Below are 55,276 nucleotides of genomic sequence, written 5' to 3'. Positions count from 1 at the left end.
GGTGGGGGAGGCGATGGCGCTCGGGCGCAACTACACGGAGGCGCTGCAGAAGGCGCTGCGCTCGATCGACACCCCCGAGGCGAGCTTCCACTGGCGCGGTGACGCGCCCGACGCCGCGGCCACCGCCCGGCTGCTCGAGTCCTCCCGGGTGCCCACTCCGGGCCGCTTCGTCGACCTGCAGCAGGCCATCCGGGGCGGGGCCACGCTCGAGCAGATCCACGACGCCACGTCGATGGACCCCTGGTTCATCGACCAGATGTTCCTCCTGCACGAGGTGGCCACGGCGGTCGCCGCGGCCGACGGGCTCGACGCCGACACCCTCGCCGAGGCGAAGCGTCACGGCTTCTCCGACCGTCAGATCGGCGAGATCCGCGGCATCGGCGAGGCCACGGTGCGGGAGATGCGCCACGCCTACGGCCTTCGGCCGGTGTACAAGACGGTCGACACGTGCGCCGCCGAGTTCGAGGCCCGCACCCCCTACCACTACTCGAGCTACGACTCCGAGACCGAGGTGCGCCCGCGCGAGCGGGAGGCCGTCATCATCCTCGGCTCCGGCCCGAACCGGATCGGCCAGGGGATCGAGTTCGACTACTCCTGCGTGCACGCCACTCTCGCACTGTCGGAGCAGTACGAGACGATCATGATCAACTGCAACCCGGAGACGGTCTCGACCGACTACGACACCTCGGACCGGCTCTACTTCGAGCCGCTCACCTTCGAGGACGTGCTCGAGGTCTACCACGCCGAGCTCGCCGTCGGCCCGATCGCCGGTGTCGTCGTCCAGTTGGGCGGCCAGACCCCGCTCGGGCTCGCCGCCCGGCTGCGGGACGCGGGCGTGCCGATCCTGGGCACGCCGCCCGAGGCGATCGACGCCGCCGAGGACCGCGGCCTCTTCGGCCAGGTGCTCCTCGCCGCCGACCTGCCCGCCCCCGCGTTCGGCACCGCCATCTCCCTGCAGCAGGCGCGCGAGATCGCCGACCGCATCGGCTACCCGGTGCTCGTGCGCCCGTCGTACGTGCTCGGCGGCCGGGGGATGGAGATCGTCTACGACGAACCCCAGCTCACCTCCTACGTGCGGCGGGCCACCGGCACCGTTCGGTCCGATGGGTCCGATGACAACACGGATGCCGACTTCGCCGTGTTCCCCGCCCCCGTGCTCGTCGACCGCTTCCTCGACCAGGCGATCGAGATCGACGTCGACGCGATCTACGACGGCACCGAACTCTTCCTCGGCGGCGTCATGGAGCACATCGAGGAGGCCGGCATCCACTCGGGCGACTCGGCGTGCGTGCTGCCCCCGATCACGCTGTCCACCTCGATGATCCGGCGGATCCGCACCTCCACCGAGGCGATCGCCGCCGGCGTCGGCGTGCGGGGCCTCATCAACATCCAGTTCGCGCTCTCCTCGGACACCCTCTATGTGCTCGAGGCGAATCCGCGCGCGTCGCGAACCGTGCCGTTCGTGTCGAAGGCGACCGGCATCCCGCTCGCCAAGGCCGCGGCCCGAGTCATGGCGGGGGAGTGCATCGCCGACCTGCGCAGCGCCGGAGTCCTGCCGGACCACGACGCCGTCATCGACGACTCGGGCGCCCCGATCGCCGTGAAGGAGTCGGTGCTGCCGTTCAACCGGTTCCGCACCGCCTCCGGGCAGGTGGTCGACTCCGTGCTCGGGCCCGAGATGCGTTCCACGGGCGAGGTCATGGGCTTCGACCGGGACTTCCCGCTGGCGTTCGCCAAGTCCCAGGCGGCGGCGTTCGGCGGCCTGCCGACCGGCGGCACGGTCTTCGTGTCCGTCGCCGACCGCGACAAGCGGGCCATCGGCCTGCCCACGAGCCGGCTCGTGGAGCTGGGCTTTCGGATCCTCGCGACCGAGGGGACCGCCTCGGTGCTGCAGCGTCACGGGATCACGGCCGAGGTGGTGCGCAAGGCCTCGGACGGGCCCGGCCCGGACGGCGAGCCCACGATCATCGATCTCATCTCGAGCGATCAGGTCGACATGGTCACGAACACGCCCGGCTCGAAGGGCGCCCGGGCCGACGGCTACGACATCCGCACGGCCACGACCGCGGCGGGGAAGGCGATCTCGACGACCGTGCAGCAGTACACGGCGGCCGTGCAGGCGATCGAGGCGGTCCGCCGCGGCCCGTTCGAGGTCACCTCCCTGCAGGACCACGACCGTGCTCGCGCAGCCCGTGTCGCCCGGGCGGCCCAGTCGGCCCAGGCGGCGCAGGCGACCCAGTCGGCCCAGTCGACCCGGTCGACGACCGTCCCGGCCCGCGCGTGAGCGCCGCGACCGACCGGCCGGGTGGCGGGCGGCCCGGTTTCGGGGCGCGGCTGGGCGCGGCGATGGCCGCGCGCGGTCCGCTGTGCGTGGGCGTCGATCCCCACCCGCAGCTCCTGGCCGCGTGGGGGCTGGCGGACGACGTCGCGGGCCTTCGGGAGTTCTCGCTGCGGGTCGTCGAGGCACTCGGCTCCCGGGTGGCCGCCATCAAGCCGCAGGTCGCGTTCTTCGAGCGGCACGGCAGCGCCGGGATGGCGGTGCTCGAGGAGGTCGTGGCCGCCTGCGCGGCCCTGGACCAGCTGACCATCCTCGATGCGAAGCGGGGCGACATCGGCTCGACCATGGCCGGCTACGCCCACGCCTATCTCCACCCGGACAGCCCGCTTGCGGGGGACGCCGTGACCCTCTCGCCATATCTGGGCTTCGGCTCCCTCGCGCCCGCGATCGAGCTCGCCCGGGAGCACGGGCGCGGGGTCTTCGTGCTCACCCTCACGTCCAATCCCGAGGGTGCCGAGGTTCAGCACGCCCGGGGCGCGGACGGCGCGAGCGTCGCCGGGGCGATCGCCGCCGCGGCGGGGCGACTCAACGCCGGATCACTCGGATCACGCGAATTACCCGAATCACTCGGATCGGGCGAATCGACCGGGGACCCGGCGGGCCGGCTCGGCGACGTCGGCCTCGTCGTCGGCGCCACGCTCGGCCCGGTCGCCGAGCGACTCGGGATCGACCTGGCCGCGGTCGCCGGACCGCTCCTCGCCCCGGGACTCGGGGCGCAGGGCGCCACGGCCGCGGACCTGGCCGCGGCGTTCGGCCCCGCCCGCTCACAGGTACTGGCCAACTCCTCCCGCGCGATCCTGGCCGCCGGCCCGGAGGCCGGCGCCCTCCGGGCGGCCGCCGCCCGCACCACCGCCGAGCTGCGCGCGGCGCTGGCGTGAGGGGGACCGCCCGCCGGCCGGCTCGCCCGGGTCCCGGCCCCAGGCCGGCCGGGCGGACGCGGGGATCGGGCCGTGCTAGGTTCGCCTGCATGAGCGTCATCCTGAACACGCCCGCCGCGGCGGAACGAGGTGGTCCGTGGCACTGCCAGAACTGAGCCCCGAACAGCGCGCGGCCGCACTCGAGAAGGCCGCCGCCGCCCGCACCGCGCGGGCCGAGGTGAAGAATCGACTGAAGTACAGCGGGGGGCGGATCTCCGAGGTCATCGAGCTCGCCGGGGAGAACGAGGCCGTGAGCCGACTGCGCGTGCTCGCGCTGCTCGAATCGCTGCCCGGAGTGGGCAAGGTCAAGGCACGGGCCATCATGGCCGAGGTGGGCATCGCCGAGTCTCGGCGCGTCCGCGGCCTCGGCCCGCATCAGATCGCCGAGCTGGTGGACCGGTTTGGCTGAGTCCCACCGCAGCCGGCTCACCGTGCTCGCCGGGCCGACCGCCGTGGGCAAGGGCACGGTTTCCGCCGATCTGCGCGCCCGCTTCCCGCGCGTGTGGCTCTCGGTCTCGGCCACGACCCGCGCGCCTCGCCCCGGCGAGGTGGACGGCGTGCACTATCACTTCCTCACCCCGCAGCGCTTCGCCGAGCTCGTCGCCCAGGGGGAGTTCCTCGAGCACGCCATCGTCCACGGTCGCCACCACTACGGCACGCTGCGCCGTCCCGTCGAGGACGTCCTCGGCCGGGGCGGCCTCGCGCTGCTCGAGATCGACCTCCAGGGGGCCCGGCAGGTGCGCCGCACGATGCCCGATGCCCGCTTCGTCTTCCTCGCGCCACCGAGCTGGGAGGAACTCGAGCGCCGGCTCGTGGGTCGCGGCACCGAGGACGCCGAGGAGCGGTCCCGCCGCCTCGCCACGGCCACGATCGAGCTCGCGGCCGAGCCGGAGTTCGACCACACGATCGTCAACGACGAGGTCCACCGCGCGACCGACGAGCTCGTCACCCTCATGGAGGGTGCCTGACCGTCGCCGCCGGTGGCCCGTGTCACCCGAGCGGGCCCGGCCCGGAGCGAGTAGGATGGCCGAGCGCCCAGCGCGCCCACCGACCGAGTTATGAGGTTTTTCATGTCCGGAACCGTCGCCGTGCCCGAAGGCATCACCGACCCGCCGATCGATGATCTGCTCGAGGCCAGTGACTCCAAGTACGCCCTGGTGATCTGGAGCGCCAAGCGCGCCCGCCAGATCAACGCCTACTACGCGCAGCTGAACGAGGGCCTGCTCGAATACGTCGGCCCGCTCGTGGAGACCGAGCCGCAGGAGAAGCCGCTTTCGATCGCGATGCGCGAGATCAACTCCGGGCTGCTCCAGCCGATCACGATCAAGGACTGACGGGCCCGGGCGTGCGGATCGTTCTCGGCGTCGCCGGGGGCATCGCCGCCTATAAGGCCGTGCTCCTGCTGCGACTGCTGCGGGAGGCCGGCCACGAGGTCCGGGTCGTGCCCACGAGCGCCGCCCTCGAGTTCGTCGGAGCCCCCACGTGGGAGGCGCTCTCCGGCCGGCCGGCACGCCCGGACGTCTTCTCCGGGGCGCTCGAGGTGGACCACGTCCGCATCGGCCGCGAGGCGGACCTGGCGATCGTCGCCCCGGCGACCGCGGACCTGCTGGCCCGCGCGGCCGGCGGTCACGCGGACGACCTGCTCACCTCGACGCTGCTCACCCTCACGGCGCCGGTGCTCATGGCCCCGGCGATGCATACCGAGATGTGGCAGCACCCCGCGACCGCCGCGAACGTCGCGACCCTGCGCGCCCGCGGCATCCACGTCCTCGACCCGGACTCCGGCCGCCTCACGGGCAGCGACACCGGTCCCGGGCGGCTGCCGGAACCCGAGGCCATCATGGCCGCGGCCCTCGCCCTCGTTCCGCCGGCGGCGAGAGCGGGCGAGCCGGGGGCACCGGCCGGACCGCTCGGGGGGCGGACCGTCGCGATCTCCGCGGGCGGAACACGCGAACCGCTCGATCCCGTGCGCTTCCTCGGCAACCGATCCTCCGGCCGGCAGGGTCTCGCCCTGGCCCGGGCCGCAGTCGCGGCCGGTGCCCGGGTGCGGCTGGCCGCGGCGAACGTCGACGCCGGCCTCCTCGCGGGTCTTCCCCGCGGGGTCGAGGTGCGCGCAGTGGAGACCACCGCCGAGCTCGACCGGGCCATGACCGCCTGGGCCGCCGACGCGGACCTGCTCGTCATGGCCGCCGCCGTGGCGGACTACCGCCCCGCCCGCCCGGCCGCCGCCAAGCTGAAGAAGACGGCCGGCCCGCCGACGATCGAACTCGTGCAGAATCCCGACATCCTCGCGGGACTCGTGGCCGGACGTCGCCCCGGCCAGGTGATCGTCGGCTTCGCCGCCGAGACCGGCGACGACGCGGGATCGGTGCTCGAGCACGGCCGCACCAAGGCCCGAAGCAAGGGGGCGGATCTGCTCGCCGTGAACGAGGTCGGTGCGAGCGCCGGCTTCGGCGACGTGCCGAACCGGGTCACCCTCGTTGACTCCTCCGGCCGCGTGCGCGGCGAGGCCCACGGGAGCAAGGACGACGTCGCCGCGGCCCTCCTCGACGTCGCCGCCGCGCTGCTCGCCCCGTCCGCCGACTGAACGCGATCCACCCGTCCACCGGTTGAACTCCGACGGGCCGTCGGCGGTCGCCGTCGGAGCGAGGGGATAGTCTCCCTTGTTGTGACGAATCGAGTGTTCACTTCCGAATCAGTGACCGAGGGCCATCCCGACAAGGTCTGCGACCTCATCTCCGACACCCTGTTGGATGCGCTGCTGGCCGAGGATCCCCGATCCCGGGTGGCAATCGAGACGGTCGCCACGACCGGCCTCGTGCACATCGTCGGCGAGATCAACACGAGGGCCTATATCGAGATCCCGGCGCTCGTGCGGGCCACGATCAACTCGATCGGCTACACCTCCTCCGAGATCGGCTTCGACGGCGACTCCTGCGGAATCTCGCTCTCGATCGGGCAGCAGTCCCCGGACATCGCCCGGGGCGTCGACCGCAGCCTCGAGGCGCGGCAGGAGGGTGAGGCCGCCGAGGACGCCCTCGACCGGCAGGGGGCCGGCGACCAGGGCCTCATGTTCGGCTATGCGTGCTCCGAGACCCCCGAGCTCATGCCGCTGCCGATCCTGCTCTCGCACCGGCTGGCCGAACGGCTCACCGCCGTGCGCAAGAGCGGCGAGGTCGGCGGGCTGCGACCCGACGGCAAGACCCAGGTGAGCGTGCGCTACGAGGGCGACCGGCCCGTCGCCGTCACCTCGCTGGTCATGTCCTCCCAGCACGACGACGACCCCGCGGTCGTCGCCTCGCTGCGGGAGGCCTTGACCGAGCACGTGCTCACCCCGGTGCTCGAGACCTTCACCGCCCGAACCGACCTCGACGTCTCCGGCCTCGACATCCACGTCAACCCGACCGGCAGCTTCGTCGTCGGCGGACCGATGGGCGACGCCGGCCTGACCGGCCGCAAGATCATCGTCGACACCTACGGGGGCATGTCCCGGCACGGCGGCGGGGCCTTCTCCGGCAAGGACCCCTCGAAGGTGGACCGGTCCGCGTCCTACGCCCTGCGCTGGGTGGCGAAGAACGTCGTGGCGGCGGGCCTCGCGCGCCGCTGCGAGGTGCAGGTCTCCTACGCGATCGGCATCGCCCACCCGATCTCGCTGTACGTCGAGACCTTCGGCACGCAGACCGTGCCCGTCGAACGGATCGAGCAGGCCGTCGCCGAGGTCTTCGACCTGCGGCCCGCGGCCATCATCCGCGATCTCGACCTGCTCCGGCCGATCTACGCCACGACCTCCAACTACGGCCACTTCGGGCGCGAACTGCCGCAGTTCACGTGGGAGCGGACCGATCGTGTGCACGACCTGCAGACGGCCGTCGGGTAGCCGAGCCGGCCGGGGAAGTCGGGACACCCGGGATGGTCGGGGGAGCCGGCGACGTGGACGCGCGTTGACGAGGAGGTGAGGAGGATGTCGGTGCCGGAGACGAGCGGCTCCCAGCCGAGCCTGCTCGACCCCGGCGCGATCCTCCCCGGCCGCGCCCCCGCCGAGTTCGTCGGGAGCGCGGCCGTGCTCGTCGACACCCCGGTGCCACACCTCGACCGCACCTTCGACTACGGGATACCGCCCGCGCTGGCCGGCGACGTCCGGGCGGGGATCCGGGTCCGGGTCCGATTCGCCGGGAAGGACCGCGACGGCCTCGTGCTCGCCGTCGGACCCACGACGGCGCAGACCACCGCACCGCTGCGGCGCGTCGTCTCACCCTTGCCGGTACTCACCCCCGACGTGCTGGCCGTGGCCCGGGAGATCGCCGCCCACTACGCCGGCACCCTCGGCGACGTGCTCCGGCTCGCCATCCCGCCCCGGCACGCCCGCACCGAGAAGAGCGTGCGGGCCGAACGGCCGGAATCCGCGCCGGCCGCCGAGCCGGAATCCGCTCAACCGGTCGAGCCCGTCCACCCCCGACCCGCCGGGGATCCCGAGGATCTCCTCGGCCACGCCGACGCCGAGCTCAGGTCGGCGCGGCTCGCGCGTGCGGACGCCGCCTGGTGTACCTATGGCGGGGGCGGCGCCCTCATCCGGCGGCTCGTCGCCGGCGACGCCCCGCGTGCCGCCTGGTGCGCCGTGCCGTGGCCTCGCCCGGTTCCCCCGGCCACTCAGGCCGACCGGGCCGACCGGGCCGACCGGGCCGACCGGGCCGACCGGGCCGACCAGGCCGACCGGGACACCCCGGCGGGCCCTGCCTGGGCCGAGTCCGTCGCCGCGGCCGCGGCCGCCACGGTCATCGGCGGCCGATCGGCGCTCCTGCTCGTGCCCACCGCCACCGAGGTCGACCAGCTCGCCGCCGCGCTCTCAAACTGGGAGCTCGACCACGTCACCCTGACCGCCGAGGCCGGGCCGGCCGCCCGCTATCGCAGCTTCCTCCTCGCCCTGACCGGCCGGGTCCGCATCGTGCTCGGCACCCGCTCCGCCGCCTTCGCGCCGCTGGCCGACCTCGGCCTCGTCGTGTGCTGGGACGACGGCCACGACGCCTACTCCGACCCGCGCGCTCCCTACCCGCACGCGCGGACGATCCTCACCCGCCGCGCCGAACACTCCGGCGCGGCCGCGCTGTTCGGTGGCTATGCCCGCAGCGTCGAGGCGCAGGAGCTCGTGCACTCCGGGTGGGCGCGGGAGCTCGCGGCGCCCCGGGCGGTGCTGCGGGCCGGCACGGCCCGGATCGTCGCCCCGGACGAATTCGACCTGCAGCGCGAGGGGGCCGCCGGCCGGGCCCGCTTTCCCCGCCCCGCCTGGGAGGTGGCCCGCCGCGCCCTCGAGCACGGGCCCGTGCTCGTGCAGGTGCCGCGCGCCGGCTACATCCCGCTCCTCACCTGCGCGCACTGCCGGGAACCGGCGCGCTGTTCGCGCTGCTCCGGCCCGCTCGCCGTCGACGGGCGCGACCCGGCCGGTGCTCCCGGTGCTCAGGTAGACGGGCGCCCCGCGGCGGAGTCCGGGATGCTGCGCTGCCGCTGGTGCGCCCGCCTCGCCGGCACCGGCGACGACGATCCGGCCGGTGACCCCGCGCGCACCGGAGACGACACCCGCACCGATGACGACGGTGCCGGCAGTGCCGGCGGTGACCCGGGGGCCGGAGGCTGGCGCTGCCCCCACTGTCACGGCACCCGGTACCGCGCGAGTCAGGTCGGCAGCCACCGCACGGCGGAGGAACTCGGGCGCGCGTTCCCCGGGACCCCCGTGGTCGTCTCGGGGCGGACGGCGGGCATGGTGGCGGCCGTCGACGGGCGCGCCCGGCTGGTCATCGCCACTCCGGGCGCCGAGCCCGTGGCCGCCGGCGGCTACCGGGCCGCGATCTGCCTCGACGCCGCCCTGCTGACGAACCGGCCGGAGCTCGGCGCCGGCGTCGAGGCGCTGCGACGCTGGCTGCGCGCGGCCGCGCTCGTGCGCCCCGACGGCACGGTCATGGTGCTCGGGCAGGGTGCCCCCGCGGTCGTTCAGGCCCTCGTGCGATGGGATCCGGCGGGATTCGCAGCCCGTGAACTCGCCGAGCGCACCGAGCTGGGATTCCCGCCCGCCACCCGGATGATCGCGGTGACCGGCACGGCGAGCGACCTGCGATCCTTCCGGCGCCATTGCCGCCTCCCGCGTGGGGCCATCGAACTCGGGCCCGTCCCGATCGCGGGCGGCGGGCCCGATCCCGGGCCGGGGGACGGCCTCGTCGCCGCCCACGAGCCGCGGCTGCGGCTGCTGCTGCGGATCGAGCGTTCCCGCGGCGCCGAGCTGAGCGCCGCGGTCGTCGCGGCCCAGGCCGTCCGCAGCGCCCGCAAGGACGGGGCACCCGTGCATGTGCGGGTCGACCCGGACGTAGTGTAGGAGCCGGACACCGAGAATTCCGAGGACACCTGATCACCGGCGAGCACCTCGGAGCACCAGCGAGGATGCGGCACCGACGAGCGAGAGGGACGCGATGAGCAAGGCGAGCGGAACGGGAGCGGTGAGCACCGTCGTCTACGATCTGGGCCAGGTGCTCATCGGCTGGGATCCGAACCGGGTGTGGTCGCGCACGATGAGCCCCGAGCAGATCAGCGAGTTCACCGAGACGATCAACTTCCGTGCGCTCAATCACAGCCTCGACGCGGGGCGCCCGTTCGAGGACGCCCATGCCCAGGTGCGCGCCACGTGGCCCGCGCACGCCCTGCCGCTGCGCCAGTACTGGGACGCCTTCGCCGACTCGCTCACGGGGCCGATCCCCGGGTCCGCCGAGCTCGTGGCCGAACTCCACGCGGCGGGGATCCGGCTGCTCGGGCTGACCAACTGGTCCGCCGAGACGTTCCACCACGCCCGGGAGGCGGCGCCCGCCCTCGGCCTTCTCGAGGACATCCTGGTCTCCGGCCGAGAGGGGGTGGCCAAGCCCGATCCGGCGATCTTCTCGCTGCTCATCGACCGGTTCGGGCTGCGGCCGGCCGAGACCGTCTTCGTCGACGACTCGCTGCCGAATGTCGAGGCCGCCGAGGCCGCCGGTTTGCGCGGCATCCACTTCCGCTCGACCGCCGACCTGCGCCGGCGCCTCGCCGACCTCGGCCTCCCGGTCGATCGCGGGCGCGGCCCGTCCGACGCCCCGCCCCGCACTGCCTAGACTGTCCCGCATGCGTCTGTTGTTCGCGGGCACCCCCGCCGTGGCCGTGCCGGCGCTGGGCGCGCTGCTGGAATCAGAACACGAGGTCGTCGCCGTCCTCACCCGCCCACCCGCGCCCGCGGGGCGGCGACGCACCCTGCGCCCGAGCCCCGTGCACGAGGCCGCAACGGCCGCGGGACTCGAGGTGATCACCGCGACCCGGCCGCACGAGGAGCCGGCGCTCACGCGGCTGCGGGAGCTGGACCTCGACTGCGCCGCGGTCGTGGCCTACGGCGCCCTCCTGCGGGAGCCGGCGCTCAGTCTGCCCGTCCACGGCTGGATCAACCTGCACTTCTCCCTGTTGCCGGCGTGGCGGGGCGCCGCGCCCGTGCAGTACGCCGTCATGGCGGGCGACGAGATCTCCGGCGCCACGACCTTCCGGATCGAGGCCGGCCTCGACACCGGGCCGGTCTTCGCCACGATGACCGAGCGGATCCGCCCCCGGGACACGGCCGGCGACCTGCTCGACCGGCTCGCCCACGCCGGACCCGCGCTCCTGCGGGCCACCCTCGATGCCGTCGCGGCGGGCACGGCGGACCCGATCCCGCAGCCCGCCGAGGGGGTCTCCCTGGCCCCCACCCTGACGAGCGCGGACGGGCGGATCGACTGGCGCCACCCCGCGGCGGCGATCGATCGCCGCATCCGCGGTCTCACCCCGGCGCCGGGCGCGTGGACCCGGGACGACCGGGGTCGCTACAAGCTCGGCCCGGTCGAACCGGTCGCTTCCGCGACGAGCGCGACGAGTGCGACGACCGGCACGGGCAGCACGGCCGTCCCCTCCCTCGCGCCGGGGCGGGTCGGCATCGACGAATCCGGCGTCATCGTCGGCACCGGCTCCGTGCCCGTCCGGCTCACGCGGATCGCGCCCCCCGGCAAGCCGTGGATGGCGGCGTCGGACTGGGCGCGCGGGGCACGACACGACATCGGATTCGAGGTGGATGAATGAGCCAGGGTGAGCACAGCGGCGACTTCCGGGACTCCCGCGCCGGCCGGCCGCCGCGCCGCCGTGGCGGCCGCGCCCCCGCGGCGGCGCGCAGTGGGCAGCGGCCACGGGAGCGGAGCCGAACGGCCGACCCGGCGCGCCTGCTCGCCTACGAGGTGCTGCGCGCCGTTGCGGAGAGTGATTCCTACGCCAACCTCGTGCTGCCGCCGCTCATGCACCGGCGCGGGGTCTATGGGCGCGATGCGGCCTTCACGACCGAGTTGACCTACGGCACGCTGCGGCTGCACGGCCGCTACGATCCGATCATCGCGATCGCCGCGGACCGCGACATCCGCAAGCTGGACGACGACCTCCTCGATGTGCTCCGGCTCGGCTGTCATCAGCTCCTCGCGATGCGGGTGCCGTCCCACGCCGCGGTCTCCGAGACGGTCGCGCTGGCGCGGACCGTGCTCGGGGCCGGCCGAGCCCAACTGGTCAACGCGGTGCTGCGGCGGGTGAGCGAACGCGGGCTCGACGACTGGCTCACCGAGCTCGCGGACCGGTCCACCGGCGAGGACGAGCGGCTCGCGCGCCTCCACTCCCACCCGCAGTGGATCGTGCGGTCGCTGCGGCAGGCGCTCGACGGCACCGGGGAGGAACTGGTCGAGGCCCTCGAGGCGAACAACAGCCCCGCCGAGGTCACCCTGGTGATCCGGCCCGGCCTCACCACGAAGACCGACCTGCCCGAGACCACCCGGGGACGGTACGCGCCGACCGCCCGGGTCCTGCGCGGGGGAGACCCGGGTGCCCTGAGCGTCGTACGCGAGGGGCTCGTCGGGGTCCAGGACGAGGGCTCCCAGCTCGTCACCCTGGCCCTCGCGACCACGCCGATCGAGGGACCCGACCGTACCTGGCTCGACCTGTGCGCCGGCCCGGGGGGCAAGGCCGCGCTGCTCGCCTCCTGGCTCGGGGCACGCACGGGCGGCCCCGCCCCGTCCGATCCCGCGGACCACCCCCACGGGCAGGACCACCGCCCCCGGACCCGCCGCCTCGTCGCGAACGAGCTCTTCCACCATCGGGCCGACCTGGTGCGCGCCTCACTGCGGGCCATCCCCGACTCGATCGACGTCGAGGTGCGCACGGGGGACGGGCGGATGGTCGGGGAGTACGAGCCGCAGACCTACGACCGGGTGCTCGTCGACGCCCCCTGCACCGGCCTGGGCGCGCTGCGCCGCCGTCCGGAGGCGCGCTGGCGCCGCAGCACCGCCGATCTCGCCTCCCTGGCGGGGGTGCAGCGGGAGCTGGTCATCTCCGCGATCGAGGCGACCCGGATCGGCGGCGTCGTCGGCTACGTCACCTGCTCGCCGCATGTCGCCGAGACCACCTTCGTGATCGCCGACGTGATCAAGCGGGCCGCCAAGCTCGGGATGCCGGTCGAGGTCGTGGACGCCGCCGCGGCACTCGCCCAGGTCGCCCTGACCCCGCTGCCCGATCAGCAGGGCCCGTACGTGCAGCTGTGGCCCCACCGGCACGGCACCGACGCGATGTTCCTGGCGATCCTGCGCAGGGTCTGAACGCCGGCGAAACCCGCCGGCCCGCACGAGCACGCGTGACGGCGCCATCGTTCGCGTTCCGGGCACGATGTGGATAGGCTGCGTGCAGACGGTCCCAGACCCCGACCCTCGACTTGAATTCCATCAGGGCCACCTCGATGGCCCTCGTGCGCGATGTCGGGTAGGTGGCTGAATGTCAACACAGGAGTTCTCGAAGACCGGGGCCGTCGACGTGACGGGTGTCCGCCGGGCGACCGGGGTGGCGTCCGCCGTGGGCCTTATTCGGTCCCGCCGGCGCGCCGCGGAGCATGCCTGGGCGGTCGATCCGGCCCGCACCACGGCGTATGCCGCGTTGCGGGCGGTCGTGCACGGCGAGTCGTTCACCGAGTGGGTGCTGCCGGCGCTCATGCGCCGTCACGGTGTGTACGGCGGAGACGCCGCCTGGACCACGGAGTTGACGTATGGGACCCTGCGGCTGCGGGGCCGGTACGACCGGATCATCGCGATCGCGGCCGCGGGGCGGCTCGGCGAACCCGATGACGAGGTGCTGGACGTGCTGCGCCTCGGCTGTCACCAGCTGCTGGCGATGCAGGTTCCTGCGGGCGCCGCCGTCTCGGAGACGGTGGCGTTGGCGCATGCGGAGCTCGGCCAGGCCCGGTCGCAATCGGTCGCGGCGGTGTTGCGACGGGTGGCCGAGCGGGATCTGGACGCCTGGCTGGAGCGGATCGAGGCGGCTGCGGCCTCCGAGGACGAGCGGTTGGGCCGGATCCACTCCCATCCGCAGTGGATCGTGCGAGCCTTCCGTCAGGGGCTCGGCGCGGCGACGGAGGAGCTGACCGCGCTGCTCGAGGCGAACAACGCGCCCGCGCCGATCACGCTCGCAGTGCGCCCCGGGCTCGTTGACCTGGTGGATCTGCCGCAGACGACCCGGGGCCGGTACGCCCCAACGGCACGGGTCCTTCAGGCCGGGGATCCCGGTGCATTGACCATGGTCAAGGAGGGCCTGGTCGGCGTGCAGGACGAGGGCTCCCAGTTGCTCACGCTGGCGTTCGCGACGGCCCCGATCACGGGACCGGATCGGACCTGGCTCGACCTGTGCGCCGGCCCGGGAGGCACGGCGGCGCTGCTCGCGTCGTGGCTCGCGGCCCGCACCGGTAGCCCGCTTCACGAGGAGGTCCCCGAGCCGGGGGAGGCCGAGGCGGGCCATGGGCAGGACCGGCGCCGGCGCACCCGCCGGCTCGTTGCGAATGAGCTGTTCCAGCAGCGCAGCGATCAGGTGCGCGCGGCTCTCAGGGCGATTCCGGGCTCGATCGACGTGACGGTGCGCACCGGGGACGGCCGGCTCGTCGGGGGGCACGAGCCCGCGGCCTACGATCGCGTGCTCGTCGACGCGCCGTGCACGGGCCTGGGCGCGCTGCGCCGACACCCCGAGGCCAAGTGGCGTCGCAGCACGGCGGACCTGGCGAGGTTGGCCGCACTTCAGCGGGAGCTGACGCTGTCGGCGATCGCGGCCACGCGCGTGGGCGGGATGATCGGCTACCTGGCCTGTTCACCCCACGTGGCCGAGACGCGCTTCGTCGTGTCGGACGTGATCAAACGGGCCGCCGCGGCCGGTACGCCGGTCGCCGTCGTCGACGCGGTCGAGGTGCTCGACCGGGTCGCCGTGACCGAACTCGCGGATCAGCAGGGCCCGTACGTGCAGCTGTGGCCCCACCGGCACGGCACCGACGCGGTGTTCCTCGCCCTCCTGCGCCGCACCTGATTCGAGTGGCCGACGTTCAGGGTTCCCCACCGACGCGCCCGGGCCACGTCCGGCCTTCGACGATGGGATTCGGCGGCAGTCGGCGTTCGGCGACCTCGCGCGCCACGTCGGTCAGCCGGTACCCGTTCCGGCGAGCGAAATCGCGGAGGGCCCGGAAGGCCTCGTCCACGGTGGTCCGATCCCGCTCGGCGAGGACGCCCTTGGCCTGTTCGATGACGATGCGGCTGTGCAGCGCGTGCTCGAGCTGCGCGACCAGGACATCACGGCGGCCGCCGGCACGGGCGTGGACGATCCCGATGGTGGCCACGTCCGCGAGCGCTCGGGCGAGGCTCAGCGCTTCGATGGGCAGGTCGCCGGGGGTCGTGCCGAACAGGGTCACGGCGCCGATGACCTCGTCGCGCGATCGCAGCGGGATCGCGTGCACCGCCGCGTATCCCTGCTCGAGCGCCAGCCTCGCGAACCGCGGCCAGCGGGTCGTCGCCTCGTTCAGATCCGCGACCCGCACCATCTCGCCGGTCCGGTGGCAATCGCGGCAGGGGCCCTCGCCGGCCTGCGCCTGGTACAACTCCACCAGTCCCGCCCGCTCGTCGGAGGACGCCATCACCTGCAACGAACCGTGCTGGTCCGGTAGCAGCAGCGCGGCCTCGGCGACGTCGACCAGCAGCACGATCTTCGCCACGAGGAGGTCGAGGAGGTCGGCGACGTCATAGTCGCCGACCAGCAGGTCGGCGAGCTCGCTCACCGCACCGGCCAACGTCCGTTCTCTCATCATTCCCGCGGCCTCCTCCCCGTCGACGCCGAGCCGGCTCACCGGTCGCCTCAGCGGGCGCGGTCGATCTGGGCGACGAGCCTATCGCTCGCCCGCGCCGCCGGCTCGGCCCCCGGCCTGGCGGGCCCGGCTACTGTGGGTCCGGTGACGATCCGAATCTCTCCGAGCGTGCTCAACTCCGACCTCGCCGACCTGGCCGGGGAGGTGGCCCGCATCGGCAACGCCGACTTCGTCCATCTCGACGTGATGGACAGCCACTTCGTGCCGAACCTCACGTTCGGGCTGCCCGTGGTGGAACGCCTGCTTCAGCGCATCACGCTGCCGGCGGACGTGCACCTGATGATCGCCGATCCCGACACCTGGGCACCCGAGTACGCGCGGGCGGGTGCGGCCTCGGTCACATTCCACGCCGAGGCCTCGGCCGCGCCCGTGCGCCTCGCCCGGGAGCTGCGGGCCGCCGGCGCTCGGGCCGGCATCGCGCTCAAACCCGCCACCGACATCGCCGCCTACGTCGACCTGCTGCCGGAGTTCGACATGGTGCTGCTCATGACCGTCGAACCCGGCTTCGGCGGCCAGTCCTTCATCGAGGGCACGCTCGGCAAGATCGCCCGCACCCGGGCGGCGGTGGACGCCACCGGCCGCGACATCTGGGTCCAGGTCGACGGCGGCGTCTCCCGCGCGACCATCGGCGCCGCCGCCCGCGCCGGCGCGGACATGTTCGTGGCCGGCTCCGCGGTGTATTCGGCCGCCGACCCGAACGCCGAGATCGAGGCCCTGCGCCGGCTGGCGCAGGCAGAGCGCACCCCCGCGGCCTGACCCGGCGGGCACGAGGCGATATACTCGGCCCCGAGTTTGACGTGCTCCGGGGTCGGTGAAATTCCGAGCCGGCGGTGACAGTCCGCGACCCGCGCGCCCAGCATCATCGGGCGAACGGTTGACCTGGTGGAATTCCGGGACCGACGGTGAGAGTCCGGATGGGAGGAAGCACGCGGCGCATCCGACATGCGCCGTCTCCAGGCGAACGCGCGTGGCGTCGCCTGCCCCGGACGATACGTCCGGGAAGGTGGACGCGATGCTCACCCGCAGGCTGGTCGCGCCCCTGGTGTTGGGCGCCGTCGGCGTGCTGCTGTGGTCGCTCCTCGCGCCGGTCGCCGGCCCGCAGGTGCTGCCGGGCCCCGGTGCGGTGGTCTCCCGCCTCTGGCTGGAGCTGACCGCCGGGGGCCTCCTCGGCCACGCCGTCGTCACCCTGGGCGTGAGCGTCCTGGGCTGCGTCTTCGGTGTCGCCATCGCGTTTCCGCTGGGCTATCTCATCGCCCACATCCCGGTCGTCTCGGCCGCCATCGGGCCCTATCTGGCCGCATCCCAGGCGATCCCCGCGGTGGCCCTCGCGCCGCTGCTGGTCGTCTGGGTCGGCTACGGCGCCCTGCCCACAGCCCTGCTGTGCACCCTCATGGTGTTCTTCCCGATCACCATCAACACGGTGCTCGGCTTCACCCGGCTCGATCCCGACATCATCGGCGCCGCCCGCGTCGACGGTGCCGGCCAGGTCATGCTGCTCACCTGGATCGAGTTCCCCCTCGCGCTTCCGGCGATCCTCGCCGGGGTCCGCAACGGGTTCGTGCTCTCGGTCACCGGAGCGGTGGTCGGGGAGTTCGTCATGGGTGGCCAAGGGCTCGGGCAGCTGCTGGCGGTGTACCGCGATCGCGGTGACACCGCCGGCCTCATGGCGGTCCTCGGCGCGCTCGTGCTCGCGGCCATCGCCCTGTTCGGGCTGGTGCGCCTACTGGAGAGGAAGCTGGAATGGTAACGATCCGCCGTTCGATCGTGGGGACGACGCTGCTCACCCTGGGAGCGCTCGCGCTCGCCGCCTGTGGTGCGGGAGGTGGGGGAGCGGCCGACGGCGCCTCGGGTGCCGGCTCCCCGCCGGGGCAGGGGGGAGGGGGAGCGGACACGCCGGTGACGATCGGACTCACCTACGTGCCGAACATCCAGTTCGCGCCGTGGTACGTCGCCGAGGAGGCCGGCTACTTCACCGACGCCGGGGTCGAGGTCACCCTGCGTCATCACGGCCAGGACGAGGATCTCTTCGGGGCCCTCGCCGCGGGGGTCGAGCAGGTCGTCGTCTCCGCCGGCGACGAGATCCTGCAGGCCCGTTCCCAGGGCGTCGACGTGGTCGACTTCGCCACCGTCTACCAGGACTACCCCGTGCGCCTCGTCGTCCCGGCGGACTCGCCGATCCACACGCTGGCCGACCTGCGGGGCGCGAGCATCGGGATCCCCGGTCGCTACGGGCAGAGCTGGTTCGGGCTGCTCGCCGCCCTCGAACAGGCCGGGCTGACCGAGCACGATGTGACGATCGCGGAGATCGGCTTCACCCAGCAGACCGCCCTGAGCGCCGGCCGGGTCGATGCCGTGGTCGGATTCGTCAACAACGACGTGCCCAAGTTCCGTTCCGCGGGGCTGGCCGTGCGGGTCCTCGACCAGGATCCCGTGCCGCTCGTGGGGGTGGGGATGGGCGCGGCCGGCGCGATGATCGAGTCCGAGCCGGCCGCCCTCGCCGGAATCCTCACGGCGGTGCACCGGGCCGTCCAGGACATCGTCGCCGATCCCCAGGTGGCGATCGACGCGGCCCGGGAGCACATCCCCGGCACGATCACCCCGGACCAGGAGGAGGCGATGCGCCGGAGCATCGAGGCGACGATCCCGCTCTACGGGGACGTCGACGCGGCGGCCTGGGGCACGCCCGAGGTCGGGCGCTGGCAGGGGATGGCCGACTTCATGTCCGCCCAGGGGCTGCTCGAGGGCGCCGTCTCGCCCGGTGAGGCCGTGACCGACGAGATCGCCGCGAACCAGTAGGCTGGGCCGTCGTGAAGACCTTCGAGGAACTGTTCGCAGAGCTGACACACAAGGCACGCACCCGACCCGAGGGCTCGGGCACGGTGGCACAGCTGGACGCCGGGGTGCACGGCATCGGCAAGAAGATCGTCGAGGAGGCGGCCGAGGTGTGGATGGCCGCCGAATACGAGACCGATGACGACACGGCCCTGGAGGTCTCGCAGCTGCTCTACCACCTCCAGGTGCTCATGGTGGCCAAGGGCCTCACTCTCGACGACGTCTACAAGCACCTTTAGAGGAACGAATGTTGCGGATCGCTGTACCGAATAAGGGCGCCCTCGCCGGCCCCACCTCCGACCTGCTCCGGGAGGCGGGCTACCGCCAGCGCGGCGAGGGCCGGGAGCTCGTGCTCATCGACCCGGAGAACGAGGTCGAGTTCTTCTACCTGCGCCCGCGCGACATCGCGGTGTACGTCGGCGCCGGCACGGTCGACGCCGGGATCACCGGCCGCGACCTCATGCTCGACTCCGGGGTCGAGGCGGTCGAGCATCGCCGCCTCGGCTTCGCGCGCTCCACGTTCCGGTTCGCCGCACCGGTGGGGACGATGGCCTCGCTCGGCGACATCCGGGGCAAGCGCGTGGCCACCTCCTATGCGGGGGTCGTGCGCGACTACCTGCGCGACCACGACGTCGAGGCCACGGTCGTGCGGCTCGACGGCGCGATCGAGTCGACCGTGCACCTGGGCGTGGCCGACCTCGTGGCCGACGTGGTCGAGACCGGTGCGACCCTGCGGGCCGCCGGACTCGAGGTCTTCGGGGAGAAGATCCTCGAGTCCGAGGCCGTGCTCATCCGGCCCACCGGCGAGCCGCGGGCGGGCATGGAGATCCTCGACCGGCGCATCAAGTCCGTCCAGGTCGCCCGGCAGTACGTGATGATGGACTACGACGTGCCCGAGGACCTCGTCGACGTGGCGGTCTCGATCACGCCGGGGCTCGAATCGCCCACCGTCTCCCCGCTCCATTCCGATGGCTGGATGGCCGTGCGGGCGATGGTCGACGCGGAGCAGGCGCACCGGACCATGGACCGGCTCTACGACCTGGGTGCCCGGGCGATCCTGGTCACCTCGATCGAAGCCTGTCGCCTCTGACCGATGTCCGAGACCACGGCCTCGCCGCTCCGCCCCCGGGCCACCCGGTGGGTCGCCGGCGGGCTCGTGGTACTCACGCTCGGCGGGGCCGCCACCCTCATGGTCATGCTCGCACTCGACGGCCTGCTGCAGTCGATGTTCGCGCTGTGGATCATCGCCCTCGCACTCGGGGCCGCCGTGTTCCTGCTGCTGCAGGCGCTCGTCGTGGCCCGTGCCACCGCGCAGGGTCTCTACGTGCGCAACCTCGTGCGGCGGCGGCTCCTCCCGTGGGAGTCGATCGTCTCGGTGCGGTTCGGTCCGGACCGGCCGTGGGCCCAGCTCGACCTGGACGACGGCACGACGTGGCCGGTCATGGCGATCCAGTCCGCCGACGGCGCCTACGGGCACGAGCAGGCGCGGCGGCTTGCCGGCTGGGTGCAGGACCGGGAGGGGACCGATCCGAATCCGTGAGGGCCGGGTCCGAAGCCGTGCGGACTAGAGGTACAGGCCCGTGGAGACCTCGACCCGTTCTGCGGCCACGGCGTGCAGGTCCTTCTCACGCAGGATGACGTAGCTGTGGCCCTGGATCTCCACCTCGTGTCGGTTCTCCGGCGCGAAGAGCACGTGGTCGCCGGTGGTCACGTGACGCACCTCGGGCCCCGTTCCCAGCACCTCCGCCCAGACCAGCCGGGACGCCATCTCGGCCGTCGCGGGGATCAGGATCCCGCCGGCGCTGCGGCGCTCGGAATCCGCGTCCGGTCGCACGATCACGCGGTCGTGCAGCATCATGATCGGCAGGGTGCCACTGGTGAGATCAGCCACGGTCACCCAGCCTAGTCGCCGCGTACCGGCCCGCCGCCGCGGCGGCGAGGAACGGGGCGGGATCCTGGTCGTGGCCGCGGCCCATCGTGCTCAGCCGTACGGGCGAGGTGGCGAGCGCCTCGTCGAGGCCCGTGACGGGCTCGGTCACGAGGGTGTGCCGGTCCGGGAGCGTGCCCGCCTGCCGGTGCACGAGGTCACCGAGCCCGCCCGGCAGGTCGGGCACGACGATCGTCGCCGGGGCGAGCGCCACGCGCCCGTACGCGGTGAGGGAGTGGTGGGAGATGCCCCGATGCCGCTCGCGTGGGTCGGCGCCCGAGACCCGCAGGCTCCCGATCGGTCGGCCGCCGAGGACCGCGGCGGCGTTGAGGACATCGCCCGCGTGCGTGCCGGAGAAGCCCCACCGGGTGCCGGTGCCGAGGTTTCCCGGCCCTTGGGCCACGATGGCGAGATCGGCGCCGGCCACGTGCCGGGCGGCGAGCAGCCCGGTGTGGACGTTCACGGCCTCGAGGTCGCCCCCGTAGGCCTGCCCGACCGTGATGACCGAGGCGATCCACGCGGCCTCCCGCAGGGCGCTGATCGTCCGGGAGAACGCGGCCGGCAGGGCGCCGCCGTCGGTCATGACGTAGACGATCCGTGCCCGAGGGGCGCGGGCCCGCACGCCCGCCGCGATCGCGGGGAGGGCCGAGTGGAGATCGGCCGTGATCACGGGCAGGCCGCCGAGGTCGTCGGCGGTGGCGAGCACCTCGTGATGGGGGGACTCCTGCTCGTCGACGCCGAGCCGGACCGTCTGCATCGGGGTATAGCGGGCCTTGACGATGTGACCCGGGCCCGGCGGCGGGTCGGCCGGGAGTCGGTCGGGGATCGCCACGACGAACGCGAAGCCCCCCGTTCCCAGCCCCTTGGCGAGCGCCGCCGCGGACAGCAGCACCCGCTCGCCCACGCGGGCCACCCCCACGAGATCCGTGTAGGCGAGCGCGCGCACCGGCGTGCCGTCACCGAGTTCGGCCCGCAGCTGCTGCACCCCGGGCCAGCCCTCGTCCTCGGCCCGGACCGTCGCCTCTCGCCAGATCATCATGCCTCGCAACGTACCGTGCCCGCCCCGTCCCATGCTGCGATCCGGCCCGATCCGGCCCGAGCGTCTCCAGCCGGCCCGATCCGTCCGGTGCGCCGGTGCGGCTAGGCTGACTCCCATGAGAACGCCGGGCCGTCCGGGGACCGAGGAATGACGGCAGTCCCCGCCCACGAACGCCTCCTCGACCTCGTGATCGCCCTGACGCAGGCGCGCCCGATGATGACCAAGGAGCAGATCCGTCGGCGGGTGCGCGGCTACGAGGGCTCCGGCGAGGGCGGCGGTCGTGCGCAGGAGGCCTTCGAGCGCAAGTTCGACCGCGACAAGGAGACCCTGCGCAGGCTGGGCGTTCCGCTGCTCACCCTCACGAGCGTCGTCCACGAGGACGAGGTGGGCTACCGGATCGACATGGACGACTACGAGCTGCCGCGGGTGCGGCTCACCACGGCCGAGCTCGGCGTGCTCTCGCTGGCGGCCGAGGCCTGGCAGGACTCCCAGGTGGCGCGATCGGCGCGGCGCGCGCTCACGAAGCTGCGCGCCCGCAGCCCCCAGGAGGCCGGGGAGACGGGCCCGGATCCGTCTCCATGGCTCGCCGGGGCGGCGGTGCTGTCGGCGCCGCAGGAGTCCCTGGCCGACCTGCTCGGGGCGATCACCGACCGGGTCGCGGTCACGTTCTCCTACCACGCCGCCCGCACCGGACGCACGAGTGGGCGACGGGTCGAGCCGTGGCGCATCGTCGCCCGCGAACGCGGCTGGTACCTCGTGGGGTGGGACCGTGACCGGGGCGACCGGCGAACCTTCCGGCTCTCCCGGATCGAGGGGGCCGTGACCCGCCTCGCCGACGGCGCGCCGATCGAGATTCCCCCCGCGCACGTGGACCCGGCGGAATCCGGCGGGTCTCCAGGGTCCACAGGGCCTACTCGGTCTGCTCGGTCTACCCTCGTGACGGCGGAGCTCGCCGTCCGTACCGATCGGGCCGGCCGCCTGCGCGCCGCCGGGCGCGTGACCGGACGACTCGGCGGGAGGGCGAGCGATCCCGAGCGGGACGGCGCCGGCGAGGAGCGGGACGTCCTCGAGATCGAGGTCGCGGACCCGGAGACCTTCGCGGGCGAACTCGCCGGCTACGGGGACGCCGTCGTCGTCCTCGCCCCCGCCGACCTGCGGGCAGCCGTGCTCGCGCGGCTCCGGGCGGTCGCGGGCCTGGCGGAACAGGCGGGCGAGGCGCCGGCCGAGGGGAGCGCGTCATGACGGATCACGCCCCCGACCGGCTGGCCCGCCTGCTCGCGCTCATCGCCTACCTCGAGGAGAACCCGGGCGTGCCCGTGGCCCGGGTCGCCGAACACTTCGGCGTGCGCGAGCAGCAGGTGCTCGAGGACGTGAACACGCTGTGGGTCAGCGGCGCCCCCGGCTACCTGCACGGCGACCTCATCGACTTCGCGGCCGACGAGTACGACCACGGCGTGCTCACGCTCACGGACGACCAGTCGATGTCCACCCCGCTCCGACTCGATCCGGCGGAGGCCGTCGCGCTCCTCGTGGCCCTGCAGTCGCTGGCCGCCGTCATCGGGGAGAACGCGCTCGTGGCCTCCACCTCCGTCAAGCTGCGCGAGGCCGCGGGCGACGCCGCCCGGCTGACCGAGGCGGTCCGCATCGACGGCCCCGAGCCCGCCGAGCATCGCGGCCTGCTGGCCACGGCGATCTCCGCCGACCGGCGAGTGCGGCTGCGCTACCTCTCCGCCGCCGACGAGGAGACCGAGCGGGACGTCGACCCCCTCACGCTCCTGACCGACGGGCAGCACTGGTACCTCGACGCCTGGTGCCACCGGGCCCGCGCGCCCCGGCAGTTCCGGCTCGACCGAATCCTCTCGGCCTCGGCCCTGCCGGTCCCGCGCGCTCGGCACGCCGGACCTGCTGGGCATGCCGGGCGGCGCGGCCCGGGGGCCGCCGGCGACCAGGTCGCCCTGCGACTGGCCGGCCGGGCGCGCTGGGTGGCCGATCAGGTGCCGCACACCCGGGTCGACGACCACGACGACGGCTCCTTCACCCTCCACCTCGGCGTGACCGACCCCCGCTGGCTCCGGCGGCTGTGTCTCGAACTCGGCCCGCTGCTCCTGGGCGTCGGCCCAGGGCCCGTGGCGCGGGACGTGGCGGGCTCGGCGCGGGCCGCACTCGAGGCCTACGCCGCGTTCGAGCGCCCCGACGCGGCCGGCGAACAGCGCCCATAGGGGCCCATAGGGGGGCCCATAGGGGCCCATCGGCCAGGTCACGGTTGGGCCGCAGATGCGTGCCCCGTTCACCCGCGGTGGAACGCGTGCTCATCGCTGGGTTAACCTGTGCGGATGCAGTGGGTCATCGTCTGGAGCGTGCTCGTCGTCGCCACGCTCGCCGGTGCCACGTGGCTGGCCCTGCGGCTCTATCGGCAGGTCCGACGCTTCCTCGCCCAGTTGCGGGACACGACGATCGTGCTCGAACGGCTCGAGGAGCGGATCGAGGAGCTGACCGAGCTACGCGGCCCGGATCCCGCGTTCACCCCGGATCTGGCGGCGAGCCCGGAGCGGCGGATCCGGCTGCGTGCCCGGATCGAGGAGAACCGCGCGCGGCGCCGCCGGCGCACGCAGGAACGACGCCGCCGGACGCTCACCCGCTGGCAATTGGAACGCGTGGTCGCGGCGCGACCGGACCCGCGGTCTAGAATGAACCACACACCTTCCACACAAGGCGGAGAATAGTCATGGGTCTGAAGAATCCAGTCATCTGGCTCGTCCTCATCGGGATCGTCATCGTGCTCTTCGGCGCCTCGAAGCTGCCCGACATCACCCGGAACGTGGGCAAGTCGCTCAAGATCTTCAAGCAGGAGGTCCGCGAGCTCAAGGACGACACGAACGTGAACACGGGCACCACCGGTTCGACCGCGGCCACGCCCCCCGTGGTCGAGGGAACCGCGTCCGCCCCGTCGCCGCAGGCCGCTCCCGCACAGCCCGAGCAGCCGCCGGCCGCGCCGCATCCGAGCACGCCCCCCGCCGACACCAACCGGTAGTCGTCCGTGGCCCAACGTCCCGGACTCTCCCGCAAGGGAAATCCGGAAGGAAAGATGGCGCTGGGCGACCATCTGCGGGAGCTGCGGCGGCGCTTCATGCTCGGCGCGATCGGCCTCGTCGTCGGCGCCGTCATCGGGTGGCTCGCCTTCGACCTCGTCTTCGCGATCCTGCAGGAGCCGTTCGACAAGCTGAACGACCGGGGCCTGGTCGCCAAGCTGAACTTCACCGCGATCGCCTCGTCCTTCGACCTGAAGATCCGGATCTCCCTCTTCGTCGGCACGCTCGTGTCGGCCCCGTGGTGGCTCTACCAGATGTGGGCCTTCATCACCCCGGGCCTGACCAAGAAGGAACGCCGCCGCACGATCGCGGTCGTGGCGGCCGGGGTGCCGCTGTTCCTCGCCGGTGCGACGATGGCCTGGCTGGTCCTGCCCAAGGCCGTGGCGATCCTCACGCAGTTCACCCCCGAGGGCGTCGTCAACTTCATCGACGCGAACGTCTACCTCAAGTTCGTCATGCAGTTCGTGCTCGCCTTCGGGGCTGCCTTCCTCATGCCGCTGTTCATGGTCGTGCTCTCGGCCATGGGCATCGTCAAGGGGAGGACCTGGCTGCGCGGCTGGCGCTGGGCGATCCTGGCGATCTTCCTCTTCTGCGCGATCGCGACGCCGACGACCGACGTCGTGTCCATGTTCATCATGGCCTCGCCGATCATCGCCCTCTACTTCATCGCGGTCTTCTTCAGCGTGCGACAGGACAAGCGGATCGCGAAGCGCCGGGCCGCGCTCGACGCCGAACTGGCCGCCGAGGACGAGTCGGCGGGTTCGGCAGGGTCGGGGGAGCCTGCGGAGACCATCGGGGCGAATCCGGCGGATGTGACAGACCGGTCCCGATGAGGCGATCGCACCGGTTGGGTGTGATCGTCAATCCGGTCGCCGGCCACGGCCGCGGCCGCACCGGCGGGCACACCGTGCTGACCGAACTGGCGCGATGCGGCTACGAGGTCGTCGACCTCTCCGGGCAGAGCGCCACCGACGCGCTGCGTCATGCGCACTCCGCCCGGGCGGACTACGACGCGCTCGTGGTCGTCGGCGGGGACGGGATGGCCCACCTCGGCTTCAACGCCGTGGCCGGCACGCCGACCCCGCTCGGTCTCATCGCCGTCGGCTCCGGGAACGATCTCGCCCGCAGCCTCGGGCTGCCGATCCACGACGTGCCCGCGGGCATCGCCCTCATCGGCGCCGCCCTGAGCGGCCCGCCGCGGCGCATCGACGCCATCGAGACCACCGTCGCGGCGCCGCACCCAGCGCGCGTCTCGACGCGGCCGGACGGGCTCGACTGGGCCGCGGCGATCGTCTCGGCCGGCTTCGACGCCGCCGTGAACGACCGGGCCAACTCCTACCGCAGGCCCCGGGGCGGGGCACGGTACGTGCGTGGGGTGCTCGCGGAGCTGCGCACGTTCCGACCCTACGGCTACCGGCTCACGATCGACGGCGCCACCCGGGAGTTCGACGGCGCCCTCGTCGCCCTGGCGAACGGTCGCACCTTCGGCGGAGGCATGGCGATCGCCCCGGACGCCCGCCTCGACGACGGGCTCATCGACGTCGTCATCGCCCGCGACATCGGCCGGGCCGAACTCCTGCGCGTGTTCCCGCGGGTGTACCGGGGCACCCACGTCGATCACCCCGCCGTGGAGGTCCTCCGGGCCCGGCACGTGCGGATCGAGGCGATCGAGGGCCATCCCAGCCCGGTCCCGGTGGCCTTCGCCGACGGCGAACCCCTGGGGGCCGTGCCCCTCGAGGCCACGATCCGGCCCGGCGCCGTGCGCTTCCTGGGACCCGGCTGAGGTGGGCACCCGCGCGCCGTAGGCTGACACCATGACCTCCCCGGCAGAACGCTACGCTGCATCGCGCTCCCGCTCGAGTCGGTCGAAGCGCTTCGAGCTCGGCTACTCCTTCGCCCTCGACGAGTTCCAGCGGGACGGCTGTCGGGCGATCGACGAGGGCCGCGGCGTGCTCGTGGCGGCCCCGACCGGCGCGGGCAAGACCGTGGTGGGCGAGTACGCCGTCCATGCGGCGCTGGCGACGGGGCGCAAGGCGTTCTACACGACGCCGATCAAGGCGTTGAGCAACCAGAAGTTCGCCGACCTCACCGCCGTGCACGGGGCCGAGAACGTCGGCCTGCTCACGGGGGACACGTCGATCAACGGTCAGGCACCGGTCGTGGTGATGACCACCGAGGTCCTGCGGAACATGCTCTATGCGGGCTCGGATGCGCTGCGCGGGCTCGGCTACGTCGTCATGGACGAGGTGCACTATCTGGCGGACCGGTTCCGCGGGCCCGTCTGGGAGGAGGTCATCCTCCATCTCGCGGACGACGTGCAGCTCGTCTCCCTTTCGGCCACGGTCTCCAACGCCGAGGAGTTCGGGCAATGGCTCACCGAGGTCCGCGGCGACACGGCGGTGATCGTCTCCGAGCACCGGCCCGTGCCGCTGTGGCAACACGTGATGGTCGGGTCCCGGCTCGTCGACCTGTACGCCTCCGAGGTCGACCCGACCGCACCGGGGGTCAACCCGCCGATCTCACCGGATCTCGTCGAGGCCATCCGGGACGCGGAGAGCTCCCGTCCAGGCTCCCGCGGCGGCGGCCCGGGCCGGCGGGGCTCCGGCGGCGGGCACCGGCGGGGACAGCGCGGCGGACACCGGCCCTGGCAGGTGCGCCCCGCCCCGCGCTCGATCGTCGTGGACCGCCTCGACCGGGCCGGACTCCTGCCCGCGATCGTCTTCATCTTCTCCCGTGCGGGCTGCGACGCCGCGGTGCTGCAACTGCTCACCTCGGGCGTGCGGCTGACGACGCCGGCGGAGCAGGACCGGATCGAGGAGATCCTCGCCGAGCGGACCGCGGCCCTCCCGCGGGAGGATCTCGAGGTGCTCGGATTCTGGAGCTGGCGACAGGCCCTGCTCGCGGGCGTCGCCTCCCACCACGCCGGCCTCCTGCCGGTCTTCAAGGAGACAGTCGAGACGCTCTTCACGGCGGGGCTGATCAAGGTCGTCTTCGCCACCGAGACCCTCGCCCTCGGCATCAACATGCCGGCGCGCAGCGTCGTGCTCGAGAAGCTCGACAAGTGGGACGGCCAACGCCACGCGGACGTCACGGCGGGGGAGTACACCCAGCTCACGGGCCGGGCCGGCCGGCGGGGGATCGACGTCGAGGGGCACGCGGTCGTGCTCTACTCCTCCGGGATGGACCCGGTGGGCATCGCCGGGCTCGCGTCCCGACGGACCTACCCGCTGCGGTCCGCCTTCCGGCCCACGTACAACATGGCCGTCAACCTCATCGACGCCACGGGGGCGGCCCGGGCGCGAGAGACCCTCGAGACCTCCTTCGCCCAGTTCCAGGCCGACCGGGCCGTGGTCGGGCTGGCGCGGCAGGCGCGCGCGCACACCGAGGCCCTCGAGGGCTATGCCGAGGCGATGTCGTGTCACCTCGGCGACTTCGGAGAGTACATCGAGCTGCGCGATCGCATCAGCCGACGCGAGAAGGAGCTCTCCCGCTCCCGATCCCGGGAGCAGCGGGAGGCCGTGGCGGAGGCGGTCGCCGGGTTGCGCCGGGGCGACGTCATCCAGCTGCCCGGCGGGCGCCGGTCCGGGCATGCGGTCGTGCTCGAACGCCCCGACCGCGCCGACCTCGACGGGCCGAGCGTGCTCGTGCTCACGGACGAGTCCCGGGTCCGCCGCCTCGGTGGCGCCGAGCTCCCGTACGGCACCCGCGCGATCGCCCAGGTGCGCATCCCCAAGCAGTTCAACCCGCGTCGTCCACACGACCGCAAGGATCTCGGCGCGAGCATGCGGGCCGCGCTCGGCGCCCTCGCCCACGCCGCTCCCGGCCCCGAGCGGCTGCCCTCGAGGGCCGGCTCGGACGACGACCTCGCCCGCCTCCGGGCGGCGCTGCGGGCCCACCCCTGCCACGGCTGCGCCGAACGGGAGGACCACGCCCGGTGGGCGCAGCGATGGCACCGGCTCAAGGTCGAACACGACAAGCTCATGCGCCGGATCGAGGGCCGCACGAGCTCGATCGCCCGGGACTTCGACCGCGTGTGCGAGGTCCTCCTCGCGCTCGGATACCTCGACGACTCCGGCGCCGAGGAGGAGCCGGCGGGCGCGGGCGGGCTGACCGTGACCGAGCAGGGGCGGCGGCTGCGCCGGATCTACTCCGAGCGTGACCTCATCGTCGCCGAGAGCCTGCGCGGACGATTCTGGCAGGACCTGGACGCCCCGGAACTCGCGGCCGTCGTCGCCGGGGTGCTGTACGAGGCCCGCGGGGACGAGGTCTCCCCGTTTCCACCCGTCCCCGGTGGCCGGGAGGGGCAGCTGGGCCGGGCGCTCCTGCGGACCGTCGCGGTGAGCCACGACGTCGCCGCGCTCGAACGCGGCACGGGACTGACGGCCGGGGACCCGCTCGATCTCGGGCTCGTGCTCCCGATGCTGCGCTGGGCCTCCGGCGGCGGACTCGACAGCGTGCTCAGCGGCGCCGACCTCGCCGCGGGTGACTTCGTCCGCTGGGCCCGGCAGGTGCTCGACCTGCTCGACCAGCTCACCCTCACCGCCCCGACCGCCGCGCAGCGCGACCGGGCCCGGGCGGCCATCCGGCTCGTGCGCCGCGGGGTCGTCGCCCAGGACGTCTTCGGCTGAGCCCGCCGGCCCCGACACGGACCGGCGGCCGCCGTCGGGTGCGCGTGCCTCCTGGGTGAGAATGGGGGCATGACTCTGCTGCTACGCAACGGCACCATCCACTCCGTGGGCGACCCATTCGCCACCGCGGTGCTCATCGACCGGGGCACGATCGCCTGGATCGGCCAGGAGAGCACCGCCGACACGCTGGCGGCGGAGACCGTCGTCGACCTCGACGGCCTGCTGCTGACCCCGGCCTTCGCGGATGCGTGGGCGCCCGCGGGGGAGGGCGCGGTGCCCCCGGGAGTCGTCGCCGCACAGGTGGCGGCGCCGGCCACCCTGGCCGCGCCGGGACTCGAGGTGACCGAGATCGCCGCGGTCCACGTGCGGGAGGCGGGAGCCCTCGGCGCCGCGCTCGAGCGAGCGAGCGCCGGCCCCGTGGCCGGAGGGCCCCCGCGGCTGCACCTGCCCGGATCGCTCACCCTGACCGACGGCGACGTCGAGGCGATCGTCCGCGCGCACGCCGTCGTCGTCACCGCGGCAGCCGACGGCGGATTCGCCCTCCCACTCGCCCGCCTCGTCGCCGAGGGGGTGCTCGTCGCCTTCGGAAGCGGCGGCCGGGACTGGCACGATCCGTGGTCGACCATCACGGCGGCCGTGAGCACCGGACCCGCACCGCTGACGGCCCGGGCGGCCTTCAACGCCCACAGTCGTCAGGTCTGGCGCCTCGGCCCGCCCGCCGCGATTCCGCGGGGCACGATCGCCGTCGGCTCTCCCGCCTCGGTGGCCGGCTGGGCCGTCGAGGCGCTCGCCGTGCAGACCCCGGACGAGCGGGTCGCGTCCTGGTCGACCGATCCGCGCGCGGGCACGCCGCTGCTCCCGGCGCTCGGCCCCGACGAGGTCCGCCCCGTGCACGCCTTCACCCTCGCCGCCGGCGAGGTCGTCGCGTGGGACGAGTCGATCCTTCCCCGTCCAGCCTGACACGCCGACGGGGCCCAAGTCACCCGCGCCGATCGTGGGCGTCTGACCTGCGCAGACGTTGCTGACCTGCACGAACGCGGGTTTGTGTGAAGCCGGTGTCGTCGGTATCTTCGTGAGGCGTGGCTTCGTCAACGAAGCACGGGCCGGCCGGATCCGCGAGTTCCATAGAAAACGTCCACGGCAGCGCCGTGACGGACCGAAGGACGCGCGGACCGGCCGGGCCATCCTCGCCGCGCCACCCCGCGTCCGATGCGTCGCGACGGCACCGTATCCTGGAGCATATGCACACTCCGCGCCGCCTCACCACCCTCGTGTCGGCGGCCCTCGCCGGAGTGCTCACGGACGCGGCGTTCCCGCAGCGGAATCTGTGGCCGCTGGCCCTCGTGGGGATGGCGATGCTCTTCCTGGCCCTGCGCCGGGACTCGGCCCGGTGGTCCGTCCTGGTCGGCTTCACGTGGGGCGTCGGCTTCTTCCTGCCCCATCTGTGGTGGGCGCGCGAGGCGGTCGGGCCCGTACCCTGGATCGCGCTGTCGGTCGCGGAGAGCCTGATCATGGCGGCGGGCTGCGCCTGTTACGCGTGGATCCGGCGGATGCCCGGGCTGCGCCGGGGCGGCCTCCTCGCCGCGATCGCCTTCGCCGCCGCCTGGACGAGCGCCGAACAGGTGCGTCAGGTCTGGCCCTTCGGCGGGTTCCCCTGGGGGCGGCTCGCGTTCTCCCAGACGGACGGCCCGCTCCTGGCACTCGCCGGAGTGGTGGGCGCCATCGGCGTGTCCTTCGTCGTCGCCCTCCTCGGCGGCGTCGCCGGGGTCGGCTGGCAGGCGGCCCGCCGGTTCGATCTCGTGCGGGTGCCGGCGGCCGTGCTCATCCTCGCGCTCGGGCTCGGGGCCCCGCTGCTCATCGGCCTCGACACCCGGGCAGAGGCCGGCACCCTGCGGGTCGGGGCCGTGCAGGGGAACGTGGCCGAGCCCGGGCTGGACGCGTTCGGCGAGGCCCTCCAGGTGACCACCAACCACGTCCGCGGCACGCAGCGGCTCATCGCCGAACACGGACCGGTCGACCTCGTCGTGTGGCCCGAGAACGCCGCGGACCGCGACCCCCGCTCGAACCGGCAGGCCCGCGCGCTCGTCGAGGAGGCGGCAGCGAGCGCCGGGGTCCCGATCCTGGTGGGCACGGTGCGCTACACCGACGACGCCCGCTACAACGAGATGCTCATCTGGGATCCGGTCACCGGGGCGGGGGACGCCTACGCCAAGCAGATCCCGGCGGCGTTCGCGGAGTACATCCCGATGCGCTCGATCGCCCGGAAGTTCTCCGCGGCGGTCGACCTGGTCCAGGTCGACATGGCCCGGGGCACGGAGGTGGCGAACCTGACCGTGCCGCTGGCGGACCGTTCGGTCGACGTGGGAACGATCATCTGCTTCGAGGTCGCCTACGACTCGGTGGCCCGCGACGCCGCCCTCGCCGGCGCGGAGTTCCTGCTCGTGCCGACGAATAATGCGACGTTCGGGTACACCTCGGAATCGACCCAGCAGTTCGCGATGTCCCGGTTCCGGGCGGTCGAGCACGGCCGGGCGGTCGTTCAGATCTCCACCGTGGGCGTCTCCGGGGTGATCATGCCCGACGGGTCCGTCTCGGAGCAGACCGGGCTGTACACGGCCGAGGAGTTCGCGGCCGACCTTCCGCTGCGCACCTCGATCACGCTCGCCGACCGACTGGGCGACGCCCCCGTCGTCCTGCTGCTCGCGCTCACCGGGATAGGGTTCACTCTGGGAGTGGTCTCCCACCGCCGTCACCGCTGAGGAAAGGCACGGACTGCATGCGCACCGTGGTGATCATCCCCACCTATAACGAGCGGGAGGCTCTGCCGATCACGCTCGCCGCGCTGCGCGCGGACGTGCCCGAGGTCGACGTGCTCATCGTCGACGACAACTCCCCGGACGGCACGGGCCGCTGGGCCGACGAGTACGCGGCCGGCGACCCGCGGGTGCAGGTGCTTCACCGCAGCTCCAAGGACGGGCTCGGGCGGGCGTACATCGCGGGCTTCCGCTGGGCGCTCGCGCGGGGGTACGCCTCGATCGTGGAGATGGACGCGGACAGCTCGCATCGCTCGCTCGACCTGCCGGCGCTGCTGCGCGCCGCGGCCGATGGGGCCGACCTCGTGATCGGCTCCCGGTGGGTGCCCGGCGGGGCGGTCGAGAACTGGCCGCTGCACCGGCAGCTCCTCTCGCGCGGGGCGACGACCTACACGCGGCTGGCGATGGGCCTGCCCGTGCGCGATGCCACCGCCGGGTTCCGGGTCTATTCCGCGCGGCAGCTCGGCTCTCTCGACCTCGACGAGGTGGACTCCCAGGGCTACTGCTTCCAGATCGACATGACGTGGCGGGTGTACCGGGCGGGCGGGCGGATCGTCGAGGTGCCGATCACCTTCGTCGAACGCTCCGAGGGCCAGTCGAAGATGTCCGGGGCGATCGTGCGCGAGGCGCTGGTCAAGGTGACCGGCTGGGGTGCGGCCCGACGGTGGCAGCAGCTGCGCGGCCTCGTGCGGCCCGGCGCGCGCTCGGCCTGAGGATCCCGGGCCCCGGTCACGCAAGCGAAGCCGAACGGGGCGCCGCGGTCCGCGGCGCCCCGTTCGGGAATCTGGTGTGGCTCAGGCGCTGCGGCGGCGCAACTGTCCGGAACGGAGCAGGTCGAGGCGCTCGTCGAGCAGCTCCTGCAGTTCGGCGCGGGTACGCCGTTCGAGCAGCATGTCCCAGTGGGTGCGCTGCTTCTTGCCGGGCGCGTCCTCGGGGCGCTGGGCGTCGCGGAGCAGTCCCTCCCCGACCGGGGTCTCCCAGACCGGGGGGATCTCGGCCTCGGCCGAGAAGGGCACCACGACGACACGACCGTCGGGCAGGTCGTAGGTCGCTTCGACCCGGGGAGCGAACTCGACCCCGGACTCCGTCTCGAGACTCTTGGATCCGATGCTGGATCCACGCAGTGAACGTTCGGCCATCGTGTCTCTCCTCTGGCTAGTGCTGGGCGCGGGGTGGCCGCGCGTCGCATGGGGGATAACGCCCGATCATGCAGCGATGTTCCCACGCGGTGGTGAAGGTGCTGTGAACGTCTCGCCCGGAGGCCGTGGCGCGCGTCACCACCCCGGCCTCCATGCAGGCCGCACCCAGGGGATTCCCAGGTGCGCGCGGAGTCGCCGCGGGGGGAAGTGCGGCAGGATGGGCGGCATGCATCGCCTCCAGGAACTCATCATCGCGACGGTCGGTGCGCGGCCCCGGATCGATCCGGCGGCGGAGTTGCGCCGCCGGATCGACTTCCTCCGGGACTACCTCGCGCGCACGGGCCTGGGAGGGTTCGTGCTCGGGATCTCCGGCGGCCAGGATTCGACCCTGGCAGGCCGGCTCGCCCAGCGAGCCGTCACCGAACTGCGTGCGGACGGCGCCCGCGTCGTCTTCGTCGCCGTGCGCCTGCCGTATCGGGTCCAGTTCGACGAGGACGACGCGCAGAAGGCCCTCGACTTCATTCAACCGGATGAAGTGATCACCCTTGACGTCGGCGAGGCGACGGACGCGCTCGTCGCGCAGGGGAGCGCCGCTGGCGCGGCGTGGGGAGACGTCACGCGCGGAAACGTCAAGGCCCGCCTGCGCATGACCGCCCAGTACGCGATCGCGGGGGAGCGCTCGCTCGCGGTGCTCGGCACCGACCACGCCGCGGAGGCGGTCACGGGCTTCTACACCAAGTTCGGGGACGGCGCCGCCGACCTCACCCCGCTCGCCGGCCTGACGAAGCGGCAGGGGCGGGCGCTGCTCGTCGCCGCGGGCAGCCCGGCCGCGCTGTACGAGAAGGTGCCGACGGCCGACCTGCTCGATCAGGACCCGGGCCAGAGCGACGAGGCGAGCCTCGGACTGACCTACGACCAGATCGACGACTACCTCGAGGGCAAGACGATCGAGGAGCGCGCGGCCGCGGACCTCGAGGCGAAGTTCTGGGCCAGCCGGCACAAGCGCCGGCAGCCGATCGGCCCCGACGACACCTGGTGGCGCGAGGCCTGAGGGTGGGCGTTGCGGCGTCGGTCCCTTGACAGTCCGAGTCGTGGCGCTAGGGTGAAAGTGTGCTGGTGGGGGTGGACTCGAGGGAACGTCCACGGCGGCAGACGTAGCAGTCCTGTGCAGATGGGGATCGGTGCAATGGTGGGACTGATCGGCTACGTCATCCTCCTGGCGATCGGAGTGGGATTGTCGGCAGCGGGGTGGGGTGCCGCGGCGGAGGTGTTCGCGCTCGTCGTCATCGGCTCGCTCATCCTGCTGTGCAGCTGGGCGCTGCGCCGCAATCACCGGCAGGGTCGATCCGTGCGCGGCGGTGTCCTGGCGCTCGCCGCCTGCGCCGGTTGCCTCATCATGACCGGTGCCCTGTACGCGGCGGGCCGGCTCGGACTCGGGCTCGCGGTCGCGGCCCTGTCCATCCTTCCGGCGCACCTCCTCAGGAGGGCGATCGAGACGCCGGAGCCCGCATCCGTGTGAAGCGGTCGTCGGCGACCTCGAGGCGACGGGCGGGCCGCCCACCTCGCGGTCGTGCTCAGGCGGGCCCGACGACCCTGGCGAGGGTGGCGGCCAGATCGCCCGGGCGGGTGAACTGCGGCCAGTGGCCCGTCGGCAGGTGAACGATCGTGACGTCGTCCATGCGCGCGAGTTCGGCGGTCGCGGGCTCGCCCGCGGCCATCCACGCGCGGAGCTGCTCGGGCGTGAACTCGCACGAGACGACGGTCGCGGGGATCGTGAAGCGGGCCTCGTCGTGGAGGTCGAGTTCGTCCGAGGCGACCCGGGCCGGGGCCGGGATCGCCCGGGCGCGCAGGTCCGCCCGCAGCTCCTCGGTCAGGTCCACGAGGTCCGCCTCCTCGAAGACGTCCCAGTCGGGCAGCGGGATCACCCCGCCGGTGACCGGCAGGTCGGGGGCGACCCGTGAGCCGGGACCGCCGGGCACGGCGTCGACGTAGACGAGCCGGGCGACGCGTTCCGGGCGAGCGTCCGCGGCCGCGTGGACCACGGCGGCGCCCGCGGAGTGCCCCACGAGCACGACGTCGTCATCGAGCCCGTCGATCAACTCGACCACCGCGGCGATCTGATCGGCGAGGGTGACCTCGCTGCGGCGCCCGTCGTAGCGCCCGGCGCCGGGCAGGGTGACGGGATGGGCATGATGATCGATCACCTCGAGCAGCGGCACCACCCCGGACCAGGAGGAGGCGTCGAGCCAGAGACCGGGAACGAGGAGGATGCGCATGGGGCCAGCGTAGTGACCGGCGGGGCGAAGCGGGCGGCAACCGGATCCCGGTGCGCGCTTGGAGCAGGAGCGGCTTCGTGGAAGGATCGTCGGCGTGGGCGGCGCGGAACAGCAGGAGCGACTCGCCGCACTCGTGCGCCTGCGGCGAGTCCGCGACCGCATCGACCGGGAATACGCCTCCCCGCTCGACGTGCCGACGTTGGCGGCCGGGGAGTTCATGTCCGCGGGGCATTTGAGCCGGGAGTTCCGGCGAGCCTTCGGCGAGTCTCCCTACAGCTATCTCATGACCCGCCGGATCGAGCGGGCGAAGGCGTTGCTGCGCCGCGGCGACGTCACCGTGACCGAGGCGTGCTTCGCCGTCGGCGGCTCCTCCCTGGGAACCTTCAGCACCCGCTTCACCGAGCTCGTCGGGGTCACGCCGAGCGAGTACCGGCGCCGCCACGCCGACGAGACCGCGGGTATCCCCGCCTGCCACGCCAAGCAGGTGAGCCGCCCGATCCGGGACACGTCGGAAATCGAGAAGCGCCGCGACGTCGCACGGCATAGCGTGCAGCCATGACGATCACCATTCACCATGCCTTCCTGCCCCAGACGGACCCGGACGCCGCGATCCGGTTCTACCGCGACGTCCTCGGTTTCGAGGTCCACCGCGACGTCGAGAACGACGGTCTGCACTGGATCACCGTCGGCCCTCCCGGCCGGCCCGAGACCACCATCGTGCTGCATCCGCCCGCGGTCGACCCCGGGCTGACCGAGGACGAGCGGCGCACCGTGCTCGAGCTCATCGCCAAGGGCAGCTACGCCGGGCTCACGCTCGCGACCGACGACCTGGACGGACTGTTCGAGCGGCTCGTCGCCGCGGGGGCCGACATCCTGCAGGAGCCGGCCGATCAGTTCTACGGGGTGCGCGACGCCGCGGTCCGGGACCCGAGCGGCAACCTGCTGCGCATCAACCAGGCCTAGCCCGACCGACCACCGACGCCCGTGCTGAAAGGCGACCATGACGACGTCCGCCCCGTCCGCCCCGTCCACCCGTCCGCTCGCCGACGGCCACGACCTCATCCGAGTCGTCGGCGCGCGCGAGAACAACCTCGCCGACGTCTCGGTGGAGCTGCCCAAGCGGCGCCTGACCGTGTTCACCGGCGTCTCGGGTTCCGGTAAGAGTTCGCTCGTGTTCGCCACGATCGCCGCCGAGTCGCAGCGGATGATCAACGAGACCTACAGCGCGTTCCTGCAGGGCTTCATGGCGAACCGGGCCCGGCCCGACGTGGACGTGCTGGACGGGCTGACGACCGCGATCGTCGTCGACCAGGAACGCATGGGCGCCGATCCGCGCTCGACCGTGGGGACCGTGACCGACACCGCAGCGATGCTGAGAATCCTCTTCAGCCGGCTCGGAACCCCGCATATCGGGTCGCCGCAGGCCTTCTCCTTCAACGTCGCCTCGATCAGCGGGGCGGGGGCGGTGACGTTCGAGAAGGAGGGCAAGAAGGTCAAGGAACGCCGCGACTTCAGCGTCCTCGGCGGCATGTGCGCCCAGTGCGAGGGCCGCGGGCAGGTGAGCGACTTCGACGTGACCGCCCTGTTCGACGCGGACAAGTCCCTCAACGAGGGCGCCCTGACGATCCCCGGCTACAGCATGGACGGCTGGTACGGCCGGATCTTCCGGGGGGCCGGGTTCTTCGATCCGGACACGCCGATCCGGGACTTCTCGACGCGGGAGCTCGACGCCCTGCTGTACTCCGGACCGGTGAAGATCAAGGTCGAGGGCATCAACGTCACCTACGAGGGACTCGTGCCGAAGATCCGCAAGTCGTTCCTGAGCAAGGACCACGACGCGATGCAGCCGCACATCCGCGCGTTCGTCGACCGGGCGATCACGTTCGGCACGTGCCCGGACTGCGGGGGCACCCGGCTGAACGAGACCGCCCGCTCCTCACTCGTCGCCGGGAGGAGCATCGCCGACGTGAGCGGGATGCAGATCTCCGATCTGGCCGAGTGGATCCGCGGGCTCGACGAGCCGTCGGTGGCGCCGCTGCTCGACTCCCTCTCGGCGACCCTCGACTCCTTCGTGGAGATCGGCCTCGGCTACCTCTCCCTCGACCGGCCCGCGGGCACGCTCTCGGGCGGGGAGGCCCAGCGTACGAAGATGATCCGGCACCTCGGCTCGGCCCTGACCGACGTGACCTACGTGTTCGACGAGCCGACGATCGGCCTGCACCCGCACGACATCGAACGCATGAACACCCTCCTGCTGCGGCTGCGGGACAAGGGCAACACCGTGCTCGTGGTCGAGCACAAGCCGGAGATGATCGAGATCGCCGATCACGTGGTCGACCTCGGACCCGGCGCGGGATCGGCCGGCGGGCACATCGTCTACCGCGGCGACGTGGCGGGCCTGCGCGCCTCGGACACCCTGACCGGGAGGCACCTGGACGACCGGGTGGGGCTCAAGGCGGCCGTGCGCACGCCCGCGGGCCGGCTGCCGGTCCGGGGCGCCGCCACCCACAACCTCGCCGGCGTCGACGTCGACATCCCGCTCGGGGTGCTCACCGTGCTCACGGGCGTCGCGGGCTCGGGCAAGAGCTCCCTCGTGGACGGCTCGATCTCGGGCCTGGACGGCGTCGTGACGGTCGACCAGCAGGCGATCCGCGGTTCCCGGCGATCGAATCCGGCCACCTACACGGGCCTGCTCGATCCGATCCGCAAGGCCTTCGCGAAGGCGAACGGCGTCAAGCCCGCGCTGTTCTCCTCCAACTCGGCCGGCGCATGCCCGGTCTGCAACGGCGCCGGCGTGATCTACACCGACCTCGGTGTCATGGCCACGGTCGAATCACCGTGCGAGGAGTGCGGCGGCAAGCGTTTCCAGGCCGAGGTGCTCGACTATCGCATCGCGGGTCGGAACATCGCCGAGGTGCTCGCCCTGCCCGCGGCGGGCGCCCACGAGTTCTTCGCGGGGGAGGGGGCCGTGCCGGCCGCAGCCACGATCGCGCGCCGGCTCGACGAGGTCGGCCTCGGCTACCTCACGCTGGGCCAGCCGCTCACGACCCTCTCGGGCGGGGAGCGGCAGCGCCTCAAGCTCGCCATGCACCTGGGCGAGCGGGGCGGGATCTACGTGCTCGACGAGCCGACGACGGGACTGCACCTGGCCGACGTCGACCACCTGCTCGGGCTGCTCGACCGGCTCGTGGACGCAGGCAAGTCGATCATCGTGATCGAACACCACCAGGCCGTCATGGCCCACGCGGACTGGATCATCGACCTCGGCCCGGGAGCCGGCCACGACGGCGGGCGCGTCGTCTTCGAGGGCACCCCGGCCCAACTCGTGGCGGACCGATCGACACTCACCGGCGAGCACCTGGCGGCCTACGTCGGTCGGTGAACCCGCCGCCCCGATGGGGGACGGATGCACGGACCACCTGGGAGATCTGATACCACAGTGGTACCGTCGAGTGATGGCGATGACACTACGGCTGAGCGCGGAGGACGAGCGTGCGTTGGCGCAGCTCGCCGCCGACGAGGGGATCAGCCGCAACGAGGCGGTCCTGCGAGCGATCCGTGAGGCCGCCGCCCGGAGCGGGCACGAAGGGAGGGTCGCCGAGTTGTCAGAACGCGCGCGCCACCGATACGCGGATGTGCTCGAGCGCCTGGGTCGGTGACCACGCTCCTCACCCTCGAGGATCTCCTCGGCCTCGTCGGTGACCTCCGGGTCGGCCCCGTTCGCGACCTGGGTCTCCTCGCCTCGGCCGCGCACCGGCCGGGCGTACGGCTCTTCGGCGTGGACGCGTACCCCTCCCTCGACCTCAAGGCCGCTGCCCTCCTGCAATCCATCGTCGGCAATCATCCGCTGGTCGACGGCAACAAGCGCCTGGGGTGGCTTGCGACGGTGGTCTTCTACGGGCTCAACCGTGTCGATCTGCAGGCGCCGGACGACGAGGCCTTCGACGCGGTCATGCGGGTCGCCGGTGGTGCTCACGAGCTGGAAGGGATCGCCGCGACGCTCGGGACGTGGCACGGACACTGATCGGGAGCCGGGTGCGCTAATCGAGGCAGAACTCGTTGCCCTCGGGGTCGGCCATGACGATGAAGCCGTTCGAGAGCGGGGGAGCGGGCTCGAACCGCTCGAGTCGGCGTGCTCCGAGCGCGACGAGCCGCGCGCACTCGACCTCGAGCGCGGCCATCCGCTCGGCCCCGGCGAGCCCGGGTGCGGCCCGCACGTCGAGGTGCACGCGGTTCTTCGCCGTCTTGGGCTCGGGCACCCGTTGGAAGAACAGGCGCGGACCGGCGCCGTCCGGGTCCTCGAGCGCCGCTGCGGAGTTGTGCTCCTCCGCCGGCAGGCCCGCCCGGGTGAGGAACTCCTCCCACGCGGCGAGGACGTCCCGCCCCTCCTCGACCTCGACACCCGGGGGTGCCGGAAGCCGGTACCCGAGCACCTCGGCCCAGAAGGTCGAGAGCGCGGCCGGATCGGCGGCGTCGAATGTCACCTGGAATTCTCGGGCCATGGCCGCCTCCTCGATCGGTCAGCGCCGCCGGAGGCGCATCTCCTCAAGGTACTCCGCAATGCGCCCGATGGCCTCCTCGAGCGTCGCCACGTCGGGCAGGGTGACGAGCCGGAAGTGGTCCGGGGCGGGCCAGTTGAAGCCGCGCCCATGGGTCACGAGCAGGTGCTTGGTCCGCAGGAGGTCGATGACGAACTTCTCGTCGTCCTCGATCGGGTAGACCTCGGGATCGAGCCGCGGGAAGCAATACAGCGCACCGTCCGGTCGAACGGAGGAGACGCCCGGAATCTCGTTGAGCAGCCGGTCCGCGAGCATCGACTGGTCGTAGTACCGCCCGCCGGGCACGATGAGTTCCTCGACGGACTGGTAGCCGCCGAGCGCCGTCTGGATCGCGTGCTGACCGGGAACGTTCGCGCACATGCGCATGTTCGCCATGAGGGTGAGGCCCTCGAGGAAGTCCGAGGCGAGATGCTTCGGACCGGAGACGAGCAGCCAGCCCGCGCGGTAGCCGCAGACCCGGTAGGCCTTCGACAGTCCCGAGAACGTCAGGCAGAAGACGTCGTCCGCCGCGAAGGTCGCCGTGTGGTGGTGGCGGGCACCATTGAAGAGGATCTTCTCGTAGATCTCGTCGCTGAAGATCGTCAGGTCGTGGCGGCGGGCGATGTCGACGAGCGCCCGGACCATCTCCTCGCTGTAGACGGCACCGGTCGGGTTGTTCGGGTTGATGAGCACGAGCCCGTGGGTGTTCGGGGTGATCTTCGATTCGATGTCGGCCAGGTCGGGCATCCACCCGTTCACCTCGTCGCACAGGTAGTGCACCGGCGTACCGCCGGCGAGCGAGACGGCCCCCGTCCACAGGGGATAGTCCGGGGCGGGCACGAGGATCTCGTTGCCGGTGTCGACGAAGGTCTGCAGCACCATCGAGATGAGCTCGGAGACGCCGTTGCCGATGAAGACGTCGTCCACGTGCGTATCGGTCAGGCCGTGGGACTGGTAGTACTGCGCCACGGCGGTGCGGGCCGAGAAGATGCCGCGGGAGTCGGAGTACCCCTGCGCCTCGGGCAGGTGGTGCACGACGTCGGCGAGGATCGAGGGGGGAGCATCGAACCCGAACGGGGCGGTGTTGCCGACGTTCAGCTTGAGGATGCGGTGTCCCATGGCCTCGAGGCGCTGGGCCTCCTCGAGGATGGGGCCGCGCACGTCGTAGCGGACGTTCTTCAGCTTCTGACTCTGGATGATCCTGCGCACGGGCCCATCATCGCAGGCCCGGCGGGCGGCGCGCAGCCGTGCCGGGGGAGTGTCGCCGGGGCGCGGCCGCGGGGGAGGGCCTGCCCCCGCGGCCACGGCGACGATCAGGACTCGTCGAGGCCGCCGACCCACCGGGCCGGCTCGAAGGCCTCGAGCCAGAACACGGCGGGGGAGTCGGAGCCGGTGGCCGCGCCGGTCAGGTCCACGCCCTCGGTCCCCAGGAGCGCGCCCGTCACGGGGTCGGCGATGAGCACGCTCACGGTTCCCGTCTCGGGGGAGAGGTAGGCGAGGGTGACGCCGTCGCGGCCGAGGCGATCGGTCGTGGTGCCGAGCGAGTACAGGTCGTCCTGTCGGGCCAGGGAGTCCCAGAACGCCGCGAGCAGGTCCGGCGGCACGGGCCGTGTCCGGACCATCATCGCGAGCGCGTCGGCGAGGCAGTCGATCCGCGCGGCGGCCACCCCCAGGTCGCATGTGTGCGGTCCCCGGGCGTGGGAGACGGCCTCCAGCAGGGGCCCCGGGTCTCGCGGAAGCCGGTCCGCCCGGAGCGCCCCCGCGTCGTGATCGGCGGGCAGCTCGTAGTCGAGGAGCGCCGGACCCGAGAGGTCGACGTCCGGAAGGCTCGTGGAGCCGTCCCGACTCAACGCGGTCCCGCGGACCTCCCGGAAGCGCATGCTCCCGTCCGTCGTACTCGCCCAGGTCCGGCGTTCGACGGGGGCGACGACGAGGCGGGTCCGCTCGTCCTCGTGGACGGCCTCGAGTGCCCAGTACGCGGACTCGACGAGGGAGACGTCACCGGCGTGCTCGGCGACCGGCGTGGCCGCGGCGACGGCCGCCAGGTCCGCGGCCACGGGTGCTCCGGAGGGAGCGCTGCCGTCCGCGACCGACCCGATCGCCGAGGCCGAGTAGGTGAGCATCGGCGGCGTGGCCGCCTGCGCCGGTGTCGGGCGCAGCGCCGGAGCGAGGATGAGCGCGCCCACGGCGACGGCGGCGGCGGCCCCGGCCAGCAGCAGCGGCCGCGGCCGGACTCGCCGCCCCGCCCGCCGGCGAGTGCCCGTGGGGCGCCGGGGCGGACCGGCGGAGACCCCGTCGTCCCGGATGATCGCCTCGTCGAGGCTCGCGCGGATCCGGGCCAGCGCCGCGCGGTCGCCCTGTGGCCCGGGACGCATCCGCTCGAGCAGGTCCATGGGGTCGGCCGTGGAGTTCATGATGTCCGTCCTTCCGGGAGGAGTCCGTGCAGGGTGTCGATCGATCCGGTGCCGGGGGAGTCGGCGCCGGCCGACCGGGGAATGTCGATCTCTCGCCGGAGCCGGTCCCGGGCGCGGTGCACACGCACCTTGAACGCGCCGAGGGAGCATCCGGCCACGGCCGCGGCCTGCTCGTAGCTCAGTCCGTCCCAGGCGATGAGCAGCAGGGCCTCGCGCTGGCGTGGGCCGAGCTGGGCGAGCCCGCGCAGCAGGACGTCCCGTTCGACGACGTGCACGTCGACACCGACCCCGGACGCCGTCGAGCGTTCGAGCCGGGCGAGCTCCGTCTCCAGGGCACGCCGGCGATAGCTGGAGCGTCGCTGGGAGCGGATCGTGTTGCGGGCGACGACGAGCAGCCAGGGCAGCGGCTCCCCGGGGACGACGGCGAGCCGACGCCACGCGATGAGGAACGTCTCGGCGACGACCTCCTCGGCGAGATCCGGACCGACGTGGCGGATGGCGTATGCGAGCACGCGGCCGCTGCACTCGTCCCACAGGTGCGCGAACCGCTGCGCCTCGGGCCGACCGGTCATGTCGGGTGTCGGTTGCTCATCCGTGCTCATATTAGGGAATGGCCGCCCGAGCCCGAAAGTTACCGGGCACGGCGAATTCCCTCGCGGTGGGAGAGCGCTGCCGGCGGGTCGAGGAGCTCGCAGGATGCCTGGCGTATGCGGGACCGAGCATCTCGCTCGAGGAGATGGACTCCGCGATCGCCGCGGGAGCGCGCGGAACGCAATGATCGGAGTGGACACGAACGTTCTGGTTCGGTTCCTCGTTCAGGACGAGCCGGAGCAGGGCAGACGTGCGCTCGCGCTGTTCACGCGGATGACGGTGAACGATCCGGGCTATGTCACGACCGTCGTGCTCGCGGAGGCCTACTGGGTGCTCACGCGGGCCTACCGACTCGCGCCGGCCGATGTTCTGACCGCCCTGAGTGAGTTGCTCGACCGGGACGGCGTCGAGATCCAGGACCGCGAGGTCGTGCGGCAGGCGTTGGCACTGGCCTCGACCGGCGCTCAGTTCCCGGACGCCATGATCGCGGCGCACTGCGCAGCGCGTGGCTGCCATGAGGTCGCGAGTTTCGACCGGGCGGCACAGGCGCACCTTGGCTTCGTGGCGCCCTGAGGCTCGTCGACGTCCGATCATCCAACTCCGATAATGTGCATTATGTCATTTGTGGTGTCACGCTCGAACGTCCGCGCTCGGTTCCGGCCGGCTGATCCGGCTTGCGTCCGGTTCCCTGGTCACCGCCGGTTCCCTGGTCACCGCAGGAGCTGCTCGGGTGTGTGCCGGCGGACGTCGAAGCGGGAGAAGTCGTTGTCGTAGCTGACGATGCTCGCGCGGTGCTCGACCGCGAGCGCGGCGAGGTGCGCGTCGTTGACGAGGTTGCCCGCAGTGCCGAGCTCGTCGAGCAACGAGGACAGGATGCCGAGATGCCGCTCGCCGGGATGGAGGATGCGGCCGCCCGGTGCCGAGATCCAGTCGTCGACCTGCGCGAACGCCTCCGCGCTCGACAGCGGCGCACTGAAGATTCCGGGCCGGGTCGACAGCCGCACGAACGCCACGATCGCGATCCAGCCGAAGCCGACCGTATCCTCCCCCGCGAGCGCTCGTTCGAGCCACTCCAGGGCGGAGGCGTGGTTCCTGGCGTCCTCGTTCACCGCGTACAGCAGAACGTTCGCGTCGACCACCCTCACGTGCCCACCTGCAGGCGCCGGATCAGTTCGTCGTCCTCGAGCGTGCCGGCCAGGCTCAACGCGCGATCCAGGTCCACGGACGGCGCGCCCATGCGCCGCGTTCGAGTGATCCTCCCCCGCTTCGGCGCCTTCGAGGGGTCCCCCGCACGAATGGCGTCGTTCAACGCTCGCTTGAACGAGACTCCACGCTCGGCCATGAGCCGGCGCACCAACGCCTCGGTGTCGGCGTCCAACGTGACCGTCGTGCGCATTCTGACAGCATAGCATCACTCGGTTTGATGGGTCGCTGTCGCGATTCGAGTGGGTCGACTCCCATCCATCCCACCGGCGGGCCACCTCGCCGCGGTGCGGCGCAACGATCGGCATCATGGATGTGACGAGAGCCCACCTGCCGGAGACGTACCGGGTGAGAGCACGCCCGTCCCCTACTCCCCGGTGGTCGCCCATGTCCGATGAAGAACGGTTCAATCGCCTGTACGCGGCGCACCGCGCCGATCTCGAACGATTCGTCTACCGGCGCGTGCCCCCGTCACACGTCGAGGACGTCGTGGCCGAGACGTTCCTGACCGCCTGGCGCCGCCTGGACGACGCGCCCGCGGAGCCGCGGCCCTGGCTGTTCGGCATCGCCCGAAACGTGCTGCTGCGCAGCATCCGCACGGCAGGCCGCTGGAACTCCCTCCAGGTGCGACTCGCCGCCGAACCCACCGGTCCGAGTGAGGAACTGGCCGGAACCGTGGCCACCCGCACCGACCTGACCCGCGCCTGGGCCAGGCTCACCCCCGGCGAGCAGGAGGTGCTCGCGCTGGTGGCCTGGGACGGGCTGAGTCCGAAGGAGGCGGCCGGCGTGCTCGGCTGCCAGACCGGGACCTTCCGCATGCGCCTGCTGCGCGCCCGCCGCCACCTCCTCCACCTGCTCGAACGCCTCCCCGACCCCGGCCCGCTCCGCGCCGAGCCGCTCCCCAAAGGAGTCCTCTCATGATCACCAGCGACAGCACCCTCCTTCGCGACCTCGCCGACCTCGACCCGGCGGCCGGCTGGACCGGCACGGACCCCGCCACCGCTGACCGGACCCGCGCGCGGATCCACGCGCAGTACCGCGCCGACAACACGACGGAGCCAGCGCCCGGCGCTGTCCCGAGGCGGCACACCGGCCGGCGGCTCGTGCTCACCGGAGCGGCCGCGGTGCTCGTGCTCGGCCTCGTCGGCGTGCTCCCGAGCCTCGTCGACGGCGGCCTGACGACTCCCCCGGCCGCGGCTATCCCGATGCTCGACTTCGAGCAGCCCGACGGGGTCCCCGCCGGCGCCGAACTCGCCCGGCTCGCCGCCGACCTGCGGGCCGCGCCCGCGGAGCCCGAGACGGACCGGTACTTCTTCAGCCATTGGCGGTCGGTCGGCTACTCCATGGGCGAGACCGAGGTCTCCGACGGCCACTGGGAGGTCGACCGACTCATCCGCCGAGAGTACGACTACTACCGGTGGGGTGACGGGAGCGATGGCTCCGGCGGGGAACTCGCCGTGCGGAACGGCGTGCCGGAACCGGGGAGCGTGTACGGGCCCGGCGAGGAGTGGTCGCCCGCCGGGGCCACAGTTCCGGGCACGGCCGAGGAGCTGCTGGAGAGCACGACTCGCTTCGGCGGTACCGCGGGCCGCTACCCGGGCAACTACCTGCTGAGCGACTATTCCTCGCTGGCACCGCGACTGACCGCCGAGGACCGCGCCACCTATGTCGACGCCTTCGCACTCGCCGGCGACGTCACCTCCTACGGCCAGGCCACCGACCGGCTCGGCCGCGACGGTCTCGCGTTCGGCGCCACGCGGGTCGTCGTCGACGAGGGCACCGAGATTCCGATCGAGATCGTCGTCCTCCTCGACCCGGACACCGGCGTGGTGCTCGAGGAGGACACGATCTTCCCGAACCACCTACCCGGGGCGCCCGCCGTCGTCGAGGAGTACCGGCTCCTCGTCGAGGCCGGCCACCACGACTCCGTGCCACCGTGCGGCGACCAGGCGTGCCCGGGCGTCAAGGGGGCGGGCGCGGTCACCGACTGAGCCCGGCCGGCGGCTGCTCACGCAGCCGTCGCGCCAGGCCGGCGCTGCCGGCGGCCATGATCCGCCCGTGTGCCCAGCGGGCGAGCGGCGCCAGCAGGCGCACGAGCCGACGATCCGAGACGACGCACCACCCGATCCGCATCCTGGTCACCGGGGCGCCGTCGGCGGCATCGGAAGCGGCGGCAGAGTCGGCGGGGTCGGCGGCCCAGAAGCCGCTCCCCCGCAGCTGCCCGCGCACCCCGAACGTCGATCGCCACGGCGGCTCGGATCGGGTCAGTTCGAGGGTGAACCGGAGCCGATAGCCGAGCGGGCTGCGCACGACCACCTGCGCCGCCTGCGGTTCGGCATCCGTCGACGGCGCCGACGACCGGACCGACTCGATCCCGCTCCACCAGTCCGGCCACGCCTCGACCTCGGCGAGCACGCGCCAGACCGCCTCCGCCGGGGCCGGGGCCACCCACGTGGAGACGAAGTGGAACACGCGCGACTCCCCCGCCATCGGTTCCGTGTGTCGATGACCGGACACCGGGCGCGCGGGACTACGGGCGGCGCGGATCGTGGGAGAGCTCCTCGAGCGCGAGCGTCGAATGGGCGTAGGCCCCGCCCGCACGCATCTCCGCGGCGACCCAGATCGCCTCCATGATCTGCTCGTCGCTCGCTCCCCGGCGGCGGGCGAGGCGGGTATGGCCCCGGATGCAGAACGGGCACTGGGTGGTGTGGGCCACCGCGACGGCGATGAGCTGCTTCGTCTGCTCCGACAGGGCGCCGTCGGCGAAGACGGCCGCGGAGAACGCCTCGTACGCCTCGTGCGTGCGCGGCGCGAGCCCCTTGCGCCTGTCCGCGATCTCGGGCGTGGTGGGGTGGTACATGGATTCCGCTGGCATGGCGACCTCCCAGGTCGGCCGGGCGCGCCCACCTGGCGGCTCACCGGCGAGTTCCTTCGGGCGACGCCGGTGCCCGACCCGATATCGACGATACGCCGATCCTCGTCTCCGTTCAGGTGCCGGCGGGGCCACCGGCGGCGATGATGTCCGCATACCAGCGGCCGGAGTCCTTGACGGTGCGCCGGAGCGTGTCGAAGTCGACGTGGACGATCCCGAAGCGGCGGTCGTATCCGAAGGACCACTCGAAGTTGTCGAGCAGCGACCACACGAAGTAGCCGCGCACGTCCGCCCCGCCGGCGCGGGCCCGCTCGACGGCGCCGATGTGCGCCCGCAGGTACGCCTCGCGTTCGACGTCGCGCACCCGTCCGTCCGCGCCCAGCTCGTCCGGATAGGCCGCGCCGTTCTCGGTGACGATGAGCGGCAGCCGCGGGTGCTCGGCGCTCAGCCGCACCAGCACCTCGGTCAGGCCCGCCGGCTCGACCAGCCAGCCCATCTGGGTGCGCTCCCCCGGCGGGTCGAGGAACTCGATGTCGCTCGCACCCACCCAGGGGTTCCCCGCGCCGTGGCCGCCGCCGGCGTCCGGTCGGCGTCCGGGAGCGAAGCGCACGCGGGAGGTCGTGTAGTAGTTGACCCCGAGTGCGTCGAGCCGCTGCCCGATCCGGCGCAGGTCGCCGGCGCGCACGAAGTCGAAGTCGCTCACGTGGGCGACGTCGGCGAGCAGGTCCGGCGGATACCCGTGACCGGTCATCGGGTCGAGGAAGATGCGGTTGCCCACGGCGTCGATCCGGCGGGCGGCGTCCACGTCGCGCGGATCGCCCGGATCGTCCGGGCGCACGACGTGCACGTTGAGCGCGGCCGAGACCGGGGTGTCGTCGCCGAGCACCGATCGGATCGCCTGGGTGGCGAGCCCGTGGGCGAGGTTGAGGTGATGGGCGGCCGCCAGCGCCGCCGCCGGCTCGCTCCGGCCCGGGGCGTGCACGCCCGAGCCGTAGCCGAGGTAGGCCGAACACCACGGCTCGTTGACCGTCGTCCACAGGCTCACCCGGTCGCCGAGCCGGCGGGCGACCTCGCCGGCGTAGTCGGCGAACGCGTAGGCGGTCTCGCGTTCGGGCCAGCCGCCGGCGTCCTCGAGTTCCTGCGGCAGATCCCAGTGGTAGAGCGTGAGTACCGGCTCGATGCCCGCCTCGAGGAGGCCGTCGATGAGCCGGGAGTAGAAGTCGATGCCGAGCGGGTTCACCGGGCCCCGCCCGTGCGGCACGATCCGCGACCACGAGGTGGAGAACCGGTAGGCCTGGAGCCCGAGCGCGGCCATGAGCTCGATGTCGTCGATCAGGCGGTGGTAGTGCCCGGCGGCGACATCGCCGGTCTCCCCGCGCGCGGTCCGCCCGGGAGTGTGGGAGAACGTGTCCCAGATGGAGCGCGTGCGCCCGCCCTCGGCCGCGGCCCCCTCGACCTGGTAGGCGGCCGTCGCGGCGCCCCACAGGAAGGGAGGCCCGGCCCCGGTGGTCACGTCAGGTCACTCGAACGGGGCGGGGTCGCCCGCACCGACGCGGAGCACCTCGGGGGCGTCGTCGATGAACTGGACGACGGTCGTCGGCTCCCCGAAGACGTCACCGGAATCGATCACGGCATCGAGCTCGTGGTCGAGGAGATCCTTGATCTCCCAGCCCTGGGTGAGCGCACCCTCGTGCCCCGGCAGGATGAGCGTGGAGGAGAGGATCGGCTCCCCCAGCTCCTCGAGCAGGGCCTTGACCACGGGGTGCTCGGGGATGCGGACCCCGACGGTCTTCTTCTTCGGGTGGAGGAACTGCCGGGGCACCTCCTTCGTGGCGGGCAGGATGAAGGTGTACTGGCCCGGGGTCGCCGCCCGCACGGCCCGGAAGACCCGGTTGGAGATGTGCACGAACTGGCCGAGCTGGGAGAAGTCGGCGCACACGAGCGTGAAGTCGTGCCGGTCCCCCAGCCCCCGCAGCCGCAGGATCCGCTCCTTGCCGGACTGGTTCCCCAGGGCCGACCCGAGGGCGTACATCGAGTCCGTGGGATAGGCGATCATGCCGCCCTCGCGCAGGATCTCGGCGGCCGCGCGGATGCTCCGCACTTGTGGATTGACGGGATGGACATCGAAGTAGCGTGCCATGAACCAACCCTATCGATCCCGGCGGGCCCGGGGTGGAGAACGCCGCCCCGGGCCCGCCGGCGTGCTCAGGCCTCGTCGACGACGAGCACGAGGTCGCCGCCGTCGACCGGGCGCGAGGTGCCCGCCGGCACCCGCTGCACGGTGCCGGCCACGGGGGTGGTGATCGAGGCCTCCATCTTCATCGCCTCGATCGTCGCGACCGACTGCCCGGCCTCGACCTCCTCGCCGACCTCGACGACGGGGGTCACGGCACCCGCGAACGGGGCCGCGATGTGACCGGGGCGGGACGGGTCGGCCTTCTCGACCGTCTCGGCCGTCACGGTCGCGGAGGAGTCTCGAACCTCGACGGGGCGCAGGTGATTGTTCAGGGTCGCCATGACCGTGCGCATTCCACGGTCGTCCGGCTCGGAGATCGCCTCGAGGTTGATGAGCAGGCGTACGCCGCGGTCGAGGGTGACCACGACCTCCCGCCCGTGGTCGAGCCCGTAGAGGTAGTCGATCGTGTCGATCACGGAGACGTCGCCGTATTCGGTGCGCAGCTGCTCGAAGGCGGCTGCCGGGCCCGGGAACAGCAGCCGGCTCAGGCGGTCGCGGCGCCGGCCGGAGTCGGCGCCGAGCTCGATGAGGTCCTCGTCCGTCAGGTGCGCCGTCGGGCGGGGGCCGGGGCGCCCGGCCAGGGCCCGCGTACGGAACGGCTCGGGCCAGCCGCCGGGGGGCGTGCCGAGCTCGCCGTGCAGGAAGGCGATGACCGAGTCCGGGATGTCGAAGGAGCCGGGATCGGCCTCGAACTCCGCGGGGTCGGCGCCCGTGGCCACGAGGTGGAGGGCGAGATCGCCCACGACCTTCGAGGAGGGCGTCACCTTGACCAGGTGCCCGAGGATGCGGTCGGCCGCCGCGTACATCGACTCGATCTGCTCGAACCGCTCCCCCAGGCCGAGCGCGATCGCCTGCTGGCGCAGGTTCGACAGCTGCCCGCCGGGGATCTCGTGGTCGTACACCCGCCCCGTCGGGGCGCGCAGCCCCTTCTCGAACGGCGCGTAGGCGGTGCGGACCGCCTCCCAATAGGGCTCGAGCTCGGTCACGGCCCGCAGCTCCACCTCGGGTGCCCGCTCGGTGTGTTCGAGCGCGGCCACGAGCGCCGAGGCCGGGACCTGGCTCGTGGTGCCGCCCAGCGGGGCGCTGGCGACGTCGACGGCGTCGACGCCCGCGTCGATCGCGGCGAGGAGAGTGGCGAGCTGGCCGCCGGCGGTGTCGTGGGTGTGCAGGTGCACGGGCAGGTCGAACCGTTCCCGCAACGCGGACACGAGGGTCGCGGCCGCGGGCGGGCGGAGCAGCCCGGCCATGTCCTTGATCGCGAGCACGTGGGCGCCCGCGGCGACGATCCGCTCGGCCAGGCGCAGGTAGTAGTCGAGCGTGTAGAGCCGCTCGCCCGGGTCGGTCAGGTTGCCGGTGTAGCACAGCGCCACCTCGGCCACGGCGTGGGTCTCGCGCACCGCCCGGATCGCCGGGGCCATCTGCTCGACGTCGTTGAGCGCGTCGAAGATCCGGAACAGGTCGATCCCGGTCTCCGCCGCCTCCTTGATGAAGCTGTCGGTCACCTCGGTCGGGTACGGGGTGTAGCCGACGGTGTTGCGCCCGCGCAGGAGCATCTGCAGCGCGATGTTCGGGGCCGCCTCCCGCAGGCGTTCGAGTCGCTGCCACGGGTCCTCCCCGAGGAAGCGCAGCGCGACGTCGTAGGTCGCCCCGCCCCATGCCTCGATCGAGAGCAGGCCGGGGGTCGTGCGGGCCACGTGCGGGGCGACGGCGACCAGGTCGGCCGTGCGCACGCGGGTCGCGAGCAGCGACTGGTGGGCATCGCGGAAGGTCGTGTCCGTGAGCGCGACCGCGGTCTGCTCCCGCAGCCGGCGGGCGAATCCCTCCGCGCCCTCGGCGGCGATGAGCTGGCGGGTTCCGTTCGGCGGGGCGACCGAGAGGTCGACGTCCGGAAGCTTGCTGCCCGGGGCGATGAGGTGGGCCGGGCGGGGCCCGTGCGGCCGGTTGACGGTCACGTCCGCGAGGTAGCGCAGCATCCGGGTGCCGCGGTCGGCGCTCTCCCGGGGGGTGAGCAGCTCGGGCCGTTCCTCGATGAACGAGGTGGCGATGTCACCCGCGAGGAAGGCCTCGTCGTCGAGCACCGCGCGCAGGAACGGGATGTTCGTGCGCACGCCCCGGATGCGGAACTCGGCCAGGGCCCGCCGGGCGCGACGCACCGCCATCGGGAAGAGCGAGCCGCGGCACGTGAGCTTGACGAGCATCGAGTCGAAGTGGCCGGTGATCTCCGCACCGGCGTGGGCGGTCGCCCCGTCGAGACGCACTCCGGCGCCGCCCGGGGAGCGGTAGGCGGTGATCCGCCCCGTGTCGGGCCGGAAGCCGTTCGCGGGATCCTCGGTCGTGATCCGGCACTGCAGGGCGTAGCCGTTGACCCGCAGGTCCTCCTGCCGGATGCCCAGGTCCGCGAGGCTGTCGCCGGCGGCGATACGCATCTGGGCGGCCACGAGATCGACGTCGGTCACCTCCTCGGTCACGGTGTGCTCGACCTGGATGCGCGGGTTCATCTCGATGAACACGTGCCGGCCGGCCCGCTCCCCCGAGGTCTCGAGCAGGAACTCGACCGTGCCCGCGTTCTGGTAGCCGATGGCGCGGGCGAACGCGACCGCGTCGGCGCACAGGGCCGCCCGGATCTCGGGATCGAGGTTCGGCGCGGGCGCCATCTCGATCACCTTCTGGTGGCGGCGCTGGAGGGAACAGTCCCGTTCGAACAGGTGCACGACGTCGCCGTGGGCGTCGGCGAGGATCTGAACCTCGATGTGCCGGGGCCGCTGCACGGCCTGCTCGAGGAAGACCGTCGGGTCGCCGAACGCGCTGCCGGCCTCGTGCATGGCCGCGGTGAGAGCCGCGGGCAGGTCCTCGGGCCGCTCGACGCGGCGCATTCCCCGGCCACCGCCGCCGGCGACGGCCTTGACGAACAGCGGGAATCCGACGTCCGCCGCGGCGGCGACGAGGGCCTCGACGTCGCTGGAGGGCTCGCTCGAGTCGAGCACGGGGATCCCGGCGCGCTGCGCGGCCCGCTTCGCGGCGACCTTGTTGCCGGCCATGTCGAGCACGTCGGCCGGCGGGCCGACGAACGTGATCCCGGCGGCGGCGGCGGCCCGCGCGAGGTCCGGCTGCTCGGAGAGGAAGCCGTAGCCCGGGTAGATGGCGTCGGCCCCGGACTCCCGCGCGACCCGGAGGATCTCGTCGATGTCGAGGTAGGCCCGCACGGGGTGGCCCTCCTGCCCGATGAGGTAGGCCTCGTCGGCCTTGAGTCGGTGTTCCGACGCGCGGTCCTCATGCGGGAAGACCGCGACGGTTCGGGCCCCCAGTTCGTAGGCGGCCCGGAACGCGCGAACAGCGATCTCGGCCCGATTGGCGACCAGCACGGTGGAGAACATGAACCTTCCTCAACAACGTCGACAGCGGGATTTCCTGCAAACTACTCCCCCATCCGGCCCCGGCGCGCAGCAGTCTCACGCACGCGGCCGTGCCCTCCCCTCCTGCGAGCCGGCGGCGACGGGCGCGGGCCATGCCATGCCATGTCACGCCATGCCACGCCGCGTGGCCCACGAGACCTCGCGCCACGGCGCGGACCGACCGGGGCGAGTGTCCGCCTCGGTCGTCGCCACCGGGATACGGCGGCGGTGTCAGCCGATCTTGCGCGAGCGACGCCGGGCGAGCTCGTCGAGCCCGGTGCCCTCGTCGGCGGCGCGTTCCGTGGGGAACTCGGCGAGGCTTCCCTCGACCTCGCGCCAGACCCGTCCGACGGCGATGCCGAAGACGCCCTGGCCGCCCTGGACGAGGTCGAAGACCTCATCGGCCGAGGTGCATTCGTACACGCTCGCGCCATCGCTCATGAGCGTGATCTCGGCGAGGTCGTCGACCCCGCGTTCGTGCAGGTGGTCGACCGCGGTGCGGATCTGCTGCAGGGAGACGCCGCTGTCGAGGAGGCGCTTGACCACCTTGAGGACGAGGATGTCGCGGAAGCTGTACAGGCGTTGGGTGCCGGAGCCGGTGGCTCCCCGGATGCTCGGTTCGACGAGTCCGGTGCGGGCCCAGTAGTCGAGCTGGCGGTACGTGATGCCGGCCGCGCGGCAGGCGGTCGACCCCCGGTATCCGGTCGCCTGGTCGAGATCGGGAAGGGTGTCCCCGAACAGCATCCCCTGGGCTCGTTGGGGGGCGTGGGATGCCACGTCCGCGGCCACGTCGTTCCCGCTCACGCCACTCACTCTCCTCGACGGCAGTCGACACCACTGTACGCCCCGGGCGTCTCATGCCACAGGGCCGGTGTTCTCTGGCTAACGTAGGGCCGCGGAGGCGTCGCGTCAACGATCCGCGCCGCGGGACGTGCCCGGCGTGTCGGGACGGCGTGTCTCACCTTCGAGTAGAGGTTGAGGGTGGCCGGTGGTCGCCCGTGGATTTCCGCGGGATTCCCGGGCCGCGCACCTCCCGGGAGGCGGTCGGTGGCACCGGACCCGTCCGGGGTGAGGCTGCACACGCCGGGCTACTCGTCCTCCTCGTCGGGATCCTCGTCGTCGTCCTCGTGCTCGTCCTCGCCCAGGAAGTCCTCCGGGCTGACCGTATCGAGGAAGTGACGGAACTCCGCGACCTCCTCGTCGGGATCCGCGTGGTTGGCGAGGTAGATCTCGTCGCCGTCCGGCAGGAGTTCCACGCCGGCCTCGGCGAGCACGGCCTCCGCGCACCAGATCCCCACCCCGGCCCGGACCGCCAGCGCGATCGCATCCGAGGCGCGGGAGTCCACCCGCCGGTCGTTCGTGAGCACGAGTTCGGCGATGAAGGTGCCGTCGGTGAGCGAGACGATGTGCACCCGCAGCAACTCGGACCCCACGGCGTTCAGGCTCGCGAGCAGCAGCTCGTACGGCCCGGGACGCGGGGAGTGCAGGCCACTCTGGGCGGCGGCGATGGCCACGCCCTCGTGCGGGCCGATGAGGATCGGCAGGGTGAGTGCTCCGTCGCTCTGCTGCAGGAGCACCACCACATCGTGCGCCGAGCTGGAGACCCGCACGCGCACCCCGAGAATGTCCATTCGCTGCATGAGACCAAGGTACGCTCCGGGCCACCGTGAGCGAATGGTTTTGACGGAGGAGATGATCCTCAGAGCCGCTCGATGCCGTCCGTCACGAGCGCCGCGTGGAGTCGCGTGAGCACCTGGGCGAGCTCACCGGCCTGCGCCTGCGCGGCGGCCTCCGCGGACCCGCGCGTTCGATGGGAGCGGATCGGGGCGGTGATCTGCTCGATGAGGTCGACCTGGCGGTCCGCGGCGATCCGCAGGGTACGCAGGTGCCGGGGCGCAACGCCGTACTCGGCCAGGCTCGCGGCCTCGCTCACGACCGGGAGCACCCCCGGTCCGTACCGGCGGCCCCGATCGGCCACGATGATGCCGGCCTCCGCCAACTCGGCCACGAAGGTCGCCTCGAGGCCGGCCGCCTCGGCCAGCTGCGCGATCGACATGCGCGTGCGGGTTGCGGCCGCCGTGAGCTCGCCGTCCTCGGTCACGACCCGCGCCCCGGGCGCCGGCGCCCCGGCCCCCGCACGGTCGAGTTCACGCAGCCGCTCCCGGATCACCTTGAGCGGCAGGAACGAGTCCCGCTGGGCGGCGAGGGCGAACCGGAGCCGCTCGACGTCGGCCTGGGAATAGGTGCGATAGCCCGACGGGGTGCGGTGGGGGGTGACGATGCCCTGCTCCTCGAGGAACCGGATCTTCGAGATCCGGACCGTGGGGAACTCCTGCGTGAGGATCGACAGCGCGGTGCCGATGCTCATCGTGGGCGTGCGCGAGACCCCGAACGGCCACTGCTCGGTGTGCGGATCGTCTGCGCCCGAGGAGGCGGCGGCGGACAGTGCGTTCATCGGTCGGCGGCGCTCTCGGGGCCGGCGGCCGTGCCGGTGGCCGGCCGGTTCGGGCTCGGATGGAACGTCAGCCGGTACTTGCCGATCTGCACCTCGTCGCCCGCGCGGAGCGTGGCGGTCTCGATCCGCTCGCGATTGACGTAGGTGCCGTTGAGACTCCCGACGTCGCGCACCGTGAAGCCGCCCGCCGCGGACAGGAACTCGGCGTGCTTGCGGGAGACGGTCACGTCGTCGAGGAAGATGTCGGCACGGGTGTGCCGCCCGGCGGTCACCCGTTCGGCGTCGAGGAGGAACCGGGCGCCCGCGTTCGGGCCGTGCTGAACGATGAGCAGGGCCGAGGCGGGAGGC

58 protein-coding genes and 1 riboswitch (2 of these 59 only partly in view) are annotated in these 55,276 nt (G+C 72.8%); of the genes, 38 read left to right on the top strand and 20 right to left on the bottom strand.

Annotated elements, in window-relative coordinates; all coding sequences use genetic code 11:
* The 12 genes from carB to GCG21_RS04765 all read left to right on the top strand — a co-directional run.
* Nucleotides 1–2,284, top strand: partial view of a carbamoyl-phosphate synthase large subunit gene (gene carB / locus GCG21_RS04820; protein ID WP_152818144.1) — the 3' portion only. The gene continues 1,136 nt to the left of window position 1, outside the view; the window shows 2,284 of its 3,420 coding nt (coding positions 1,137–3,420); its start codon lies off the left edge, out of view; it ends in the stop codon at nucleotides 2,282–2,284.
* A gap of 62 nt (nucleotides 2,285–2,346) precedes the next feature.
* Nucleotides 2,347–3,216 (top strand): orotidine-5'-phosphate decarboxylase, encoded by an 870-nt coding sequence (gene pyrF, locus GCG21_RS04815; RefSeq protein WP_152818249.1) that lies wholly within the window; start codon nucleotides 2,347–2,349, stop codon nucleotides 3,214–3,216.
* 136 nt (nucleotides 3,217–3,352) lie between these two features.
* Nucleotides 3,353–3,664, top strand: a complete 312-nt coding sequence (gene mihF, locus GCG21_RS04810; RefSeq protein WP_153877946.1) for an integration host factor, actinobacterial type — start codon at nucleotides 3,353–3,355, stop codon at nucleotides 3,662–3,664.
* On the top strand, nucleotides 3,657–4,223 hold the full coding sequence (gmk, locus tag GCG21_RS04805) for a guanylate kinase (protein WP_152818142.1): 567 nt from the start codon (nucleotides 3,657–3,659) through the stop codon (nucleotides 4,221–4,223). Before mihF ends, gmk begins: the two co-directional genes overlap by 8 nt.
* A gap of 102 nt (nucleotides 4,224–4,325) precedes the next feature.
* Nucleotides 4,326–4,589 (top strand): DNA-directed RNA polymerase subunit omega, encoded by a 264-nt coding sequence (rpoZ, locus tag GCG21_RS04800; RefSeq protein ID WP_152818141.1) that lies wholly within the window; start codon nucleotides 4,326–4,328, stop codon nucleotides 4,587–4,589.
* An 11-nt stretch (nucleotides 4,590–4,600) separates the two neighbouring features.
* On the top strand, nucleotides 4,601–5,842 hold the full coding sequence (coaBC, locus tag GCG21_RS04795) for a bifunctional phosphopantothenoylcysteine decarboxylase/phosphopantothenate--cysteine ligase CoaBC (RefSeq protein WP_370517280.1): 1,242 nt from the start codon (nucleotides 4,601–4,603) through the stop codon (nucleotides 5,840–5,842).
* Nucleotides 5,843–5,923: 81 nt separating this feature from the next.
* Nucleotides 5,924–7,132, top strand: a complete 1,209-nt coding sequence (gene metK, locus GCG21_RS04790) for a methionine adenosyltransferase (protein ID WP_370517279.1) — start codon at nucleotides 5,924–5,926, stop codon at nucleotides 7,130–7,132.
* 90 nt (nucleotides 7,133–7,222) lie between these two features.
* A complete protein-coding gene (locus GCG21_RS16145) occupies nucleotides 7,223–9,616 on the top strand; it encodes a primosomal protein N' (protein WP_370517278.1) in 2,394 nt (797 codons plus the stop codon).
* Between the two features lie 94 nt (nucleotides 9,617–9,710).
* The gene (locus GCG21_RS04780; RefSeq protein ID WP_152818139.1) at nucleotides 9,711–10,379 is read left to right on the top strand and encodes an HAD family phosphatase; all 669 of its coding nucleotides are present in this window, start codon (nucleotides 9,711–9,713) and stop codon (nucleotides 10,377–10,379) included.
* A 10-nt stretch (nucleotides 10,380–10,389) separates the two neighbouring features.
* Entirely contained in the window at nucleotides 10,390–11,364 is a 975-nt protein-coding gene (gene fmt, locus GCG21_RS04775) for a methionyl-tRNA formyltransferase (RefSeq protein ID WP_152818138.1), read from the top strand.
* Complete coding sequence (locus GCG21_RS04770) at nucleotides 11,361–12,914, top strand: RsmB/NOP family class I SAM-dependent RNA methyltransferase (protein WP_152818137.1); 1,554 nt, start codon at nucleotides 11,361–11,363, stop codon at nucleotides 12,912–12,914. Before fmt ends, GCG21_RS04770 begins: the two co-directional genes overlap by 4 nt.
* Before the next feature lie 172 nt (nucleotides 12,915–13,086).
* The gene (locus GCG21_RS04765; protein ID WP_152818136.1) at nucleotides 13,087–14,655 is read left to right on the top strand and encodes an RsmB/NOP family class I SAM-dependent RNA methyltransferase; all 1,569 of its coding nucleotides are present in this window, start codon (nucleotides 13,087–13,089) and stop codon (nucleotides 14,653–14,655) included.
* Nucleotides 14,656–14,671: 16 nt separating this feature from the next.
* Here GCG21_RS04765 and GCG21_RS04760 read toward each other — a convergent pair whose 3' ends face one another.
* Nucleotides 14,672–15,466, bottom strand: coding sequence for a GAF and ANTAR domain-containing protein (locus GCG21_RS04760; protein WP_370517277.1), 795 nt, complete (start codon nucleotides 15,464–15,466; stop codon nucleotides 14,672–14,674).
* Between the two features lie 102 nt (nucleotides 15,467–15,568).
* Here GCG21_RS04760 and rpe point away from each other — a divergent pair, with 102 nt between their 5' ends.
* The 6 genes from rpe to GCG21_RS04730 all read left to right on the top strand — a co-directional run bounded on the left by rpe (nucleotide 15,569) and on the right by GCG21_RS04730 (nucleotide 19,856).
* Complete coding sequence (rpe, locus tag GCG21_RS04755) at nucleotides 15,569–16,240, top strand: ribulose-phosphate 3-epimerase (RefSeq protein ID WP_153877954.1); 672 nt, start codon at nucleotides 15,569–15,571, stop codon at nucleotides 16,238–16,240.
* A gap of 39 nt (nucleotides 16,241–16,279) precedes the next feature.
* A riboswitch (FMN riboswitch) is annotated at nucleotides 16,280–16,414 on the top strand.
* A gap of 82 nt (nucleotides 16,415–16,496) precedes the next feature.
* Nucleotides 16,497–17,231, top strand: a complete 735-nt coding sequence (locus GCG21_RS04750; RefSeq protein WP_152818134.1) for an ABC transporter permease — start codon at nucleotides 16,497–16,499, stop codon at nucleotides 17,229–17,231.
* Entirely contained in the window at nucleotides 17,225–18,280 is a 1,056-nt protein-coding gene (locus tag GCG21_RS04745; protein WP_152818133.1) for an ABC transporter substrate-binding protein, read from the top strand. Before GCG21_RS04750 ends, GCG21_RS04745 begins: the two co-directional genes overlap by 7 nt.
* Nucleotides 18,281–18,291: 11 nt before the next feature.
* Nucleotides 18,292–18,555, top strand: coding sequence for a phosphoribosyl-ATP diphosphatase (locus GCG21_RS04740; RefSeq protein WP_153877956.1), 264 nt, complete (start codon nucleotides 18,292–18,294; stop codon nucleotides 18,553–18,555).
* 8 nt (nucleotides 18,556–18,563) lie between these two features.
* Nucleotides 18,564–19,406 (top strand): ATP phosphoribosyltransferase, encoded by an 843-nt coding sequence (gene hisG / locus GCG21_RS04735; protein ID WP_152818132.1) that lies wholly within the window; start codon nucleotides 18,564–18,566, stop codon nucleotides 19,404–19,406.
* A 3-nt stretch (nucleotides 19,407–19,409) separates the two neighbouring features.
* Nucleotides 19,410–19,856, top strand: a complete 447-nt coding sequence (locus GCG21_RS04730) for a PH domain-containing protein (RefSeq protein WP_152818131.1) — start codon at nucleotides 19,410–19,412, stop codon at nucleotides 19,854–19,856.
* Between the two features lie 24 nt (nucleotides 19,857–19,880).
* On the opposite strand, the gene GCG21_RS04725 is transcribed toward GCG21_RS04730, so the two are convergent.
* Complete coding sequence (locus tag GCG21_RS04725) at nucleotides 19,881–20,207, bottom strand: co-chaperone GroES (protein WP_255475302.1); 327 nt, start codon at nucleotides 20,205–20,207, stop codon at nucleotides 19,881–19,883.
* Nucleotides 20,200–21,282: a DUF3866 family protein gene (locus GCG21_RS04720; protein WP_152818130.1), complete on the bottom strand. Its 1,083-nt coding sequence runs from the start codon at nucleotides 21,280–21,282 to the stop codon at nucleotides 20,200–20,202. The genes GCG21_RS04725 and GCG21_RS04720 overlap by 8 nt, the downstream gene beginning before the upstream one ends.
* A 147-nt stretch (nucleotides 21,283–21,429) precedes the next feature.
* Between GCG21_RS04720 and GCG21_RS04715 the strand changes: the two genes are divergently transcribed.
* The 10 genes from GCG21_RS04715 (at nucleotide 21,430) to GCG21_RS04670 (ending at nucleotide 32,525) form a co-directional block, all read left to right on the top strand.
* Nucleotides 21,430–22,524 carry a YafY family protein gene (locus GCG21_RS04715; RefSeq protein ID WP_152818129.1) on the top strand — a complete coding sequence of 365 codons (1,095 nt, stop codon included), beginning with the start codon at nucleotides 21,430–21,432 and terminating at the stop codon, nucleotides 22,522–22,524.
* Nucleotides 22,521–23,501 (top strand): YafY family protein, encoded by a 981-nt coding sequence (locus tag GCG21_RS04710; protein ID WP_152818128.1) that lies wholly within the window; start codon nucleotides 22,521–22,523, stop codon nucleotides 23,499–23,501. The genes GCG21_RS04715 and GCG21_RS04710 overlap by 4 nt, the downstream gene beginning before the upstream one ends.
* Before the next feature lie 114 nt (nucleotides 23,502–23,615).
* Nucleotides 23,616–24,005: a hypothetical protein gene (locus tag GCG21_RS04705; RefSeq protein WP_152818127.1), complete on the top strand. Its 390-nt coding sequence runs from the start codon at nucleotides 23,616–23,618 to the stop codon at nucleotides 24,003–24,005.
* Nucleotides 24,006–24,007: 2 nt separating this feature from the next.
* Nucleotides 24,008–24,313 (top strand): twin-arginine translocase TatA/TatE family subunit, encoded by a 306-nt coding sequence (tatA, locus tag GCG21_RS04700; RefSeq protein ID WP_152818126.1) that lies wholly within the window; start codon nucleotides 24,008–24,010, stop codon nucleotides 24,311–24,313.
* A gap of 54 nt (nucleotides 24,314–24,367) precedes the next feature.
* Nucleotides 24,368–25,204 carry a twin-arginine translocase subunit TatC gene (tatC, locus tag GCG21_RS04695; protein WP_152818125.1) on the top strand — a complete coding sequence of 279 codons (837 nt, stop codon included), beginning with the start codon at nucleotides 24,368–24,370 and terminating at the stop codon, nucleotides 25,202–25,204.
* A complete protein-coding gene (locus tag GCG21_RS04690) occupies nucleotides 25,201–26,154 on the top strand; it encodes a diacylglycerol kinase family protein (RefSeq protein WP_152818124.1) in 954 nt (317 codons plus the stop codon). Before tatC ends, GCG21_RS04690 begins: the two co-directional genes overlap by 4 nt.
* 31 nt (nucleotides 26,155–26,185) lie before the next feature.
* Entirely contained in the window at nucleotides 26,186–28,999 is a 2,814-nt protein-coding gene (locus GCG21_RS04685; RefSeq protein WP_152818123.1) for an RNA helicase, read from the top strand.
* 69 nt (nucleotides 29,000–29,068) lie between these two features.
* Nucleotides 29,069–29,959 carry a hypothetical protein gene (locus tag GCG21_RS04680; protein ID WP_152818122.1) on the top strand — a complete coding sequence of 297 codons (891 nt, stop codon included), beginning with the start codon at nucleotides 29,069–29,071 and terminating at the stop codon, nucleotides 29,957–29,959.
* Nucleotides 29,960–30,240: 281 nt separating this feature from the next.
* Nucleotides 30,241–31,758 carry an apolipoprotein N-acyltransferase gene (lnt, locus tag GCG21_RS04675; RefSeq protein WP_152818121.1) on the top strand — a complete coding sequence of 506 codons (1,518 nt, stop codon included), beginning with the start codon at nucleotides 30,241–30,243 and terminating at the stop codon, nucleotides 31,756–31,758.
* A 17-nt stretch (nucleotides 31,759–31,775) separates the two neighbouring features.
* Complete coding sequence (locus GCG21_RS04670) at nucleotides 31,776–32,525, top strand: polyprenol monophosphomannose synthase (protein ID WP_152818120.1); 750 nt, start codon at nucleotides 31,776–31,778, stop codon at nucleotides 32,523–32,525.
* Nucleotides 32,526–32,606: 81 nt separating this feature from the next.
* Here GCG21_RS04670 and GCG21_RS04665 read toward each other — a convergent pair whose 3' ends face one another.
* The gene (locus tag GCG21_RS04665; protein WP_152818119.1) at nucleotides 32,607–32,951 is read right to left on the bottom strand and encodes an RNA polymerase-binding protein RbpA; all 345 of its coding nucleotides are present in this window, start codon (nucleotides 32,949–32,951) and stop codon (nucleotides 32,607–32,609) included.
* Nucleotides 32,952–33,177: 226 nt separating this feature from the next.
* Here GCG21_RS04665 and nadE point away from each other — a divergent pair, with 226 nt between their 5' ends.
* Nucleotides 33,178–34,002, top strand: a complete 825-nt coding sequence (gene nadE, locus GCG21_RS04660; protein WP_152818118.1) for an ammonia-dependent NAD(+) synthetase — start codon at nucleotides 33,178–33,180, stop codon at nucleotides 34,000–34,002.
* 135 nt (nucleotides 34,003–34,137) lie between these two features.
* Nucleotides 34,138–34,470: a hypothetical protein gene (locus GCG21_RS04655; protein ID WP_152818117.1), complete on the top strand. Its 333-nt coding sequence runs from the start codon at nucleotides 34,138–34,140 to the stop codon at nucleotides 34,468–34,470.
* Nucleotides 34,471–34,525: 55 nt separating this feature from the next.
* Here GCG21_RS04655 and GCG21_RS04650 read toward each other — a convergent pair whose 3' ends face one another.
* On the bottom strand, nucleotides 34,526–35,227 hold the full coding sequence (locus GCG21_RS04650) for an alpha/beta fold hydrolase (RefSeq protein ID WP_152818116.1): 702 nt from the start codon (nucleotides 35,225–35,227) through the stop codon (nucleotides 34,526–34,528).
* Nucleotides 35,228–35,321: 94 nt separating this feature from the next.
* Between GCG21_RS04650 and GCG21_RS04645 the strand changes: the two genes are divergently transcribed.
* From GCG21_RS04645 to GCG21_RS04625, 5 genes are all read left to right on the top strand, one after another.
* Nucleotides 35,322–35,786: a helix-turn-helix transcriptional regulator gene (locus tag GCG21_RS04645; protein ID WP_153877967.1), complete on the top strand. Its 465-nt coding sequence runs from the start codon at nucleotides 35,322–35,324 to the stop codon at nucleotides 35,784–35,786.
* Entirely contained in the window at nucleotides 35,783–36,190 is a 408-nt protein-coding gene (locus GCG21_RS04640; protein ID WP_152818114.1) for a VOC family protein, read from the top strand. The genes GCG21_RS04645 and GCG21_RS04640 overlap by 4 nt, the downstream gene beginning before the upstream one ends.
* A 37-nt stretch (nucleotides 36,191–36,227) precedes the next feature.
* Nucleotides 36,228–38,609: an excinuclease ABC subunit UvrA gene (locus GCG21_RS04635; RefSeq protein WP_152818113.1), complete on the top strand. Its 2,382-nt coding sequence runs from the start codon at nucleotides 36,228–36,230 to the stop codon at nucleotides 38,607–38,609.
* A gap of 73 nt (nucleotides 38,610–38,682) precedes the next feature.
* A complete protein-coding gene (locus GCG21_RS04630; protein ID WP_152818112.1) occupies nucleotides 38,683–38,886 on the top strand; it encodes a DUF1778 domain-containing protein in 204 nt (67 codons plus the stop codon).
* Nucleotides 38,883–39,251: a type II toxin-antitoxin system death-on-curing family toxin gene (locus tag GCG21_RS04625; RefSeq protein WP_153877970.1), complete on the top strand. Its 369-nt coding sequence runs from the start codon at nucleotides 38,883–38,885 to the stop codon at nucleotides 39,249–39,251. Before GCG21_RS04630 ends, GCG21_RS04625 begins: the two co-directional genes overlap by 4 nt.
* 16 nt (nucleotides 39,252–39,267) lie before the next feature.
* Here GCG21_RS04625 and GCG21_RS04620 read toward each other — a convergent pair whose 3' ends face one another.
* The 4 genes from GCG21_RS04620 to GCG21_RS04605 form a co-directional block, all read right to left on the bottom strand.
* A complete protein-coding gene (locus GCG21_RS04620; RefSeq protein ID WP_152818111.1) occupies nucleotides 39,268–39,729 on the bottom strand; it encodes a VOC family protein in 462 nt (153 codons plus the stop codon).
* Nucleotides 39,730–39,747: 18 nt separating this feature from the next.
* Entirely contained in the window at nucleotides 39,748–40,974 is a 1,227-nt protein-coding gene (locus tag GCG21_RS04615; protein WP_370517276.1) for a pyridoxal phosphate-dependent aminotransferase, read from the bottom strand.
* A gap of 104 nt (nucleotides 40,975–41,078) precedes the next feature.
* On the bottom strand, nucleotides 41,079–42,179 hold the full coding sequence (locus GCG21_RS04610) for a hypothetical protein (RefSeq protein WP_152818110.1): 1,101 nt from the start codon (nucleotides 42,177–42,179) through the stop codon (nucleotides 41,079–41,081).
* Nucleotides 42,176–42,781, bottom strand: coding sequence for an RNA polymerase sigma factor (locus tag GCG21_RS04605; protein ID WP_227993233.1), 606 nt, complete (start codon nucleotides 42,779–42,781; stop codon nucleotides 42,176–42,178). The genes GCG21_RS04610 and GCG21_RS04605 overlap by 4 nt, the downstream gene beginning before the upstream one ends.
* 172 nt (nucleotides 42,782–42,953) lie before the next feature.
* On the opposite strand from GCG21_RS04605, the gene GCG21_RS04600 reads away from it, so the two are divergent.
* On the top strand, nucleotides 42,954–43,343 hold the full coding sequence (locus GCG21_RS04600) for a PIN domain-containing protein (RefSeq protein ID WP_152818109.1): 390 nt from the start codon (nucleotides 42,954–42,956) through the stop codon (nucleotides 43,341–43,343).
* A gap of 137 nt (nucleotides 43,344–43,480) precedes the next feature.
* On the opposite strand, the gene GCG21_RS04595 is transcribed toward GCG21_RS04600, so the two are convergent.
* Complete coding sequence (locus tag GCG21_RS04595) at nucleotides 43,481–43,915, bottom strand: type II toxin-antitoxin system VapC family toxin (protein ID WP_370517275.1); 435 nt, start codon at nucleotides 43,913–43,915, stop codon at nucleotides 43,481–43,483.
* Nucleotides 43,912–44,166, bottom strand: coding sequence for an antitoxin (locus tag GCG21_RS04590; RefSeq protein ID WP_152818108.1), 255 nt, complete (start codon nucleotides 44,164–44,166; stop codon nucleotides 43,912–43,914). The genes GCG21_RS04595 and GCG21_RS04590 overlap by 4 nt, the downstream gene beginning before the upstream one ends.
* A gap of 194 nt (nucleotides 44,167–44,360) precedes the next feature.
* On the opposite strand from GCG21_RS04590, the gene GCG21_RS04585 reads away from it, so the two are divergent.
* Complete coding sequence (locus tag GCG21_RS04585; RefSeq protein WP_194164944.1) at nucleotides 44,361–44,894, top strand: RNA polymerase sigma factor; 534 nt, start codon at nucleotides 44,361–44,363, stop codon at nucleotides 44,892–44,894.
* Nucleotides 44,891–45,964: a hypothetical protein gene (locus tag GCG21_RS04580; protein WP_152818106.1), complete on the top strand. Its 1,074-nt coding sequence runs from the start codon at nucleotides 44,891–44,893 to the stop codon at nucleotides 45,962–45,964. Before GCG21_RS04585 ends, GCG21_RS04580 begins: the two co-directional genes overlap by 4 nt.
* On the opposite strand, the gene GCG21_RS04575 is transcribed toward GCG21_RS04580, so the two are convergent.
* The 9 genes from GCG21_RS04575 to GCG21_RS04535 form a co-directional block, all read right to left on the bottom strand.
* The gene (locus tag GCG21_RS04575; protein ID WP_194164943.1) at nucleotides 45,954–46,445 is read right to left on the bottom strand and encodes an SRPBCC family protein; all 492 of its coding nucleotides are present in this window, start codon (nucleotides 46,443–46,445) and stop codon (nucleotides 45,954–45,956) included. The genes GCG21_RS04580 and GCG21_RS04575 overlap by 11 nt on opposite strands.
* Before the next feature lie 58 nt (nucleotides 46,446–46,503).
* Nucleotides 46,504–46,848 carry a carboxymuconolactone decarboxylase family protein gene (locus GCG21_RS04570; RefSeq protein ID WP_152818104.1) on the bottom strand — a complete coding sequence of 115 codons (345 nt, stop codon included), beginning with the start codon at nucleotides 46,846–46,848 and terminating at the stop codon, nucleotides 46,504–46,506.
* A 112-nt stretch (nucleotides 46,849–46,960) separates the two neighbouring features.
* Nucleotides 46,961–48,358, bottom strand: a complete 1,398-nt coding sequence (locus GCG21_RS04565) for a GH1 family beta-glucosidase (RefSeq protein ID WP_370517274.1) — start codon at nucleotides 48,356–48,358, stop codon at nucleotides 46,961–46,963.
* Nucleotides 48,359–48,364: 6 nt separating this feature from the next.
* Nucleotides 48,365–48,985 carry an L-threonylcarbamoyladenylate synthase gene (locus tag GCG21_RS04560; protein WP_152818103.1) on the bottom strand — a complete coding sequence of 207 codons (621 nt, stop codon included), beginning with the start codon at nucleotides 48,983–48,985 and terminating at the stop codon, nucleotides 48,365–48,367.
* Nucleotides 48,986–49,050: 65 nt separating this feature from the next.
* Complete coding sequence (locus GCG21_RS04555; protein WP_152818102.1) at nucleotides 49,051–52,455, bottom strand: pyruvate carboxylase; 3,405 nt, start codon at nucleotides 52,453–52,455, stop codon at nucleotides 49,051–49,053.
* A 249-nt stretch (nucleotides 52,456–52,704) separates the two neighbouring features.
* Complete coding sequence (locus GCG21_RS04550) at nucleotides 52,705–53,217, bottom strand: MerR family transcriptional regulator (RefSeq protein WP_152818240.1); 513 nt, start codon at nucleotides 53,215–53,217, stop codon at nucleotides 52,705–52,707.
* Between the two features lie 344 nt (nucleotides 53,218–53,561).
* Complete coding sequence (locus GCG21_RS04545) at nucleotides 53,562–54,113, bottom strand: bifunctional nuclease family protein (protein ID WP_194164942.1); 552 nt, start codon at nucleotides 54,111–54,113, stop codon at nucleotides 53,562–53,564.
* A 59-nt stretch (nucleotides 54,114–54,172) separates the two neighbouring features.
* The gene (locus tag GCG21_RS04540) at nucleotides 54,173–54,928 is read right to left on the bottom strand and encodes a MerR family transcriptional regulator (protein WP_152818101.1); all 756 of its coding nucleotides are present in this window, start codon (nucleotides 54,926–54,928) and stop codon (nucleotides 54,173–54,175) included.
* On the bottom strand, nucleotides 54,925–55,276 hold the 3' portion of the coding sequence (locus GCG21_RS04535) for an FHA domain-containing protein (protein ID WP_152818100.1). The gene runs 209 nt beyond the window's last position; 352 of the gene's 561 nt are visible here — the last part of the coding sequence; the start codon falls outside the window, past its right edge — the gene reads right to left on this strand; the stop codon is at nucleotides 54,925–54,927. The genes GCG21_RS04540 and GCG21_RS04535 overlap by 4 nt, the downstream gene beginning before the upstream one ends.

Origin of the sequence: Pseudactinotalea sp. HY160, assembly GCF_009372055.1 — a bacterium.
Taxonomy (GTDB): domain Bacteria; phylum Actinomycetota; class Actinomycetes; order Actinomycetales; family Beutenbergiaceae; genus HY158.
This window is presented reverse-complemented; position numbering and strand designations above follow the sequence as displayed.

Bases quoted from the DNA above. Each gene is read 5' to 3' on its own strand.
- pyrF (WP_152818249.1), top strand. From the start codon at position 2,347: ATGGCCGCGCGCGGTCCGCTGTGCGTGGGCGTCGATCCCCACCCGCAG.
- rpoZ (WP_152818141.1), top strand. From the start codon at position 4,326: ATGTCCGGAACCGTCGCCGTGCCCGAAGGCATCACCGACCCGCCGATC.
- GCG21_RS04780 (WP_152818139.1), top strand. From the start codon at position 9,711: ATGAGCAAGGCGAGCGGAACGGGAGCGGTGAGCACCGTCGTCTACGAT.
- fmt (WP_152818138.1), top strand. From the start codon at position 10,390: ATGCGTCTGTTGTTCGCGGGCACCCCCGCCGTGGCCGTGCCGGCGCTG.
- GCG21_RS04770 (WP_152818137.1), top strand. From the start codon at position 11,361: ATGAGCCAGGGTGAGCACAGCGGCGACTTCCGGGACTCCCGCGCCGGC.
- GCG21_RS04765 (WP_152818136.1), top strand. From the start codon at position 13,087: ATGTCAACACAGGAGTTCTCGAAGACCGGGGCCGTCGACGTGACGGGT.
- GCG21_RS04750 (WP_152818134.1), top strand. From the start codon at position 16,497: ATGCTCACCCGCAGGCTGGTCGCGCCCCTGGTGTTGGGCGCCGTCGGC.
- GCG21_RS04745 (WP_152818133.1), top strand. From the start codon at position 17,225: ATGGTAACGATCCGCCGTTCGATCGTGGGGACGACGCTGCTCACCCTG.
- hisG (WP_152818132.1), top strand. From the start codon at position 18,564: ATGTTGCGGATCGCTGTACCGAATAAGGGCGCCCTCGCCGGCCCCACC.
- GCG21_RS04730 (WP_152818131.1), top strand. From the start codon at position 19,410: ATGTCCGAGACCACGGCCTCGCCGCTCCGCCCCCGGGCCACCCGGTGG.
- GCG21_RS04720 (WP_152818130.1), bottom strand. From the start codon at position 21,282: ATGATGATCTGGCGAGAGGCGACGGTCCGGGCCGAGGACGAGGGCTGG.
- GCG21_RS04715 (WP_152818129.1), top strand. From the start codon at position 21,430: ATGACGGCAGTCCCCGCCCACGAACGCCTCCTCGACCTCGTGATCGCC.
- GCG21_RS04710 (WP_152818128.1), top strand. From the start codon at position 22,521: ATGACGGATCACGCCCCCGACCGGCTGGCCCGCCTGCTCGCGCTCATC.
- GCG21_RS04705 (WP_152818127.1), top strand. From the start codon at position 23,616: ATGCAGTGGGTCATCGTCTGGAGCGTGCTCGTCGTCGCCACGCTCGCC.
- tatA (WP_152818126.1), top strand. From the start codon at position 24,008: ATGGGTCTGAAGAATCCAGTCATCTGGCTCGTCCTCATCGGGATCGTC.
- tatC (WP_152818125.1), top strand. From the start codon at position 24,368: ATGGCGCTGGGCGACCATCTGCGGGAGCTGCGGCGGCGCTTCATGCTC.
- GCG21_RS04690 (WP_152818124.1), top strand. From the start codon at position 25,201: ATGAGGCGATCGCACCGGTTGGGTGTGATCGTCAATCCGGTCGCCGGC.
- GCG21_RS04685 (WP_152818123.1), top strand. From the start codon at position 26,186: ATGACCTCCCCGGCAGAACGCTACGCTGCATCGCGCTCCCGCTCGAGT.
- GCG21_RS04680 (WP_152818122.1), top strand. From the start codon at position 29,069: ATGACTCTGCTGCTACGCAACGGCACCATCCACTCCGTGGGCGACCCA.
- lnt (WP_152818121.1), top strand. From the start codon at position 30,241: ATGCACACTCCGCGCCGCCTCACCACCCTCGTGTCGGCGGCCCTCGCC.
- GCG21_RS04670 (WP_152818120.1), top strand. From the start codon at position 31,776: ATGCGCACCGTGGTGATCATCCCCACCTATAACGAGCGGGAGGCTCTG.
- GCG21_RS04665 (WP_152818119.1), bottom strand. From the start codon at position 32,951: ATGGCCGAACGTTCACTGCGTGGATCCAGCATCGGATCCAAGAGTCTC.
- nadE (WP_152818118.1), top strand. From the start codon at position 33,178: ATGCATCGCCTCCAGGAACTCATCATCGCGACGGTCGGTGCGCGGCCC.
- GCG21_RS04655 (WP_152818117.1), top strand. From the start codon at position 34,138: ATGGTGGGACTGATCGGCTACGTCATCCTCCTGGCGATCGGAGTGGGA.
- GCG21_RS04650 (WP_152818116.1), bottom strand. From the start codon at position 35,227: ATGCGCATCCTCCTCGTTCCCGGTCTCTGGCTCGACGCCTCCTCCTGG.
- GCG21_RS04640 (WP_152818114.1), top strand. From the start codon at position 35,783: ATGACGATCACCATTCACCATGCCTTCCTGCCCCAGACGGACCCGGAC.
- GCG21_RS04635 (WP_152818113.1), top strand. From the start codon at position 36,228: ATGACGACGTCCGCCCCGTCCGCCCCGTCCACCCGTCCGCTCGCCGAC.
- GCG21_RS04630 (WP_152818112.1), top strand. From the start codon at position 38,683: ATGGCGATGACACTACGGCTGAGCGCGGAGGACGAGCGTGCGTTGGCG.
- GCG21_RS04620 (WP_152818111.1), bottom strand. From the start codon at position 39,729: ATGGCCCGAGAATTCCAGGTGACATTCGACGCCGCCGATCCGGCCGCG.
- GCG21_RS04610 (WP_152818110.1), bottom strand. From the start codon at position 42,179: ATGAACTCCACGGCCGACCCCATGGACCTGCTCGAGCGGATGCGTCCC.
- GCG21_RS04605 (WP_227993233.1), bottom strand. From the start codon at position 42,781: ATGAGCACGGATGAGCAACCGACACCCGACATGACCGGTCGGCCCGAG.
- GCG21_RS04600 (WP_152818109.1), top strand. From the start codon at position 42,954: ATGATCGGAGTGGACACGAACGTTCTGGTTCGGTTCCTCGTTCAGGAC.
- GCG21_RS04590 (WP_152818108.1), bottom strand. From the start codon at position 44,166: ATGCGCACGACGGTCACGTTGGACGCCGACACCGAGGCGTTGGTGCGC.
- GCG21_RS04585 (WP_194164944.1), top strand. From the start codon at position 44,361: ATGTCCGATGAAGAACGGTTCAATCGCCTGTACGCGGCGCACCGCGCC.
- GCG21_RS04580 (WP_152818106.1), top strand. From the start codon at position 44,891: ATGATCACCAGCGACAGCACCCTCCTTCGCGACCTCGCCGACCTCGAC.
- GCG21_RS04570 (WP_152818104.1), bottom strand. From the start codon at position 46,848: ATGCCAGCGGAATCCATGTACCACCCCACCACGCCCGAGATCGCGGAC.
- GCG21_RS04560 (WP_152818103.1), bottom strand. From the start codon at position 48,985: ATGGCACGCTACTTCGATGTCCATCCCGTCAATCCACAAGTGCGGAGC.
- GCG21_RS04555 (WP_152818102.1), bottom strand. From the start codon at position 52,455: ATGTTCTCCACCGTGCTGGTCGCCAATCGGGCCGAGATCGCTGTTCGC.
- GCG21_RS04550 (WP_152818240.1), bottom strand. From the start codon at position 53,217: ATGCTGTTCGGGGACACCCTTCCCGATCTCGACCAGGCGACCGGATAC.
- GCG21_RS04545 (WP_194164942.1), bottom strand. From the start codon at position 54,113: ATGCAGCGAATGGACATTCTCGGGGTGCGCGTGCGGGTCTCCAGCTCG.
- GCG21_RS04540 (WP_152818101.1), bottom strand. From the start codon at position 54,928: ATGAACGCACTGTCCGCCGCCGCCTCCTCGGGCGCAGACGATCCGCAC.